Here is a 57,671-nt window from a genome sequence, read left to right on the forward strand (position 1 = left end):
TCATACTGCAAGAAAGAAGTATCCGGCAGAATCTAAAAAAGGTAAAGCGCTGTATAAAGAGTTGGAAAAGTGGTTTGATGACAATTTAGTTATGCTTTATCCTGTAGCAGATGTTACAAGTCCTAATATTATTTCCAAGGATTTAGGAAATGTTCCCGCTGAAGGTTATCCATGGGGGCTTGATATTCCGAGAAACATGGATCAGTTATACTTTAAAAAGTAAGTCAGTTAATATAATAACAGTCAGGTTTTACCTGGCTGTTATTTAAAAAAATTAAAGAGGGGGAAAAAAGTTGGGTAATTATATTTTGCGTAGATTTTTAGTAATAGTTCCCTTGTTAATAGTGATTTCAGTTATTTCTTTTATTGTAGTTCAACTACCACCCGGAAGTTATGTTGAAACATATATTCAAAATTTAAAAAATCAGGGATATCAGCCTGATGAAAATGAAATAGAAAGACTTGAAAGCAGATATGGATTAAATCAGCCGGCCTATATCCAGTATTTTACCTGGATGAAAAACATGATTTTTGAAGGTGATATGGGTAGATCTTTTGTTTATAAACAGCCGGTAAGCGAAATTATAGCAGAAAGAGCTCCGATGACGATTATGATTTCTCTGATGGCCATACTGCTGCAGTGGATTGTGGCTGTTCCAATTGGAATATTTTCAGCCCGCTATCAGTATTCAATTTTTGATTATATTGTTACCTTTTTTGGATTTATCGGACTCGCTTTACCAAACTTTTTATTTGCACTTGTGTTAATGTATTTTGTCTATGTTCACACCGGTTGGGCTGTTGTTGGGATTTTTTCACCTGAATTTGTTGATGCATCCTGGTCATTTGCTAGAGTATTGGATATGCTAAAAAATCTCTGGATTCCACTGGTTGTAATCGCAACAGCTGGAACTGCAGGTTTAATCAGAACCCTAAGAGGAACTCTGCTTGATGAATTAAAAAAACAGTATGTTACAACAGCCAGAGCAAAAGGAATGAAGGAAAGAAAATTGATTTTAAAGTATCCTGTTCGAGTTGCAATTAATCCTTTAATCAGTACAATCGGCTGGATGCTGCCGGCAATTGTTGGTGGAGAAGTTGTTGTATCTCAGGTTCTAAATCTGAAAACACTGGGACCGGTTTTACTGGGTTCAGTTCAAAGTGAAGATATGTACCTTGCCGGTGGAATAATTATGATTTTAAGTTCGCTGACTGTAATTGGTACTTTATTATCTGATATTTTATTGGCCTGGGTAGATCCAAAAGTGCGTTATAAATAATTAAGAAAGGAGTGTTGAAATGGCTGAATCTAAAGATTCTATACTTAAAAAAATAGGTAATTATATAAAAAATATTTTTTCAAAAAATAAAAAAGATAAGTATGAGCGACTTGAATATGCATCTCAAAGTCAGCTGATCTGGTATCGTTTTAAAAAACATAAACTGGCTGCATTTGGTTTAACCGTACTTGCAATTTTATATTTTACATCAATATTTGCTGGTTTTGTGGCTCCATATACTCATGTTGAAAGAATTGGTGATTATAAGTATGCTCCACCAACTGAAATTCATATGATCAGCGAAGAAAATGGTTTAAGAACCCCATTTGTTTACAGTTACAGCAAAGAATTAGATCCCGAAACTTTTCAGTATGAATATGTGATAGATAAAAGTACAGAGTATTCCCTTAAATTATTTGTGGAATCAGAACCATATAAATTATTGGGTTTTATTCCAATGGAACATAAATTATTTGGAACTGGAGATAAAGATGCACCTGTATTTTTATTTGGAACAGACAATTTGAGCCGTGATATATTTTCCAGGATTTTAATAGGTGGTCGTGTCTCACTATTTGTTGGTTTTGGTGGAGTTTTCTTAAGCTTTATTATTGGAAGTTTACTTGGTGGGATTTCTGGATATTTTGGTGGAGTTATTGATGAAATAATAATGAGGGCTGTTGAGTTATTGATGAGTATTCCAAAAATTCCTCTCTGGATTGCTTTTTCTGCAGCTGTTCCTAGGGACTGGACAGCAGTTCAAACCTATTTTGCAATAACTATGATTTTAGCTTTAGTTGGCTGGACCGGACTGGCCAGAGTTGTGCGAGGTAAACTAATGTCTTTAAAAAACGAACAGTTTGCAATGGCTGCAAGAGCTGCGGGGGCAAGTGACTTTAGAATTATCACCAAACATTTACTACCTGCATTTATCAGTTATTTAGTTGTTCACCTGACTTTAGCAATCCCTGGAATGATTTTAGGTGAGACTACACTCAGTTTTCTGGGTTTAGGTATTCAGCCACCTGCTGTCAGCTGGGGAACACTGCTGCAGGATGCACAGGATCTTACTGTATTAGCTGATTATCCCTGGCATTTGATTCCAACTGCGTTTGTAATTGTTACAGTATTGATGTTTAACTTTATTGGTGATGGTTTAAGAGATGCGGCAGATCCATATTCCAGCAAATAGAAAGGGGGAGATTAGTAATGAATAAAGATGATAATATTTTAGAAATGAAAAATTTGAAAACACACTTTTTTACAGACCGCGGTACGGTAAAAGCTGTTGACGGAGTTAATTTGAATGTTAAAAAAGGAAAAACACTGGGAGTAATTGGAGAAAGTGGTTGTGGTAAGTCTGTAACTGCTCATTCTATTTTAAGATTAATTCCATCTCCTCCCGGTCAGATTGTTGATGGATCTATTAATTATCAGCAGAAAGATAATAAGATTATAGATCTGGGAAAATTGGATGCGAGAGGAGATACTATCAGAAATATAAGGGGTAATGAGATTTCTATGATCTTTCAGGAGCCGATGACATCTTTTGGACCTCAATATACAATTGGTCATCAAATAATGGAAGCCATAATGATTCACAATCCTGAAATGGCAGAAGAAGAAGCGAAAAATAAAACAATCTATCTATTAGATCAGGTAGGGATTCCAAAGGCAGAAGAAAGAGTAGACTCCTATCCCCATGAGTTTAGTGGAGGAATGCTGCAGAGAGCAATGATTGCAATGGCTCTTTCCTGTTCACCAAGACTATTAATTGCAGATGAACCAACAACAGCTCTAGATGTAACAGTTGAAGCTCAAATACTTGAATTATTAGAAGAACTTCAGGATGAGACTGGAATGTCAATCATCATCATAACTCATAATCTGGCTGTTGTTTCAGAGGTAGCTGATCAAATTGCAGTAATGTATTTAGGTAGAGAGGTAGAATTTGCAGATTCTGATCAGATTATTGATAATCCACTCCATCCCTATACTAGAGGCTTGTGGAATTCTATACCTTCTTTGGATGGGGAGTTAAAGGAGTTAAAACCGGTAAAAGGTACGGTTCCTGATCCTATCAATATTCCTGCTGGATGTCCTTTTGCAGATCGCTGTCCGGAAATGATAGCTGGTGTTTGTGATCAGGGTAATCCACCGGATAAAATTGAGGTGGAAGAAGGTCACTATGTTAGATGTTTTCTATATACTGAATAAGCGAAAGGAGGAAAATAAATGCAGCAGGATACATTAGTAGAAATTAATGATTTAAAACAATATTTTGCTATTGAAAAGGGTATTTTTAATCGTAAAGTAGGTGAGATTAAAGCGGTTAATGGAGTCAGCCTGAAAATAAAGCAGCGAGAAACTTTAGGACTGGTTGGAGAAAGCGGTTGTGGTAAATCAACTTTAGGTAGGGCAGTTTTAAGGCTGCAGGAGCCAACTGCTGGTGATATTTATTTTAACCAGGAAGATGAAAAAGTTTCAGTGCTGGAGCTCAACAATAGAGATATGCGTAAGGTAAGAGCTAATATGCAGATGATTTTTCAGGATCCTTTTTCTTCTCTGAATGAAAGAATGACAGTAATGGATAATATTATTGAACCACTTGTAGTTAATAATATTGGAGATAAAGCCAGTAGAAAAAAAAGGGCTGGTGATTTACTGGAGCAGGTTGGTTTAAGAAGAGAATATTTAAGCCGTTATCCCCACAGTTTCAGTGGTGGACAGCGCCAACGGGTTGGAATAGCAAGAGCCCTATCAATCAAACCACAATTTATTGTAGCTGATGAACCGGTTTCTGCACTTGATGTTTCTGTCCAGGCTCAAATTTTAAATTTATTAAAGAAATTACAGAAAGAAATGGATCTCACTTTTTTATTTATTTCTCATGATCTGGGGGTAATTCGTTACGTTTCTGATAGAATTGCTGTGATGTATATGGGTAATATTGTGGAAATTGGAGAAAGGGAAGAACTCTTAAGAAATCCCTATCATCCCTATACTGAGGCACTTTTATCAGCTGTTCCAAGACCAGGACAGAGGAGAAACAGAATAGTACTCGAAGGTTCGACACCTGACCCTATTAATTTACCATCAGGATGTATTTTTAGAACCCGCTGTCCTTATGCGGAAAAGAAGTGTGCTGAGCAGAAACCAGAGTGGGAAAATGTTGAAGGTGAACATTTTGCTGCCTGCCATTTTAAAGATTCACTTGAATTAAAGGGAATTAAAAATAGAAAAAGAGCTTAGAAAATAAGATAGAAAGAATTTAGTATATTTAATATATGAAGGATGGATAAAATGATTACAAATAATTTATATAAAGAAAAATATAGACCTCAGTATCACTTTAGTCCAGAAAAAAATTGGTCAAATGATCCAAATGGGATGGTTTATTATCAGGGAGAATACCATCTTTTTTACCAGTACAATCCGGCAGATGTGGTCTGGGGGCCGATGCACTGGGGCCATGCTGTTAGTAAAGATTTAATTCACTGGGAGCATTTACCGATTGCTCTTGAGCCTGATGCTGATCTTGGGATGATTTTTTCCGGCTCTGCAGTTGTAGATAAAAATGATACAACTGGTTTTTTTGATGGTGGAAAGGGGCTTGTCGCTATTTATACCACTCATCTAGAGCGGGAAGAAAGTCCACTCCAGCAGCAGGCAATTGCCTATAGTAAAGATAATGGACGCAGCTGGACAAAGTATGAGGGTAATCCTGTTATCGAAAATTATGGGGTTGAAGATTTTCGTGACCCTAAAGTTTTCTGGCATCAGAAAAGTGAAAAATGGGTATTGGTTATTGCCTGTGATGATAGGGTAAGATTTTATAATTCTCCTGATTTAAAAGAATGGAAATATTTAAGTGAATTTGGTTCTGAACTGGGAAGTCACGGCGGGGTCTGGGAATGTCCAGATTTATTTAGACTTTCAGTTGAAAATAGTAATCAGGAAAAATGGATTCTTCAGGTTGGAGATCAGGAAGGTGGAGAAGCAGGAGTTTCAACTCAGTATTTTATTGGTTATTTTGACGGTATAAGATTTGAAGCCGATGAAGAAAAAAGTCATAAAGTGGATTTTGGTCAGGATTTGTATGCTCTGCAGAGCTGGTCCAATATGCCAGATCAAAGGAGAGTATGGCTTGGCTGGATGAATAATATTGCCTATGCTGAAGACATCCCTACAGATGGTTGGAGAGGGATGATGTCAATTCCCCGAGAGCTTTCATTAAGAAATACTAAAGCTGGATTGAGACTTATTCAAAAGCCAGTAAAGGAACTGAATCAGCTTCGTGAAGAGTTTTATCATCAAGAAAATATTTTCCTGGAAGATGAACTTTCGATTTCCTGTAATTCACAAAGTTATCAGCTTAAAGCAGAATTAGAAATAGATGATGAGAGTGATTTCAGTCTTTCATTACATAAAAAGGATGATCAGCAGTCACTATTAAATTATGCTGGGAAAACAAATTCTTTTAGTCTGGATTTAAGTAAAACTGGATTAGTAGATTTTAATAAAAATTATTTAAAAGAGAAAAACATTAATAGAATCAGCAGTAATAATATTTTATTAGATATTTTTGTTGATTATTCATCAATAGAGATCTTTATTGACGATGGAGAAATTTCAATTACTGATTTAGTTTTTCCAGAGAAAAATTCAAACGAGATTAAACTAAGTGTGAACAACTCTGAAATTAAAATAAACAAATTAAATATATTTGAAATGAACAGCATTTGGTAAATTTATCAGTTAATAATTTTTTCCAAAGAGTCAAATCAGCAGAGAGCCATTTTTGTCTATTCTAAAAGCAGCTGGAACAAAAATTTCTTCCAGAAAATGTTGATTTGGCTCTATTTATGTTATAATAAAGTAAATATTTTTCAATTTAATAAGGAGGATTTTCAATGCAGGGAGTAATAACTTTAGGAGAAGCTTTAATTGATTTTACACCACTAGATGATCAGAATATGGACTTTCGCAAAAATCCAGGTGGAGCACCGGCCAATGTTGCTGTTGCTTTAAGCAGACTGGGAGTAGATATTAGTTTTGTTGGTAAGGTTGGGGATGATGTTTTAGGTAATTTTCTGGCAAAAAAGTTAGAGTCTGAAAAAGTTAATATTGACAACCTTGTTTTAACTAATGAGGCTAAAACAGCAATTACCTTTGTAACTTTAGATGAAGATGGTGACAGAAGCTTTGACTTTTATATTGATCCCAGTGCTGACAGATTTTTAAGAGCGGATGAAATTGATGAAAAACTATTTAGGGAAAATAAGATTTATCATTTTGGGTCTATTTCTTTAATTGATGAACCGGCCAGAACTGCAACTAAAAAAGGTATCGAACTGGCTCACCAAAATGGAATGCTGGTTTCTTATGATCCTAATCTTAGAGAAATGCTCTGGGATTCTCTGGCTGATGCTAAAGAGATGATCTTATCTGTAATGGATCAGGTTGATATCCTAAAAGTTTCAGAAGAAGAGCTTGAATTTTTAACCGGCAAAAAAGATATTAAAAATGGTGCAACAGAATTAAAAGCTGAATATAATATTCCGGTAATTTTTATTACCTGTGGCAGTAAGGGCTCATACTATTATAAAGATCAGCTTGGTTTTGTAGAAGCATTTAAAGTAGATGCAGTTGATACAACTGGAGCTGGAGATGCCTTTATGTCTGGAGTTTTATATAACTTTAATCAGAATGAGCTAAAGCTGGAAGATATTGATGATGATTTCTTAGAAAAAACTTTAAAGTTTGCCAATTATTCTGGTTCACTGGCCGCATCAGCAAGTGGAGCAATGGCTGCTCTGCCGACTTTAGAGGAAGTAAATAAATTAAAATTATAAATTTGACTCTAAAATTCTCTTCTTTAAAGGAATTATGCCGAATTTTTTTGAAGAAGAGTTTCTTTTTTATATGAAAGAGAAAGTTACCTTGGATTTGATGACCTCTGTCAGTAAATTTTTTCATATACTTAGAAACGGTTTTGCTTATGCTTTAATTTACAGAGAGTTTGAAAAGGTGTTTTGCCGAAATAAGAATTTAAAATATGATAAAAAAACAAAAACCAGAATTATTACAGCTAAAAATTCTACCATTCTAGCAGGATAATTTATGAAATTTAGATTAAAATTATTTTTTAAATAATTATTACTCATTTTTAGTCCAATTCCTGTGATAACAAAAGGAAATGTAAAAGCAGAAAAGCTTGGGTAAAATCCGCCTGCTATCATCTTAGGTAAGTACAAAATTACTGCTGTGACTGAAATGATAGTCAAAGCCAGCAGACAGCTTAAAATAAATATATTTTTAACCGGAAATGAACTTAAATATCCAGCCAGACATAATCCTGCAGGAGCTGTAAAGATAGTAATCGTAGGTAGAGCTGCTTCTGGAATTTCTTTAACTTTAAATACCCTGTAAGATATAACTGGTAATAGTATTATGTAAGATGCAAAACCCAGATAAAATAATATCTGACCTAAAAACAAATTATTATAAGCTGGAGCAGTAACACTGGCAACAACAATTCCCACATAAACAATAAAGTAGCTGGGGAAAACTTTTTTTATATTAAATTTTTTAATAAATTTAAGGCTAAATAAGACAATTAAAAGCAGATGAGTTATAACAGCAGAATAATAAATAGTCTCAGCAGCTAATTTAGATACAGGTATTAAATATGTAGATAGAATCATTAAGCCCATTGTAAAGGTTGGAAAACCGGAAGCTAGCTTTACAATTAAAGGATCAAAAGGCTGATTCAGAGCATTATTAATTAAGCTGTAAGCAGAAAAAGATTAAAATTGAACAGATAAATTTCAAAATCTCTTGCAATCAGCAATTAAATACTATATAATACTTAAAAATAAAGAAAAATAAACCTGTGAACAGAAGAGTAGGAATTTTAGTGGAATCAGCGAATCGAGGATGGTGTGAGCTCGAGCAAAACTTGATTCTGAAGCGCATCTGTGAGGATTTTTTCTGAACTCAGTAGGAAAAAACGTAGAATTGCGTTAAATTAGCTGAAAGTGGATAATTATGTTATCAAGCAGAGTGGTACCACGGATATTAACCTGTCTCTATTATATGGAGGCGGGTTTTTGTAGTTTTTTAGCAGTTTTTTGCTGAAAATATTTATAGAAAAATTGTTGGTCTGATTTGTTGAGAATTGAAAAGAGAGCAGAAAATCTAAGGAGGAATTTTAAAAATGGCTAAAAAAGAAATTAAGAAAATTTTGTTGGCGTATTCAGGTGGTCTTGACACTTCAGTGGCGATTAAGTGGCTGCAGGATAAATATGATGCGGAAATTATTACTTATACTGCCCATTTAGGTCAGCCTCAGGACTGGGATGCAGTTGAAGAAAAGGCGCTGGCAACAGGTGCTTCTAAGGCCTATATTGATGACATTAGAGAAGAGTTTATTACCGATTATGTTTATCCGGCACTTAAGGTAAATGCGATGTACCAGGAAAAATATCCCCTGGCAACAGCCCTGGCTCGTCCTTTAATATCCAAAAGAATGGTTGAGATTGCAAAGAAAGAGGGGGTAGATGCACTAGCTCATGGCTGTACTGGTAAGGGTAATGATCAGGTTCGTTTTGAAGTTTCTTTTAAGGCTCTGGCGCCAGAAATGGAAATTATTGCACCTTTAAGAGACTGGGAATTTGTTTCCAGAGACGCAGAGATTGAGTATGCAGAAGAGAATGGAATACCTGTTAAGGCGACTAAAGACAGTCCCTACAGTATTGACCAGAACTTATGGGGGATCAGTATTGAATGTGGTATTTTGGAAGATCCCTGGGAAGAACCGCCTGCAGATGCCTATCAATGGACTAAAGATGTAGATGATACACCTGATAAGCCTAAATATCTTACAATAGATTTTGAAAAAGGAATTCCAGTAGCAGTAGATGGAGAGAAGATGTCTCCGATTGAAATTGTAGAAAAGTTAAATGCAGTTGGTTCAGAATACGGAGTCGGCAGAATCGATATGTTAGAAGACAGACTGGTTGGAATTAAATCGAGAGAGATTTATGAAGCACCAGCAGGAGAGATTTTAATTACCGCCCATAAAGCTCTGGAAGATCTGACTTTAGATCGTGACACTAAAAATTACAAGGCAGAAATGTCAGCTAAATATGCTGAGCTGACCTATAATGGCCTCTGGTTCTCACCTTTAAGGGATGCTTTAGATGCCTTTGTGGAAAGGGCCCAGGAAACTGTAACCGGTACAGTTAAAGTTAAGTTATATAAAGCAAGCTGTACTCTGGCAGGTAGAAAATCTGAGTACTCTCTCTATGACCACGGACTGGCTACTTATGATGAAAGTGATAATTTTGATCATAAATCTGCTCCTGGATTTATTAATCTCTGGGCTCTACCTCTGCAGGTGGCAAATCAGAAAAAGAGAGAAGAGAAATAGATGGCAAAAAACAAATTATGGGGAGGAAGATTTGAGGCAAAGACTTCGGAACTAATGGACAAATTTAATGCTTCTCTTCCTTTTGATATTAATTTAATGGAATATGATATAAGAGGCAGCCTGGCCCATGTTAAAATGCTGGGTAGACAGGATATTCTAAAAGCAGAAGAAGTTGAAAAAATTACTGAAGGTCTTAAAGCTGTCAGAAAAGATCTCAGGGCTGAATTAGAAACTGGAGCTTTTGATTTTAATGAAGCTGAAGATATTCACAGTCTGGTTGAATCAAGACTGACCCAAAAAATTGGTGAGCTGGGAGGCAAACTTCACACAGGACGCAGCCGAAATGATCAGGTCGCTGTTGATATGCGTTTATATCTCAGAGATCAGACTGAGCAAATTATGGAAATGATCTTAAAATTTATGCAGGTTTTGCTCGAACTGGCAGAGGAACATATAGAAACTGTAATGCCGGGTTATACCCATTTGCAGCGGGCACAGGCGTTAACTTTTGGTCATCATCTTCTCGCCTATTACTTTAAAATGAAGCGTGATTACGAGCGTTTTCAGGATGCCTTAAAAAGAATTAATGTTTCTCCTTTAGGTTCAGGTGCTCTTGCAGGCAGTTCTTTTAACTTAGATCGCGATTTTACGGCTCAGGAGCTGGGCTTTGATAGAGCCTGCGAAAATTCGCTGGATGGAGTTAGTGATCGAGATTTTGTTTTAGAATTTTTGTCTGTTGCTTCAAATTTAATGCTGCATTTAAGCCGCTTAAGTGAAGAAGTTATTTTATGGAATTCTAAGGAGTTTTCTTTTATTGAGCTGGCGGATCAGTATACAACTGGAAGTTCAATTATGCCTCAAAAAAAGAACCCTGATCTGGCGGAACTGGTAAGAGGTAAAACCGGCCGAGTAATCGGCAGTTTAAATCAGCTGATGCTGACCATTAAAGGCCTGCCTCTTGCTTATAATAAGGATCTTCAGGAGGATAAGGAAGGCCTCTTTGATAGTGTAGATACAGTCAAAATAATTCTCAAGTTATATCCAGAGATGTTAAAGACTATGAAAGTAAAAAAAGAAGTAATGAAAAAGGCTGCGAGCAAAGGGTTTTTAAATGCAACGGAACTGGCCGATTTCCTGGCAGATAAAGGGATTCCTTTCCGTCAGGCGCATCAGATTGTAGGAGAGGCAGTATTATTTGCTGCTAAAAAAGAAAAAGAACTGGACCAGCTGGGGCAGGCTGAGTGGGAAGAACTGCTGGCTCAGCATATAGAAGTCGAGGCAGAGGTATTGCAGAAAAAACTTTCCGTTGAGGCTGCAGTTAACTCCCATGCTACTAAAGGTGGACCAGCGTTTACAGAGAGTAAACGAACAATTAAAAAAGAAAAAAAGTTTTTAGCTGAGAAATAGAGAAGTTTAAGATTAATTAGCTTTATAGTAGAGCCCCTAATTTAGTGATGTCAATAATTCTAAATTAGGGGTTTTATTTTTTAAGAAAAAGTATTACAATAGATATATAAGTAAACTACTTAAGATTGGAGGCTTTAATATGAGAAATTTAAAGTATCATTTTAATAAGGTTTTTTCAGTAATTTTAATATTATTTTTAATTATGATTTTTAATATTTCAGCTGTGTCTGCTTTTTCTGATTATGAGAAAGATGTTGCAGATAGATTATATAAGGATCTGAACCAAAAATATAGGATTACCGAATTTAGGGAAGGCAGCCTGGAATATGAAACTCTTAAAACACTTGAGAAAAATATAATTAAAGAGAAATTTAAGAATGAAGAATTTAAAGCCCACCATGTTGATGATAAAAAAATTAATGCCTACTATATTGGTGCTGGAAATATAATGCTTTTTGAAGGCTTGTTACAGAAACTGAACACTGAAGACCAGCTGGCAGGTTTAATTGCTCATGAGATGGGACATGCTGTGGAGGAACACCTGACTGAGGATTTAGAAAGAAATTTAGGATTATCATTGTTAAACATTTTATTCAATCATTTTACCGATAATGAATATCAGACCATGACTAATGTGGCTCAGAATTTAATAGCCAATGGTTATTCTAGAGATCAGGAACAGGAATCAGATATTTATGCGGTAGACTTAATGTTAAGAAGTGGCTATGATCCTCAGGGCTTGATAGAGCTAATGCAAATTTTTAAGAAAAATAGTAATAATTTCAAACTGCTGGAGTTCACTCAGACTCATCCTATTCCTCAAAGTCGGATTGACTATCTCAAAGAATATATTGCGCAAAAAAAATCTAAAACTACTGGCGAAAAAAATACAGAAAGTAATGATACCAGTCTTAATCTGCCGGTGAAAGTTGATTCTGCAAACTTTGAAAATAGTCTGATTTCATTTTCCTATCCCTCCGACTGGGAGATAAAAGAGGAGCGAGTATTAAAGAGAGAGGTCCGTTTTAGATATCAGCTTCAGGCAGAAAAATTAAAAGCAGAAATATTCTTAGAAGATTTAAGTTCTAAAACTTTTATGGAAACAGGACGTAAACAGTTTAATTATGCAGCTATTGAGGCAGAGGAAAATGGTTATCAGGTAAGTAAGCGAGTTATTAAGGATGATAAACTGGATATTTATCAGTTACAATTAAATCGAAATCAGCAGGTTGAACTTAAATATTTTATTAATCAGAAAGGCAGACAGCAGCTTTTAAGGTTAAGTTTTGAATTGGCAAGTACAAATAATATTCAGCCGCAAAAACAAATAGAAAATTTAATTGACAGTATTAAATTTAAATAAAATATTTAATCTGGAGTGGTTATTTTGAAAAATAAGACAAGAAAATTAGTCTGGGCAAGTTTTTTGTTGATTCTTGGAATAATATTACCGAGACTTGTTAACCTAACTGGCAGTATTACACTGGGGAATTTAATCTCCCCAATGCACATTCCAGTCTTTTTAACAGCCTTAATTTTAGGTCCTTTTTATGGGACGCTGGTAGGATTTATTACACCTTTATTTAGCACTTTGCTTTTTGCTATGCCGCCTATGATGCCGCCAATTGCAGTTTTGATGGCTTTTGAACTGGCAGCTTTTGGACTAATAGCTGGTTATCTTTATTCAGATAGGTCAAAGAATATATATTTGAGTCTGATTTCTGCTATGATTCTGGGGCGTTTGGTTTATGGGCTGGCTTTAATTGCAATCGGGCCAATCTTTAATTTTAATCCACCATTTATTCCTTTTCTACAGGGAGCTTTTATTACCGGGATTCCGGGGATGGTTATTCAACTTGTCTTAGTTCCAATGATCATTGACAAGATAAAGCCAATAAAGGAATTTGCAGAGTTTAATAGAAAAATAAAATAGAGGTATTTTTAAGACTTTAAACTCATTATTGAGGAGGGAAATTATGCAGTATGATATATTTTCTGTAGGAGATAATATAGCTGATTATTATCCCGAAGAAAAGAAGGTTTATGCCGGTGGAGGTGCTTTTAACACAGCTGTGATTGCAAAAAGACTGGGGGCTAAAGCGGCCTATTATGGAGTTTTTGGAACAGATGATAATGCGAAATTTTTATTTGAAACTTTAAAGAAGGAAAAAGTAGCTTATCCAGTTAACGATATCAGAAAGGGAAGAAATGCACTTTCGATTATTCGAAAAGCAGGAAACAAAGCAATTGTAGAAGCTGTGGATAAAGGTGTCTATAAGAATTTAAAGATCAACAAAAATGTGCTGGAAATCATCAAAAATTCTAAAATTGTTCACAGCAATATTTATTCATATTTTGAAGATTATCTGCCTCAGCTTCATTATAAAACTAAACTTTCATTTGATTTCTCCTATCTTCGAAATAAAGAATATATAGAAGATATTATTTCTAAAGTAGATATTGCCTTTTTCTCTGAAAGTAAAGATAATGAGGATCCAGCAGCTTTTTTAGACTGGGTTTCTCAATTTGAAGTTGAAGCTGCTATTTTGACCCTTGGTGATCAGGGTGTTTTAATGAAAACTGGAGATAATTTAATTAAGGAAACTTCTTTACCAGTAGAAGTTATTGATACCTTGGGAGCTGGAGATGCATTTATTGCTGCTTTTTTAACTTATCTGGCAAAAAATGAAAAAAATTATCAAAAAGCTTTGACTAAAGGATTGCAAACTGCGGCAAGATACTGTAAAGTAAGAGGTGGCCTGGGAGTTTTTCAGCCGCGAGAAGAGGAACAAAAAATTTATAAAAATGTTCATGAATAAAAAAGCAGAAAAAAGTTATAAATTGCATTAGATCTTTATTTTGAAATTTTAAAGGATTTAAATAGTTTTTATAGAAAATATTTTTTAGAGAAAAATTATTTTAGCTATTGTGGGGAAAGGATCATAGAATATGCGTCTAGTCTTAACAGAAAATTTAAAAGAAGATATGGAACTTGCCAAACCAATTTATGAAAATGGAAATGTATTACTTAATAAGGGTGTTAGTAATCTCTATAAATATAAAAGAAAACTGCTGGAACTTGGAATAAAGCATCTATATGTAGAAGATAAGTATTCATATGATATCGAAATAAATGAAGCAATTAAGGACAGCACAAGACGTAATGGTAAAAAGATTGTGACTAATACTTTTGATAGAATTAAAAATGGGTTTATAGATTTGAATACTGGTGATTTAAAAAATGTTATTGAAGATATTACTGATGAGCTGGTTTTAAATGAAGATGTTTTATTAAATCTGGTAAGTTTAAAGAGTACCAGCAATTATACTTATGAGCATTCAGTCAATGTAAGTGTTATCTGTATTGCTCTTGGTAAAATGCTTGGTTACAGTAAAAGTGAGCTTTTTAAGCTTGGTATGGGTGGTATGCTGCATGATGTAGGTAAAACTTTGATTCCCGAAGAAATCCTGAATAAGCCAGACAAACTAACAGATCATGAATATGAAGTAATTCAAAATCATCCTGAACTTGGCTTCAATTATCTTCAACAGATAGAATCTATAAGTCCACTATCGCGGATTGTAGTTTATTCACATCATGAGCGAGTTGATGGTTCTGGATATCCACGCGGACTAAAAGGTGATGAAATCCACGAATTTGCCAGAGTGGCTGCTATTGCTGATGTTTTTGATGCGCTGACAAGTGACCGAGTTTATAGGGACAGATGGCCAACCTATAAAGCTGCTGAATATATTATGAATCATACTGAACAGTTATTTGATTATCAGCTGGTTAAAAAGTTTCTGCCCCAGGTTTCTTTTTATCCTAATGGTTCAGAAGTAATTTTAAGTACGGGTCATCGCGCGGTAGTTAGAACACAGAATGTAGGTTTTCCTACCCGGCCAATACTCAGATTAATTGAAGATGATGAAGGCAATGAGTTGGATCGAGAATTGGATCTTTTAAAACATATGAACATCGTAATTACTAAAGTTATTGTTTAAATATCTGATTCAAAAATAATTTTTCTTTAATAAAATTTGAGTTTTTTTAAAACTATCTTCCTAAATTACTCAGGGAGGTAGTTTTCTTGATTTAAGAAGCTTTGTAACATTTTTCTTCGATTAATTTAAAGGGATATCACCCTCAATATAGAATATAATTAGCAGGTAGGAAAATTTATTTAATTTTATTTTTTACTAAATGTTTACAGGGAGGAATATCTTTATGACCAATGAGATCACCTTTGCTCTGGATATCGGCACCAGAACAATTGTCGGGATATTAATAAAAGAAAATGAAAATGGCTATCAGATTGTCAATTCTGCTGTGCGTGAACATCAGACCAGAGCGATGCTTGATGGTCAGATACATAATGTGGCCCGGGTGGCAGATGCCGTTGCCGAAGTGAAAAAGGAACTGGAAGAAAAATCAGGCCTAAGCTTAAAGAATGTTGCCATAGCAGCAGCGGGAAGAGCCTTAAAAACTGTAACCCAAAGCCACAATATTGAACTGGAAAGAAGCAGATATATAGAAGAGGAAGATCTTAAAACTTTAGAGTTAAAAACTATTCAAAAAGCTCAGGCTGAACTTAAAAAAGATCAGCAGCAGAACCAGTCTTATCAGAATCAGGGACTGGAAACTAAGAAAAATAAAAATAATGCTGTAGATTATCATTTTGTTGGCTATACAGTTCGCAGATATAGTTTGGATGGAATGGAACTGGGTCATTTATTGGGGCAGCGGGGCAAGAATATGGAAGTTGAACTGGTTGCAACTTTTTTACCAAGGATTGTTATCGACTCACTACTTTCCGTAATTAATAGAGTTGGATTGGAAGTTGAACATTTAACACTTGAGCCAATTGCTGCTTCTCAGGTGGTTATTCCAGAAGCAATGAATAACTTTAATCTGGCCCTGGTAGATATAGGAGCTGGAACTTCTGATATTGCAATTAGTAAAAGCGGCTCTATTTCAGGTTATGCAATGGTGCCAGTGGCAGGTGACGAAATTACTGAAATTATTTCCGAGAAGTTTTTAATTGATTACAATAATGCTGAGAATGTAAAATGCAGTCTCTTAAAAAATGAAAATTTAGAAGTTAAAACAATTCTGGGTGAGAGCCTGGTGTTAAATAAAGATGAGGTTCTGGCTGCAATCGAGGAACAGCTCGAAAATTTAAGCAGTTCAATTGCAGAAAGTATTTTAGAAATAAATTCCGCTCCACCTCAGGCTGTTATCTTTATTGGAGGAGGGAGTCTGACTCCTGGCCTGAAAGAGAAGTTTGCTAAAAAAATTGATATAATTGAGAGTAGAATTGGAATTAGAAAAAGAGAAGATTTAAATAATATTGAAGGTGAAATTGAAGGAGTTAACACGACTCAAACGCTGACTCCACTTGGGATAGCAGTTAGTACTCGAGAAACACAAAGTAAGGCTGTTTTTATTGAAGTCGAGGTCAATGGTGATCGAATAAATCTGCTTACACTATCTCAACCCACAGTTGCCGATGCACTGCTTGCTGCAGATATAGAAATGGAACAGCTTAGTCCTCGTCCGGGGATGGGGATTACTGCTACAGTAAACGGTGAACTAAAAACCGTAAAAGGAGAAATGGGTAGTGCAGCCAAAATATTTCTAAATCAGGAGGAAGCTAAACTTAAACAGAGAGTTTCTAATGGTGATCGGATTAGTTTTCAGGCTGGCAGACCAGGAAAGAATGCTGAGGCAAAAATTAAAGAAATTATTCCAGATGAGGATCTATGTAATTATGATATATATTTAAATGGCAGTAAAAACAAAGTTGGTACTAGTGTTTTTCAAAATGGAAAACTGGTAAATTTAGAGGAAAAATTAGTTGATGGAGCTGAGATCGAATATACTGTACCAGAAACTATTAGGGAGGCTCTGGCTCAACTGATGGAGGTTCCTGCAGCAACTTTTACTAATGAAAGTGTTAAATATAATTTTAATGGTAGAGAAGAAGAAACTGTCATTTCCAGATTTTCTGTTACTACAGTGGAAGGGGAAAAAGTTGATCTGGATCGTTCTTTAGAATCCGATTTGAAACTTCAAATTAAAGAAAAACAGGAAAAAACCCTTACAATCAGGAAGTTACTGCAGGAAAAGGGTAACCAGGAAATTGATTTTTACTTTAATGGCAGTGAGCTAAGTGTTCCCAATCAGAGATGGGAAATAGAGGTCGATGGAGAAAAAGTCGAACTGGATTATAAAATCCAGAATGGGGATCAGATCAGAGCTTTTTCGCGCACCTTAACTGTTGAAGGAGTATTTGATTATATTAATTATGGGATCTCTGGTAAGATGAAGCAGAAGATGCAGTTGGTTTTAAATGGAGAACCAGTTAATCTTTCAGCAAAAATAAATGATGGTGACCGATTAAAAGTTAAATTGAATGCTCAATAAGATATACTAAATATAGATTGGGAGGAATAAAATATGTTTTACCCGCTAAAATTTGATCATAAATATATAGAGAAGATTTGGGGAGGAAATAAACTCCAGAATTATCGCAATGATCTACCAGAGGTGGAAGGACAGATTGGTGAAAGCTGGGATGTTTCTGCTCAGGAAGCAGGGATGAGTATTGTTCAAAATGGCAAATTAAGTGGTAAAAGTCTTAAAGAACTGACTTCAATGTATCCTCAGCAAATTCTGGGAGAGGAAATAGAGGCAGAAGAATTTCCACTTTTATTAAAAATACTTGATGCACAGGCTCAGCTTTCAATTCAGGTTCATCCAGATGATGATTATGCGGCTAAATATTCGGGTGAAGCTGGTAAAACAGAAGCCTGGTATGTTATTGATGCTGATGAAGATTCTTATTTAGTTATTGGTACTGAAGACTGTACAGAAAGCGAATTTAAAAAGGCAGTGCAGAATGATGAAATTAATCAATATGTTAAAAAGATTAAAGTAAAAAAAGGAGATGTCTTTTTTATTAAGGCCGGGCTGCTTCATGCTATAGGAGCTGGAATTATGCTGGCTGAAATACAGCAGAGCAGTGATACAACCTACAGAGTCTATGATTATGGCCGCGGCAGAGAACTGCACTTATCAAAGGCAATGGATGTTATTGATTTTAAATTAAGCTCTGAAAAAAGAAAAGGTCTCAAAGTATGTGGTGATGATTTTGACTACAGCTATTTTTGTTTGAATGATAAATTTGCTCTTGATATTATTAATGTAAAGACAGTCTATCAGGATCAGGGTGACCAGGAGCGATTTTATATTTTAACAGTTGTAGAGGGATCAGGCAAACTATTTTATGATGATCAGGAGCTTGAATTAGCTGAAATTGATAGTGTGTTGATTCCTGCTTATTCGGAAGAGTTTAGGGTGGAAGGGAATTTAAAGCTCATGAAAAGTTATATCCCTGATTTAGATAAAAATCGTCAGCAGATATTATCTGTTGTTGAGTAAATATATAATTTAGTTAAAGTTAAAGTTAAAGATTTCCTTTTCGTTTGCAGGAAGTATTTTGTTTAAAAAATTAGTTTAATATTTTTTATTGAGAAAGGAATTAATAATGGCTTCTAAAAAACCAAACCAGTTAATAAAGTCTCTTGATAGAGCACTTGATATTCTGGAATTAATAGTAGGAAAAGAAAATGGAATGGGTGTAACAGAAATCAGTCGGGAGCTAGATATTCACAAAAGTACAGTTTATCGGCTGCTGGATACTCTTAAATTTAGGGGATATCTGGAAAAAAATGAAGATAACCACAAATATATTGCCGGGATTAATTTATTTGAACTGAGTTCTAAGGTTTTAAATGATATTGACAGCCGAATTAGGGTCCGTCCGTATTTAGAGGAATTGATGCAGAAGACTAAAGAGACAATTCACCTTGGGATCCTCGATTCCGGTGAGGTTATTTATCTAGATAAAGTAGAGAGTACGGCCACAATCCGCATGTATTCGCAGGTCGGTAAAAGAGTTCCGGCTCATTCGACCAGTCTTGGCAAAGCAATAATGGCTCATTTACCAGAAGAAAAAGTTAGAGAAATATTAAAAGAAAAAGGAATGGAGAAAAATACTGAAAATACAATTACCAGTATTGAAGAGTTTCTGATTCATCTAAAAAAAGTAAAAAAACAGGGTTATGCAGTCGACGATGAGGAGCAGGAAGAGGATATCCGCTGTATAGCAGGACCAATTTTTAATCACCGGGGTGAGGTAGTGGCAGCTTTTAGTATTTCAGCTCCCATTACCAGAATGACGGAAAGTAGAATGAGCGAACTGGCTGATCTTGTTGTTGAATATTCTAAAAAAATGTCCAGATCATTGGGGCACAGCAGCTGATTTTCAGTTTAAAGGTGATTAAAGCTTTTTTGATTTTTTTATCTTTTTAAGATAAAATATTTATAAATTGATAATAATTTCTGCTAAATTGTGGAGGAATCGATATATGAAAAATAGAAAAATAGGTATTCCAAGAGCTCTGCTCTATTATTATTATTTCCCTTTCTGGCTTAAACTTTTGACGGAGCTTAATCTGGAACCAGTCATTTCGGACAGTACATCCAGAGAATTACTGGATAAGGGAGTTAAGAAGTCACTGTCTGAAATTTGTGTTCCCATAAAAGTTATGATTGGCCATCTAATAAATTTAGATCAAAAAGAAGTTGATTATATATTTTTACCCAGATTTCGATCAATTAGAAAAGGTGTCGTTTTATGTCCTAAATTTCTGGGGCTGCCGGATATGGTTAAACATTCTCTGCCCGGGTTAAATACAGAGTTGATTTCAGATCAGATTGATTCAAAAAATGATAATATAGCAGATTACTCCAATCATCAAAAGCTGGCTGCAGTTCTGGATATTCCCAAAAAAGAGATGAAGAAAGCTTTGAAAAAAGCAGCAGAATTCTGGCAGCGCTACAGAAAACTTCTTTATAAAGGTTATCTGATTGATGATTTTGCAAAGATTGAGGACATTGAAGCGCTGGAGAATTTAATTTCTAAATTTGAAACTGATAATAATTTTCCTCAGAGCAAAAGAAAAAAAATAAAAACTGCCGGGAAGGAAGAGGTTGTTGATATTGCTCTGATTGGATATGTTTACAATGTATTTGATCAGTACATAAATATGGATATTATAAATAAACTTAAAGAAATGGGAGTTCGCGTTCATACTTTTTCTATGGTAGCAGAAGAAATAATAGAAAAAGAATTATCCAGTTTGCGAAAACCGATGTTCTGGGAGTTTACAAACAAACTTTATGGAGCGGCAGAACACTATTTTAAAAATGATAAAATAGATGGAGTTATTCACTTAACGGCTTTTGGTTGTGGTCCTGACTCAATGCTTGGTCAGATTTTAGAAGTAGATGCTAAAGAAAATAATAAAGCTTTTATGACTTTAAGAATTGATGAGCAGACCGGTGAAAGTCATATTATAACCAGAATTGAAGCTTTTATTGATTTACTCAGACTAAAAAAGGAGAAAAACTAATATGCGATTATCTTTTCCTTACATGGGTCCTACAATTGTATATAAAAAGCTTTTTGAACTGCTGGGTCATGATGTTGTAATGCCTCCCAAACCGAATAAAGAAATCATTGATCTGGGGGTAAAATACAGTCCTGAATTTGCCTGTTTTCCCTTTAAGGTGATAACAGGTATTTATTTAAAACTTATGGAGAAAAATGTTAATACTTTAGTTACAAGCGGGGGGCATGGTCCCTGCCGTGCAGGTTATTATGGCGAGGTTCATAAAAAAATATTAAAAGATTTGGGTTATGATGTGGAAATTATAGTTATTGATTCTCCTCATGATGATTATAAATATTTTTATGATATTGTTAAAAGATTAAAAGGAGATAGTTCCTGGTTTAAGGTAGCAAAAGTAATTAAAACAATTTATGATCTGACTCGTGCTCTTGATGAAATTGAAAAAAAGATAGAGATATTAAGAGCCTATAGTGACAGTGGTAAATAAATAGAATCTGGATGGATGCTCAACAGGATTTTTATCAAATAAAGTCTGCAGCTGAAGTTAAAGAAATTAGAAATAAGTATTTAAATAAATTAGAGAAATTTAAAACTTCAATACCACCTGAAAATGAACGTTATCGAATTGGAATAATTGGTGAAATCTATGTGGTGCTAGAACAGTCTATTAATAATCAAATTGAAGAAAAAGTTAACCGCTTTGGCTTTGAGGTTGAACGTTCTCAATATCTAACTGATTGGGTTAGAGACAATGCCCTTCCTTTTACAGGTAAGGATTTAGAAGAAATTGAAGCTAAAGGAGAAGAATTTATAGAGATTGAAATTGGTGGTCATGCACGAGGAAATATTGGTCATGCTATTGATTTTAAAGAAAAAGGTTTCGATGGGATTATTCATCTTAAACCTTTTGGGTGTTTACCTGAGCTTGTATCTCAGAGTGTAATGGATGATCTATCCGAAAAATACGAAATACCGGTCTTAACTATTTCTATAGACGAACAGACGGCTGATGCTAATGTACTGACAAGAGTAGAAGCTTTTCTGGACATGATTAAAGAAAAAGATTACAGGGAGGTTATGTAGATGAAAAATCTTTATCTGGGTGTAGATATAGGTTCAGTTAGCATCAATATTGTTGCAATTGATGAAGCAAATAAATTACAGTTTAAACTTTATACCCGTAACTCAGGTAATCCAATTGAACTTGTCAAAAAAGGTTTAAGTAAATTTGAAGATGAAATAGAAATTCAAAATTATCAAATCAGTGGAGTTGGAGTGACTGGTAGTGGACGCCAGCTGATTGCTTATGTACTCGGTGCTGATACTGTTAAAAATGAAATTACAGCTCATGCTAGAGCTTCAACCTATTATCATCCTGATGCCGGTACTATCTTTGAAATCGGTGGTCAGGATTCGAAATTAATTATTGTTGAGGATGGGATAGCAGTTGATTTTGCCATGAACACTGTCTGTGCTGCCGGAACAGGTTCTTTTCTTGATCATCAGGCGGAAAGGCTGGGAGTTCCAATTGAAGAGTTTGGTGGGTTAGCCCTGGAAGCTGATCGTGATGTAAGGATTGCCGGCCGCTGTACAGTTTTTGCAGAATCAGATATGATTTCAAAACAGCAGTATGGTTTTACTAAGCCAGAAATTATCAAAGGTCTCTCAAAGGCACTGGTTAGAAACTATATGAATAACCTTGTGCGGAATAGAGTTTTAGAAGGAAGATATATATTTCAGGGTGGTGTGGCAGCTAATGTTGGAATTAAAGCTGCCTTTGAAGACGAAATTGACGCAGAAGTTACTGTGCCTGAACATCATGATGTAATGGGAGCAATTGGAATTGCCATGCTTGCCAAAAGGGATGTTAAAAGAAGTGGTAAGGCCAGCAGTTTTAGAGGCTTTGATCTAACAGAGCAGCAGTTTGAAACTAAAAGTTTTGAGTGTGGAGACTGTGCCAATAACTGTGAGGTAATTAAAGTTATTGCAGATGGAAAAGTAATAGCAGTTACTGGAGATCGTTGTGGTAAATGGGAAGCTTCTTTGATTGGTGATAGTGTGGTTAGTTCTGAGACTGACTCCAGAAAAGAAGAAAGTTCAGCTGATAAAATTTCAAAAAAGAAAAATAAGGACCCTGAAGAGATTGAGGTTGATCTCTATAAGGTAGATCCAGAAGAGGAAAAGCAGGTAATGAAAGAACTGGAAGAACTAGAAGATCAGGAAGAGCTGGAAGAATCGGATAAAGATGAAAAAGAAGATAATGTTCTGGTTTAAAGTATAAAAGTAGTTTAAAAAATTAATTATTTAATAAGCGAGGTGCCAGATGGATTACCGTTTAGAAGAAGATAGTTTGGGAAAGGTAAAAGTTCCCAGTGATAAACTATATGGTGCACAGACTGCAAGGGCAGTGGAAAACTTTCCGATTGGTGAAGAAAAAATGCCGACAGAAATTATCAGAGCTTATGGGGTTGTCAAAAAAGCTGCTGTACTGGCCAATTATGAGCAGGAATTGATTAGTAGAGAAAAGAGAGATTATATTTTAAAGGCAGCCGATGAATTAATCGCGGGGAAGCTGGATCAGCATTTTCCTATTTCACTCTGGCAGACAGGTTCGGGAACTCAGACAAATATGAATGTTAATGAGGTGCTGGCAAATAGGATTTCAGAGATGGCAGGGGAAGAACCAGGCAGTAAAAAACCTGTACACCCCAATGATGATGTCAATATGTCTCAATCATCTAATGATACTTTTCCTACCGCAATGGCTCTGGCAGCTGTCAGCAGAACTGAAGATTTTTTGCTGCCGATTTTTGAAAAATTACAGACAGAATTGGAACAAAAAGCTGAAAAGTATTCAGATTTAGTTAAAGTTGGCCGAACTCATTTAATGGATGCAACCCCTATAACTTTAGGCCAGGAGTTTGCAGCCTTTTCGGCCCAGATTACTGATATTATTGAAATGCTTAAAGATAGTCTTAAATATATAAAAAAGTTGCCACTGGGAGGAACTGCTGTTGGGACTGGTTTAAATACTAAGGTGGGTTTTGCTGAGAAAGCAGTTAAATTTATTAATCTGGAAACTAAAAATTCTTTTAGAGTGGCTCAGAACAAATCAGCCGGTATTGCAGCTCATGATAGTTTTGTTAATTTAAGTGGGGTTTTAAAAACAGCAGCTTCTTTTTTAATGAAGCTTGCAAATGATACTCGCTGGCTTGCATCTGGTCCGCGTTGTGGTATTGGTGAAATTAAAATACCTAAAAATGAGCCTGGTAGTTCAATTATGCCGGGAAAGGTTAATCCAACTCAGGCGGAAGCTTTATTTCAGGTAGCTGCACAGGTAATGGCAAATGATACAGCTGTTAATATTGGTGGAGGTAGTGGTAATTTTCAGCTTAATGTTGCTAAACCTTTAATTATCCACAATATTTTACAATCTATCAGCTTACTTGGAGATGCGGTTAAATCTTATAATCAGCGCTGTCTAAAGGGGATTGGAGCCAATCAGGAACAAATTGAATCTTATCTTGATAGCTGTTTGATGTTAGTTACGGTTTTAAATCCGATTATTGGTTATGATAAGGCAGCCCAAATCGCCCAGAAAGCTTTTAAAGAAAATTTAAGTTTAAAAGAAGCTGCAGTTAATCTTAATTATTTAACTGAAGCAGAATTTGAACAATATGTAGATCCTAAAAAGATGACCGAGCCCAATCTGGAGTAGCATACTAGTACCGTGAACCACCCGATATATGTCGGAATGTGTCGTTTGAAAAACACCTATAAATAAATATATATAATTACAAGTTCTGAGAATTAAACTCAGAACTTTTTCTTTTGGAAGATAATATAATTTTACTAAATTTATTGGTAATACTTATTATTAAAGCTATTAAAGCACTTTTTTTGCTCTAAAAAAGAGGACTTCTGCCAAAAATATTGAATTATATTAAAGAGTAATCTGGCAGCAGAATGAGACTAGCTTAAATAAAATGAGCCGAGCTTACCTTCGTAAATTGAGCTTAGAAATACAGATAACGAAGGGAGCTGAATCTTAATGAAAAAGCTTTATGTTGCTATAACAACTGCTTTGATTACATTTGGTACAGCTATTTCCGTATTAGCTGATACTAGTAAATGGTAAAATTTTAAATAATTTGCTGTCAGATTATTTAATTGGGAGGTGAATAAAATTGGGAAAGAAATTAAAAATTTATTTGTTAATTATATACTTAATTAGTCTCTTGTTCCTTCTAATTTTATTTCCGGAATTTATTCATGAAAGTCGTTATTCCCATGTGATTTTTTTATTTATTGTAACTTTTTTAATGAACAATTTTAGTATATTTTTTAACTATATTACAAGAATAAAAACATCTATGACTATTCCAGTATTGATAAGTGCCTTTTATTTTATTAATCCATTATGGGTGGGGATTGTTACAGCCTTAGGTACTATAACTTTTAAAGAAGAAATAAAATATTTTGTCTGGTATAAGTTTTTATTTAATAGAAGTTCAATTTTTTTAGCTTCTGTTTCAGGAGCGCTCGTTTTTAATTTGTCAAGGTCAGTGCTTGATGGTAATACATTTCCAATATTATCTGCATTGATGGCTAGTATTGTATATTTTATAATAAACAATTTTTTAGTTTATATTGTAATTAATTTAGCGGATAATGATGTGAATCAAATGTCATTAATAAGTTATTTTAGAGAACTCTCAAAAAATTTAATTACATCTTATTTTATTGGTCTTATCTTACTTGCTTCATATATCAATTTTGGTAAGTCTTTATTTGTTCTTGTCATTATCTTATTATTTATTATTAAAGATTTTTTCTATTCACGGCTGCAGCAGATGAACTCCTATACCCAGATAATCGAAAGTTTTCTTAAAGTAATTGATTCAAAAGATCATTATACTGAGGGTCACTGTGAGCGGGTGGCCAATTATACATACCATCTTTGTAATGAAATGAATTTATCCAGAGCAAAGTCAGAAAAGATTATCAGTATTGCTAAGATCCATGATATTGGTAAAATTTATGTTGATGATGATATTTTAAGAAGCTCAGATAAGTTGAGTGAGCAGGAGTATAAGGAGATTAAACGACATACAGAGTATGGATATCAACTTTTAAAGGACATTGATTTAATCAATGATGAGCTTGATATAATTCTTTATCATCATGAACGTTGGGATGGCAGAGGATATCCCGAAGGACTTAAAGGAGAAAAAATTCCGGTAGGAGCTAGAATTTTAACGGCCTGTGACTCACTGGATGTTATGATTACCGGGAGAACATATAAACCTCCGATGACAAAAGAAGAAATTATTGCTGAGTTTAAAAAGTGTTCTGGAGGGCAGTTTGATCCAGAAATTGCCCGGAAAATGATCCAGTTGATTAAAGATGGATATTTTGATGACAAATTTAAAAGTGAAGAAAAAATCAGGGAATTAGAGTTGTCACTTGAATACTAATCTATCAGGAAAAGGGGAGAGCTGAATATGAATACAGAAATAAAGAAATTGATTCAGGAACTTGAGGGAGTAGTATCCTGTAATTTAACAGGGGTAGATGAGATAGATGAAATCCATATTATAGCCGATAAGAAAAGAGATCCCAAGCGAATAGTCAGAGATGTAGAAACAGTTTGTCTGGTACATAAAGATTTTAAGATTGACCATAAAAAAATCAGTATTGCCAGAATAGACAGTGATTTTTCAGAGGCAATGGAAGGTTATGCGAATGATCGAATAGAGTTAGTTTCAATTTATACTGAAAATAATCGTTCTCGCTGTAATGTAGAAATGAAAATAAATGGCCAGGAGATTAAAGAAAGTTTTGAAGCACAAATTGGTGAAAATATAGAAAAATTGATCGGGAGGTCTGTTTTGACAATTTTGAACAAGTTTGTGGAATTTAATCTTCAGCTTATTGTAGATGATATTTTTACTATTAAAGGTAAAGAGGACCTTGTAATTGCTCAAATTTCGATGTATAATCCAGAGAATAATATGATGCAGGAGAAATTAGTTGGGGCAGTTCATGTAAATAATAATATATCTTTAGCAATAGCAAAAGCCTGTTTAAAAGCAGTTAACCGTAAAATTTGTAATTATCTTTAAAAAATGAATACGGGGTGATTATCTTGCTGAAAAAAATATTTATATTATTACTTCTATTAATAATTTCATTTTCCTTGTATACAGTGCTTGCCAATATTTATCTTGATCGACAGTATAAGCAGGATGTCAGCTCGATGCAGAGAAGATATACACTCAGTGATAATATTACTATTCCTAATCCAAACAGTATTTCTATTCCGTCTTCATTAAGGAGATATATTCAGCTTAGTATTCCTGATCGTAATAACTTATCAACTTATGTTAATTTAAATTATTCTGGTAAATTTCGCAAAGACAAGTATGGTGAGATGTATGATTTTAAAGTAAAATCCTTTTATAATTTAAAAAACGAAGAATTTGTTAGTGAGTGGTTTATTGATGAAAATCGTATTATTTTTGATAAGTTAAGAGAAGTATCAATTGGAGAAAATCAGATTTATGAATTCAAATATTTAGGGGTTAAAAATGAACGAGAGGTTTATGGACAGGCTGCCAGGAATTTTTTGGGAAGCCGCATGATTATTGATGCAGTTTATTTTCCCTATTATTATTTATCGAGTGAAAATATAGATTATAAATATATGAGTAATAACCGGACTTTATTAGAGTTGGATACTGATACTGGTAAAATAAACTTTGTTCTTGAATTCAATGACGATGGTCTTTTAAGCACAATCACTTCGGGCAAATTTAGTTTTGATGGAAATAGTGTCAGCCTTAAGGCATCTTATAATGATTATATTGATTATAAAAATTATTATCTCCCTGGCTCAATTATTGTGGAGATAGAAAATAATTTTGATAAATATATTTTATATGAAGCTAATCTTGACAGTGTTGTTTACAGATGAATATGAAAGCTTTAGAATACCTTTTAGTGTAAATAAAAAAGGTATTTTTTCTGTGACATAGCTCACGGAAATCAAAGAATAAAAACTGTACAATAAACTTGACAAAAGAAGTCGGAATTAATATAATATGTATTGACAGGTCAAATCTGTCTTTACATATTCTAATATAATAACTTTCAAAAAGCATAAGAATATAAGGAGGAGTTTTAAATGTTTAGAAAAGTAAAAGATGATATCTACAGTGTAGGAGTTATTGACTGGCATCGTAAATTATTTGATGAGTTGATTCCACTACCTGATGGTACAAGTTATAACTCGTATTTTATTAAAGGTGAAGAAAAGAATGCTATTATTGATACAGTAGAACCTGATTTTGTTCAGGATTTTTTAGATAATCTTGACGATCTTGGCGTAGAAAAAATTGATTATATTATCTCCAATCATGCTGAGCAGGATCATTCGGGTTCCATTCCTTATTTATTAGAAAAATATCCGGAGGCTGAGGTTTTAACTTCCAAAAAAGCTAAACCAATGCTTTTGGATTTAATGGAACTTGATGCAGATAAGATTAGAGTGGTTGAAGATGGCGAAACTGTTGATCTGGGTGGACGTACTTTAGAGTTTATTGATACTCCCTGGGTTCACTGGCCTGAAACAATGTCCACTTATCTGCAGGAAGAAAACATTTTATTTCCCTGTGATTTCTTTGGCTCTCATCTGGCAACAAGTGATTTGTTTGTAGAAAACCATAGTGAAGTTTATAAAGCTGCTAAAAGGTATTATGCAGAAATTATGATGCCTTTTAGAATGATAATCAAAAAGAATCTGGCAAAATTAGAAGATTATGAGATTGAGATGATTGCACCGAGTCATGGTCCAATTTATGATAATCCGGAAATGATCTTAGAAGCTTATCAGGAGTGGGTAAGTGATGAAGTCAAACCAGAAGTTGTAGTTCCTTATGTTTCTATGCATGGAAGTACTGATGACTTAATTAAATATTTTATTAGTCAGTTAATTGATGAAGGGATTAAGGTTAAACCATTTAATCTGGCAGATGTTGATTTAGGAGATCTGGCAATTTCTCTGGTTGATGCTTCAACTGTAATCTTTGGTTCTCCAACTGTTTTAACCGGTCCACATCCTTCTGCAGTATATGCAGCTTATCTGGCCAATGTTTTAAAGCCTAAAACTCGCTATGCTTCAATTATTGGATCTTATGGCTGGGCAGGTAGAATGACTGATAAACTTTTAGAGCTGATGCCTAATCTGAAAGTTGATCTCTATGATCCAGTAGTTGCTAAGGGTCATGGATCGGAAGAAGACTATCAGGAAATCGACCGCCTGGTAGAAGAAGTAAAAGCTGATCTGGATAATTTAGAATAAAATATAATAGATAAATTAAATAAATAGTTTAGTTAAGACTCCCTCTGGCCTGAGCAGCTAGAAGGGGGTCTTTTATTTTGATAATTAATTTCAACAGGATAAAGGATTTCATTTATCAATCAAGAATATATTAAAAAGAGTAAGCTAAGAAAGGCTGGAAATAAAATGATATATTTAAATAATGCTGCAACCAGCTGTCCAAAACCTGATATTGTATATGATAAGGTAAATGATTTTTTTAGGAGTTCTGCTTTTAATACTTCTCGTTCTGGCAGTGGAAGCAGTAACTCTACCAGTAGAGAGATTTTTATGGTTAGAGAGAAAATTGCAGATTTTTTTACTCTCCAGGATTCCAGTAAAATTGTATTTAATTCTGGTGCCACAGAAGCTTTAAATACGGTAATTAAAGGGGTTTTAAAAAAAGGAGATCAGGTAATTACATCCTGTCTTGAACATAATTCAGTTTTGAGACCCTTAAGAAGACTTAAAGCAGAAAGAGATATAGATATAAATTTTATTAGTTTTGATAAAAAAGGAGAGATTGATTATCAGGAACTTGAAAATTGTATTCAGGATAAAACAAAGCTAATTGTTCTTTCGCATGCATCCAATGTTCTGGGTACAGTTAATAATCTTGTCAAGATTTCTGAGATTGCAAGTAGGGCAGGTGTTTTGCTTTTAATTGATGCAGCTCAAACAGCTGGAGTAATAGATATTAATTTAAGTGATTTGGCAGTAGATTTTATGGCCTTCGCCGGTCATAAATCGCTTTTTGGTCCTCCTGGAATTGGTGCACTCTATGTTAAAAATCACAGCTACCTTTTACCACTTAAGGAAGGAGGAACCGGTAGTAATTCTTTGAGTACAGATCAGCCTGAACTAATGCCCGATTATCTTGAAGCTGGAACCCCTAACTCTATTGGAATAGCAGGTTTGGGAGCAGGGATTGATTTTATTAAAGAGGAAGGTATAAGCAAAATTCATCAGCAGGAACTAAAATTACTGCACCGTTTAATTGAGGGTCTAAATACTATTCCCCTAATAAAAAGCTATGGTAGAGATGATATTACTAATCGAACTGCAGTTATTTCTTTTAATATAGGTGATAGAAGTTCTAATCAAATTGCTTTTGAACTGGAGAATAAATATAAGATAGAAGTGCGAGCCGGACTGCATTGCGCCCCCATACTGCATAAGAACTTGGGAACTTTAGGGCAGGGTATGATTAGGGTTAGTCCCGGTTATTTTAATACTGAAGCTGAGATAGACAGATTTTTAAATATTATTGAATCATTGATTTGAATTCATAAAAATAAAAGAATTATTTAATTAAATCTAAAAAAATAAGTTGAAGCTTAGATTTTAGACGAGACGATAAATTTTTAAGGAGGCATAAATTTATGCTGGAGATAGATGCCAGAGGACTTGCCTGTCCTAAGCCTGTAGTTAAGGCCAAAAAGGCACTTGATAACAATGAAAAATTTATAGTAATAGTGGATAATAGAACTGCAGTTGAAAATCTAAGTAAATTGGGACAGAAAATGAAAGCCGAAATTTCTGTAGTAGAAGAATCGGAAACTGAGTTTAAAGTTATGTTTAAACAATCAGAATTCTCATCTGCAGATACATTAGTAGCAGGTGATCAGACTTCAGTTTCTGAAGCTGGTTCTGAGGCTAAAATTTATTTTATAAGTTCTGATACAATGGGTGAAGGTAACGAAGAGCTGGGGCGAATTTTGATAAAAGGTTTTATATCAACAATTAAAGACTTAAATCCTCTGCCCGAAAAAATAATTTTTATTAATTCTGGAGTTAAACTTGCTATTTTGGAAAAAGATATAGTAGCAGCTTTAAAAGAACTTGAAGCCAGAGGTGTAACAATTCTTCTCTGTGGTACCTGTGTTGATTTTTATGATTTAAAAACTCAAATGCAGGTTGGAGAGATTAGCAATATGTACGAGATTGCAGATAGTTTAAATAGTAGTGCAGTTTTAAAAATATAAAAGCATATACTATTTAATTTTTTGAGGAGGTGGTGATAGTTATGTCAAATATAAAGTTGACTGATTACAGTAAAACATCTGGTTGAGCGGCTAAGATGGGCCCTCGGGCTCTGGCGCAGGTTCTGCGTCGCGTTAAATTTCCCGCTGATCCAGAAAAGTTACTTATTGGTCTGGACAAAGCTGATGATGCAGCAGTTTATCAGCTTACAGAAGAACTTGCTCTGATTCAGACACTTGATTTCTTTACTCCTGTGGTAAATGATCCTTATCTTTTTGGCCAGGTAGCAGCAGCAAACGCCTTAAGTGATGTATATGCTATGGGGGGAAAGCCTATTCTTGCTATGAATATTGTTGGTTTTCCCAGCTGTCTGGAAGGAGAAATACTTTCTCAAATTCTTCAGGGTGGAGCTGATAAAGTTAAAGAAGCAGGGGCAAGTCTTTGTGGAGGACATACAGTTGAGGATGATGAACCTAAATATGGTCTTTCTGTAACTGGGATCATAGAACCCAATAAATTAGTCAGTAATTCCAGTATTCAGCCAGGAGATTCTCTGATTTTAACCAAACCTCTGGGGACAGGAGTAATGGTCTCTGCGATTAAAGCAGGTCTTGCCAGCAGTAATATAGATAATCCTGCTGTTGCTTCTATGCTGGAGCTGAACAATAAAGCAGTTAAATATTTTGATCAGTACCAGATAAATGCCTGTACTGACATAACTGGTTTTGGGCTTATAGGTCATTTATTAGAAATGTCAGAAAATAGCTCTCTGGAGCTTTCAATTGAGGCAGCAGAGATACCAATATTTTCAGAATGTCGCGAATATGTAGAATCGGGTTTGTTACCTGCCGGTGCCTATAAAAACAGGGATAATTATGAGGATTTTGTAACCCATCTTGGGGAAAGAGATCAGATATTATATGAGTTGATGTATGACCCTCAGACTTCAGGTGGTTTATTAATTTCTGTTGCTGAAAAAGATGCGGCGGATTTTCTGATTGATCTTTATGCAGAAGATATTGAAGCAGCTTTAATTGGTAAAGCTACTGAGAAAGATAATGGCTCTAATAAAGGAGTTAAAATCATATGGGAGTAAAAAATGAAAAACTAATACTTTTTCAATCTACTCATCACTCAATTAAAGCCGAAAAAGTACTGATGGATAATGATATAATTTATAGAATGGCTGCTGTTCCACCAGAAATATCTGCTGATTGTGGTTCAGCTATTGCTTTTAGCCTTGATCTGGAATCAATTTTAGAAATGTTTCAGAGAAATAATGTTTTGGTTAAAGCAATTTATGAGATAAATAAAACTAAAGCTCATAAAGAGTATAAAAAAATATATGAGGATCAATAAACAAAAATGCTTCCCGAATCTAAATGCCGGGAAGCATTTAACTAAACAGCTCAATATAATTATTTAAAAATTTGTAATATTTATTTTAATCAAACATTTAAAAATGGGAGGGTGTTTAAATGTATGATGTCAGTATTATAGGGGCAGGTGTAATCGGTTCAGCTATTGCCAGAGAATTATCAAAATACAAGCTTTCAGTCGCATTAATAGAAAAAGAATCTGATGTTTCAACTGGAGCTTCAAAGGCAAATACAGGGATTGTTCATGGTGGTTATGTAGCTAAGGCAGGAACTTTAAAGGGAGAGCTATGTATTCAGGGGAATTCTATGTATGAAAAATTGAATGAAGAACTTAATTTTGGTTATCAAAAAACCGGTGGACTTGTACTTGCTTTTAATGATGAAGATGAGAAAACTTTAGAAAAATTATATAAAAATGCCTTAAAAGTGGGTCAGCCTAAAGAGGATATAGAAATAATTTACGGTGATCAAATTAAAGAGATTGAGCCCTATGTTAGTGATCAGGTACAGGCTGCTTTTTACTGTAGGAGTATAGGTATTACTTCACCTTATCAATTTACAATTGCCCTGGCAGAAAATGCTGTTGATAATGGGGTGGATTTGAAACTGGAATCAGAAGTAATTAATATTGAAAAGAAAAATGAATATTTTGAAATAGAAACTGTTAAAGAAAAAGTCAAAAGTCGCTATATTATCAATGCTGCCGGAATTTATGCAGATCAGATTGCTGCTATGCTGGATACTGATGATTTTAAAATTTACCCGATGCGAGGAGAATATGTTGTTTTTAGTAAAAGTCAGGGTCACCTTGTTAATACAGTAATTTTTCAGGCTCCCAATCCAAAAACTAAGGGGGTTGTAACAACTACAACTACTCATGGTAATTTTATGATTGGTCCTAACGCCGAAGAGATAGATAAAAAGAATGATGTAAGTACAAGTTTTAAAGAAATTAAATATATTATTGATCAGGCAAGAAAATCAATTCCAAATTTTGATACAAATCGAATGTTGAGGACTTTTGCCGGGCTAAGACCCAAAAGTACTCGAGAAGATTTTATAATAGAAGAAAGTAAGATTAAGGGTTTTATTCAGGCAGCTGGAATTGACTCACCCGGACTTACTTCTTCACCTGCTATTGCCAAACGAATTGTAAAGCTGCTTGCAGAATCTGGTCTTGAGTTGAGTCCTAAAAAAGATTTTAATTCTCAGAGACCGGCTATTGAAATAAAAAAAGATGAAGATTTTGCTGGTGAAATAGATCATGAAAATCCAGCTAAAAACATTATCTGTCGCTGCGAAAAGGTTACTGAGGCAGAAATTTTAGATGCATTGAATAGATCAATTCCGATCAAAACCACTGATGCAATTAAGAGACGAACCTGGGCTAAAACCGGAGAGTGCCAGGCTAATTTCTGTGAAAGCAGAATTAAAAAAATAATAAGCAGAGAATTATCCATTCCAGTCTCAGAGGTTGAAAATAGGGATGAAGACTATGTACCCGAGCGGCTTGATGTTTATGAGCTGAAAAAGAAACTGAATAAGAATTAAAATAATTTATCTGGGATGGATTTAAAAATAATTTTGACAGATAATATTTATAATGTTATAATATGAATGAACACTCATTCAAGGAGTTGATCAGGGTGGCACAGGAAACGAAAGCTAGAATTAGAAAAGCAGCTATAGAAGTAATAGCAGAGGAAGGCTTTTTTAATACAAGGATGCAGGATATTGCTGATAGAGCCCAATTAGCGGTTGGCACTATCTATAATTATTTTTCAAGTAAGGATGAAGTTTTATCATATATATTTAAATATGAGATTCAGAGAAGGATGAAAAGTATATCTGAGTTAAAGGAGCAAAAATTATCAACCAGGAGATTTTTAAAGAAATTTTTGGACAGGCATTTTTTAACTTTAAGAGAAAACCCAAATTTAGGTAGGGTTCTTGTTCGAGAAAAAGAATTTTCTAGAGCTAAAGATAATAATGAAATTAAGGAAAATATGAATTCTTTAATTAAGATGCTGGAAGACATATTTGTAGAAGGAATTAACAAAGCTGAGATAAAGGACATTAATGCCCATCTGATGGCTGTTTATTTTTTTGGTTCAATGCAGGGAATAATCGAATTTGCTCTTACTGAACCAGAGATAGAAATGCTTGTGGATGGACCTGATTTTATTATTAAAAGAATTGAACACATATTTAAATAATTTTAGAAGTTATCTTATTTTAAAGGGAGGAGTCAGATGCCTGTTGAAGTTTATATTGCAGTACTCTTTATCCTGGCAGTAGCTCTTTATTTTAGAAAAAATAAATAAGAAGTTTTTAGTTATGTGAGCTTAATCACTGTAAACTTGAGCTATATTTTTTATAATTGACTTAATGAATGAACAATCATTCATTAAGGTTGTTTTTTAAATAAGTAAAATTTAAATTATCAAATGGAGGAGTTGATCTTGATGGAAATAATTAAGTTAAGTGAACTAGAGGGAAAGAAGAACAAAAGAGGAGTAATTGCTAAGGAAGTATTAAAACATGAGAATGCTCAGGTAATGAATCTTGTTTTATCTAAAGGAGATATTGTACCTGCTCATCAGGTGCCGGTAGATGTGTTTTTCTATGTTAAAGAGGGCAAGGGTACTTTGAGAATTGGTGATCAGTCCAATGTTGTAGAAGCTGGAACAGTAATTACCTGTTCTCCAAATACAGAAATGGAATTAAGAGCAGATCAGGGAGAAAAGTTTGAAGTTTTAAATGTAAAAACTCCGTCACTTTAAAACTAATATCGGCTGTGAAAGCAGCTGATACTTTTATAACACTATATGAATGAGCATTCATTCATATAGTGTTATAAATAATAATACGACAGAAATTGAAAAGAAAAGAGGGATTAAAATGATTAATCGAATAACAGATTTAGTGCTGAAGTTCCCAAAAACAGTCTTGATTATAATATTGATAATTACAGCTTTTTTTACTTTTCAAATTTATGAGAATGCACGTCTGGAAACAAATCTCGATAAATATAAGCCAGCAGACCATCCCAAATTTGTTGCGAGTGAAGAATATGAAGATTTATTTGGGATTAGTGACTCAATAATAGTAGCAGTTGCAAATAATAGTTCAGAAAATGGAATTTATAATCCTGAAACTTTAAAAAAGATTGATAAAATATCTCGAGCTTTAGAAAAATTACCTGAAGTAGCTAGAGGTGATGTAAAAAGTCTGGCTACAGTTGATAATATTAAGAGTAGTGATTTTGGTCTGGAAGTGGATCCATTATATCAAAAACTGCCAGAAAATGAAGCTGAAATTTTACAGTTAAAAAAAGAAGTAGAAACAAACAAAATGATAAATGGCAGAATTGTTTCCAAAACAGGCAATTCAGCTTTAATAATGGCAGAATTAAAAGATGAAGAAATAGACAGGCTTAAGCTTTATCAAAAAGTTAAAGAAATTGTTGAGCCTTATCGCGGTGGCAGCGAAAATATTTATATTGCTGGTCAGCCTGTTGTGGAGGGAACTTTAGCTCATTTGATGCCCCAGGACATGAAAAAAATGATTCCTATTGTTATCTTTGTAATCATTTTAGTTCTCTTTTTGACTCTGCATAGTTTTAAAAGTACCTTGCTGACAGTATTGGTGGTTCTTTTCAGTACAATCTGGGCTTTTGGCTTGATGTCTTACTTTGAAATCCCAGTTTATGCTGTTTCAACAATGATTCCAGTGATGCTGATTGCGCTTGGAGTTGCTGATGGAATTCATCTGCTCAGTCATTTAAATCAGGAAATTAAAGCTCAACCTGATCGTGATAAACTTGATTTAATTAAAGAGATGCAGCAGAAACTCTGGAAACCTGTGGTTATGACATCAGTTACAACTGCAGCTGGCTTTTTATCATTATTAACTTCAGATGTACTGCCAATTAGATATTTCGGCTTATTTACAGCAGCAGGAGTTATGAGTGCTATGTTTTTTTCTTTAATTATGATTCCAGCTGGTTTAAAAGTGATTGGCCTGCCAGTATTAAAGTTAAAAAATGATAAAAATAAAAAAGCTGATCAAAAATTTTTCCATGGATTATCGAAATTTGTAAGAGAAAAGAGAAAAGTAATTGTAGTATTAACAATAATAATTACAGTAATGGCAGTCTATGGTGCTTCTAAAATCTGGATTGACTCCAGTATGTTAAATAAGTTTAGCGAAGATGAAGAAATAGTTAAAGCTGATCACTTTATTAACAATAATTTTGGTGGTACAACACAGCTAAATTTAATTTTTAAAGCTGAAGAAAATGGAGTTTTTAAAGATCCAAAATATCTAAAAGATATTTGGAAGTTACAAAATCAACTGGAAAAAAGAGATCTTATTGGTACAACTTACAGCTTAAATGATTACCTGCGGCGAATAAATAAAGTAATGAATGAAAATCAAGAAGAATTTAATCAAATACCTGATTCGCGCGAGTTAGTTGCCCAGTATTTACTATTATATTCAATGTCGGGCGATCCGGAAGATCTGGACAGATTAATTGACTATGATTACCGACAACTGCATGTTCAGATTAGTTTGAAAACAGATAGAAGTCAGGAAATAAAAAGTATTATAGCTGAAATTGAAGATTTTGCTGCTCACACATCTTTAGATAAATTTGAAGTTGATTTTGCAGGTTCAGCCTATACAAATATGATATTTACTGGCTTGATCCTGGACGGTCAAATTTTAAGTCTGGCAATTTCTCTGATTGGAGTTTTCTTTCTGCTCAGTCTTTTATTTAAGAGTTTTACAGCTGGTCTGATAGGAGTTCTGCCGATTGCAGTTACAGCAGCTGTAAACTTTGGTTTAATGGGAGGTCTTGGAGTATCTTTAAACACTACTACGGCTCTGATTTCAAGTATTGCAGTTGGAATGGGAATTGACTATGCCATTCATCTTTTATCACGCTATCAGTACTATGGTATACGAGGTTTTAGTAAAGTAGAAGCTGCTGATAAAGCAATTAATCTTTCCGGTAGGGCTATTACCTTTAATGCTTTAGTAGTAATTGCAGGATTTATGGTACTAACATTTTCAAAATTTCCTCCAAATAGAGAGCTCGGCTGGTTGGTTTCTAATGCATTATTTGTTAGTTTAGTTGGGACCCTGACTCTGGTAGTGGCATTAATTGACATTATAGAACCAAAATTCATTTTTAATAGAAGAAAGGATGATCAAAAATGAGGAATAAAATAATATTTACAGGTGTAATTTTACTGGTTTTAATAACAGCCTTTGGCACAGCTTTAGCCGCAGATTTAAGTGGAGAGGAAATTATGAAAAAAGTATATAACCGTGAGACTGGTGACAGCAGAACTGCAAATTTGAAAATGATTTTAGTTAATAAACAGGGATCTAAACGAATTAGAGAGATTAAACAGTTTGAAAAAGATTTTGGGGAAGTAGATAAGAAAATCATGTTTTTCATTTCGCCTGCTGATGTACGCAATACTTCTTTTATGAACTGGAGTTATGATTCTGAGCAGAGTGATGATCAGTGGATTTTTTTACCAGCATTAAATAAAGTTAAAAGAATTTCTTCAGAAAATAAAAGTGACTATTTTATGGGTTCTGATTTTACCTATGACGATCTGGGAGATAGAACTCTGGCTGAAGATGAACACAAATTAATTGGAGAAGATACTATTCATGATAAAGAAGTGTATGTAGTTGAAAATATTCCGGTGGCTGAAGATGATTTATACAGCAGGACTGTGACTTATGTCTGGAAGGATAAATGGATTGGTCTAAAAAAAGAATTTTATGATCGAGAAGGAGAACTGCTTAAAGTTTTAACAGTAAATGAGGTAAAAGAAATAAGCGGAATTTTGACAATTGTTGATTCAGAAATGCATAATTTACAAAATGAACACCGAACAATCTTAAAAAATAGTGAAGTAGAATATAATACCTCAATAGACGCCAATCTGTTTAGCGAAAGAATGATGAAACGAGGAATCCAATAAGTTTGAGGGAGGTTTGCAAAATGAAGACTTTAAGAACTGTAAAGTCCAACAATCTAATTCTAATCGCAGCACTGACAGCAGTTATTCTTTTATATACAAGTTCAATTGTGGGTGCAGCGTATATTAGTCAGAAAATTACAGGTTATTCGGCCTTTGATTTAGAAAAAAGTGCAGATCTATACTCTGATTTGGAGTATGAGCTGACCTTTGAACACCGATTTAACAAGGGGCAGCTATATTTTAAGCCGAAATTAAAGTTTGATTCAGCAAAGGAAGAACTGGAACTGGATTTATATGAAGGCTATCTTGATTTATTTTTTCAAGATGCTGACCTGCGGCTGGGAAGACAAATAATAACCTGGGGTAAGGCAGATGGCCTGACAGTTATTAATTTAATTAATGATCAGCATAGGGGGATTCATCCCATTGTTGATCCAGATGATAGTTTTATAGCCAGTGATGCTTTAAAATTAGATTACTATACAGCAGGAGGAACTTGGGAGGCAATTTTTTCTCTGCCTCCTGAAGCATCCAATTTGAATTCTGATCGGTCAGGTTATGGCTTTCGCTATTCAGCTCTGGGAATGGGTTTTGACTATGAAATCACAGCGGGCTCATTTCCTCAGTATAATTTAATGCTTGATTCTTATAACAGAATAACAGGAAACAGTGAGTTTGTTTATAGAGATCAAAATTTTATTGGCGGTAGTTTTTCTAATGATCTGGGCAGCTTTGTTTTAAAAGGAGAGAGTGCCTATTTTTTTGATCGAGATTATCTGCAGCAGACTGATCAGGGAGCCCAGATTGTAGAGAATGATGAGCTGGAGGTTTTGCTGGGAATTGACTTTTATCCAGGAGATTATTTAATATCTCTCCAAGCTAAAGAAGGATTTTTAATCGATGAGCCTGATAATCTGAGGAGAGATAAAAGTATAGGAGAATATTCCTTAATGATCCAGAGATCATTTTGGCGTGATAACCTATCTGTTGAAAACTGGCTAATTTATAGAGAAATGCCTACATTACCAGGTATGGAAAACACTTTACTCTGGCGTCCCCGTTTAACTTATGATTTTTCTGACCGGCTGACTTTTGCTGCAGGAGTTGATCATGTTATTGAAGGAAGCAAAAGAAGTGAAATATTTTATCAGCTAGAATATATTTTTTAAAATATGATAATATAGTGTTCTGTTATAATTATTGATTTTAAAAAAGAATGGCTGCTTAATCTTGAAATCTAAAATTGTCTACAGACTTAAAAACAGATTATGAATAAAAAACCCCACTGAGTAAGTAAAGATAAAAATCTCTACTTTCTAGTGGGGTTAATGAATTATTTAAATAGAGTTAATTAAATTTAGGGTAACCGGGATCAATCAACCTATTATTCTGGTCTAAGAGTTCCATTTCTCTGGCGGCATCAACCGGAAAATTCCAGTCAAAGACATCCAGATTATTTTTAAGGTGGTTTTCAGAACTTGCCTTAGGAATTGCAACAATATTTTTTTCAATTAACCATCTTAATGCGAGCTGAGCAGGGCTTTTATCATATTTTTTTCCGAGGGATTCTAAAACACTATTTTTAAACACCTCTCCCTGGGCCAGCGGACTGTAAGCAGTAAGTATAATGTCATTTTTGAAGGCAAAATCTAAAAGGTCTTTTTGATATAGTGTTGGATGAAATTCTACCTGATTAACAGTAATTAAGTTAGAGTCATATTCTAAAGCTTCTTTTAAAAGGGGAATAGTAAAGTTACTAACGCCAACATTTTTGGTCTTTCCAGCTTCTTTTAATTCTTTCATTGCTTTTAAAGACTCTTCGACAGGTATTTCTGGACTGGGCCAGTGAATTAAAAGTAAGTCAAAATATTCTATATCAAGTTCATTGAGAAGACGATCTGCTGCTTTTTTAAGATCATTATATTTTAAATCTTCACTTTTAATTTTAGAGGTTATAAATAAATCTTTGCGTTTAATATCAGACTGATTTAAAGCAGCAGCAATTGCCTGATGGTTTCCGTACATATCAGCAGTATCAATATGTCTATAACCTAAATCAAGTGCTTTCTTTACAACTTTAGTGCACTCTTTTCCTCTTAAACCAGAAGTCCCAAGCCCCAGAGCAGGGATTTCATTACCATTTTTGAGTTCGAATTTCTTCATAATTTCACCTTCCTGTTCAGATTATTTATTATTATTTAAATCTTTTTCAATTTTTTCCAGCAAGTTTTTTGCTTCAGGGAATCTATCATTAATATGCATAGTTTTTCTGAATTCAGCTGCCGCTGCTTTTAGCATATCAGCTTTATAATATGCTCTACCGAGATAGTAGTGACTCTCTGCATAATCTGGATTCTTTTCTACAGCTATCGAGAAACTAGAAATAGCACTCTGATATTTCTCTCTTTCTAGATGAAGCTGACCTTCAGCTAGATATGCCTTTACATAATCAGGATTATATTTAAGTGATTGCTCATAATAATTGAAGGCCTGATTATGATTTCCTTTTTCTTTTTCTATATTACCAAGCAGGTAATATCCATAATAAGAGTTTTCATTAATTGATACTGCTTCCTTAAGTGCTTTTTCTGCTTCTATATAGTTTTCTAGTTTGAGATAACTTTCTCCAAGACCTATATATAAAGCTGTGAAATTATTTCTGTTTTCAATTCCTTTTGCAAAAATAGTGACAGCAGAATTATAATCATCTAATTCTTGATATAAATTACCAAGATTTAAATATAAAGCGGATTGTTTTCCACCCATTTTATATACTATCTAATAATAATCTTAGACCATTCAATAATCGATTAATATTAAATGTTTAACACTTTTTTTGCTTTATCTAAGTAAATTAACTAAATAGCTTGATTCAAATACTTTAATGCGATAAAATAAGCCAAAGATATACTTTAAATTAAAAGTTAAGTAAAAGCAGAGTTCTTAAGAATTATTTGAGGAGTTGAGTAGATGAAAAAGGTAAGTATAATTGGAGCTACCGGTTATGTAGGAATTGAGTTGATTCGGCTGCTGCATGATCATCCAGAAGTTGAAATAAAAGATTTAGTTTCCAAAAGCAGTGCCGGCCAGCTTTTAGTTGATATTTATCCTCAGTTCAGGGGTTCAATATTAAATGATTATCAGCTAAGAGCAATGGAGGATTTTAAGCCAGAGGAAAGTGATTTGATTTTTACGGCTCTGCCGCATGGAGTTTCTCAGAACATTGTAAGCGAACTTTATGGAAAAGGAACAAAAATTATTGATCTCAGTGGTGATTTTCGCTATCATGATGTAAAAGTTTATGAAAAATGGTATGGAGTTAAACATAAATCACCTGAACTGGCGAGAGAGGCTGTTTATGGATTAGTTGAGCTGAACAGGGAAAAAATAAAAGGAGCAGAGCTTATTGCCAATCCAGGCTGTTATGTGACAGCATCACTTTTAGGGCTTTTACCACTTGTCAGTTTTGAGAAGGCTGATCTTAATTCGATTATTATTGATGCCAAGTCTGGAGTGAGTGGAGCCGGCCGCAGTTTAAAAGAGAATCTGCTTTTTACAGAGACTCATAATACAATGAAAGCCTACAGTCCTGGAGTACACAGACATAGTTCAGAAATAGAATATGTACTAAATCAATTTTTAACAGGAAAATACAAAAAAACTTTTGGTAGTTTAAAAGATCAGATTGACTTAGAAACTGAGGAAAAGGCAAAAATTTTGTTTACACCTCATTTAATTCCAATTAAGAGAGGAATTTTGGCGACGATTTATCTTGATTTGGAGGAGCAGAGTTCTGGATCTGAAATTATGGAACTATACCAAAGAGCCTATAATAAAGAAAGATTTGTACAAGTATTAAAAGATTCTTTACCTGAAATTAAGAATGTAGCTGGATCAAATTACGCCCAGCTAGCTTTTAGATATAATAAACGTACCAATAGAGTTATTATTATTTCAGCAATTGATAATATGCTTAAGGGGGCCGCCGGTCAGGCAGTACAAAATATGAACTTGATTTTTAATTTACCCGAAGAGACAGGCCTTGAGGCAACAGCTTTATTCCCCTAAATTAGGCAGCAGAATATTTGTTTATCTATCTAATATGCTAAAATTTAAGTTAGAATTAATTTTTAATTAAAGCAGCAAGGAGGAGAGTACAATAGAAGAATTAATTGAAAAGGCTAATGTTTTAATTGAAGCTTTACCCTATTTTAAAGATTTTTTTGGCAAGACTTTCGTGATCAAATATGGTGGCAGTATTATGGCAGATCCAAAATTAAAAGAAAAATTGATTGAAGATATTACTCTGCTTAAATATGTGGGTATTAATCCGGTAATTGTTCACGGAGGAGGACCTGCTATTAATAAGACTCTGGATCGTTTAAACATTGAAGCTAATTTTATCGATGGTCTTCGAGTAACTGATAAGGAGACAATGGAGATTGTGGAGATGGTCCTCTCGGCTCAAATTAATAAGGAGATTGTGGCTCTGATTAATAAAATGCAGGCCAAGGCAGTCGGAGTTTCGGGTAAAGATGGTAATCTGATCAAAGCCAAGAAGAAAGAATTTAGTGACCCAGAAAAGGATTTAGGTTTTGTCGGTGAAGTTGAGAAAATTAATCCGGAGTTAATTGAAAAGTTGATTGAAGATGGTTATATCCCTGTGATCGCTCCGGTTGGTGTCAATGATGATGGTGAAGGTTTAAATATCAATGCTGATGCAGTAGCAGGTGAACTTGCAGCTGCTTTAAAGGCTGAAAAATTAATTTATTTAACTGATGTAAATGGTATTCGCTTTGAGGCGAAGGATCCGGAGAGTAGGGTCTCACAGCTTACATTTTCAGAGATTAAACAGTGGATTTCTGAGGGGAAAATTCAGGGAGGTATGCTGCCTAAAGTTGAGGGGTGTATGCAGGCTGTAGAAAGTGGAGTTATCAGGACTCACATTTTAAATGGTCTGGTAGCACATCCACTGCTTTTAGAAATCTTTACTGACCGGGGAGTTGGGACCATGATTTTAAAGGATTAGACGGTCTGGCAGAATTTAATTTACGAATTATTTTTAAGTGATTGACTAAAATTGATTATTTCTATTAAAGAGAAGGGAGAATTGATAAGATGGAAATAGAAGAAATTATTGAGATGGATGAGAAACATTTTATGAATGTCTACAGTGGTAGATACCCGCTTTATGTTGAAAAAGCAGAGGGAATAAAATTATACAGCAAGGATGGCAAAGTTTATCGTGACTTTCTGGCAGGAATTGGGGTTAATGCTTTAGGTTACAGCAATCAGCGTTTTAAGCAGGTTTTAAAAGATCAGATTGATAAAATAATTCACTGTTCTAATCTTTATTATATTGAACCACAGGCCGAGCTGGAGAAAAGACTCTGTCAGAATTCCTGTTATGATAGGGTTTTCTTTGCTAACAGTGGTTCAGAAGCCAATGAAGGTGCTTTAAAGCTGGCCCGTAAATATTTCAAGAAAAAAGGAAGCAATAAGTTTGAGACAATTACCGCAGATAAATCTTTCCATGGAAGAACAATGTCAACTGTAACTGCTACCGGACAGGATAAATATAAAAAACCATTTACCCCACTACCAGAAGGCTTTTCTACAGTTCCCTTTAATGACCTGGCTGCTTTAAAAGCAGCAGTTACAGATCGGACAGCAGCAATTATGCTGGAACCAGTTCAGGGTGAAGGTGGAATCTATCCTGCTGTTCAGGAGTATTTAGAAGGAGTACGTAAGCTCTGCGATGAAAAAGATATTCTTCTAATTTTTGATGAAGTTCAGTGTGGAATGGGACGAACTGGTGAACTTTTTGCCTATCAAAATTATGGAGTTGAGGCTGATATTATATCGCTGGCTAAGGCGCTTGGAGGAGGGGTTCCAATTGGAGCTTTTATGGCTAAAGAAAAAGTCGCTTCAGCTTTTGAACCGGGTGATCATGGAACAACCTTTGGTGGAAATCCTCTGGCAACAAGAGCCGCGGCTGAGGTAATGGATATTATGCTGGAACCTGGGTTCTTGGATTCTGTTAAGGAAAAAGGTGCCTATTTTAGAGGGGAACTGGATAAATTAGTTTCTTCAAATAATAATTTAATTGAAACTAGAGGTTTGGGTTTGATGCTGGCTTTAGAAGTCGCTGAAAGCTTATCAGCAAAAGAGATCACCAGCCAGCTATTTGAGCGTGGTTTTTTAGTTAATGCAGTAAAAGAAACTACTCTGCGCTTTTTACCACCGCTGATTGTAGAGAAAGAAGATATAGACTTACTGATTAAAAATATTGAAGAAATAATTAAAGCTGAGTAGTTATTTCTTTACTTTAAATTATTTTCAGCATCTGCTATAATAAGATTAAAATAAAGTTAAATAAAAATGATTGAGCTCCAGAAGCTATTTGGCTTGATGGAGCTCTATTAATGTTGAAATATTAGCTCTGATTAAGAAAGGTAGGGAATTAAATGGACAAACGACTCAAAGGTTTAAAAGAAAGTATTGCTAAAAGAAGAAAAAATGATTCGGTTCGTTCTTATAGTATAGGTCGAAATGAACTATGTCCCTGTGGCAGTGGTAAGAAATTCAAAAAATGCTGTGCCCGCAATAATCCAGGAAAGAATGTAGAGGAATATTTTGAGGCAATTAAAGATGCAGAAAATGAAGAAGAGGTATTAAATCTGCTTAAAGATGCTGTAAAAAATTATCCTCTTGAACACAGGTTTTTGCTGCCTCTGATAGTTTATAGTTTACAGAGTAATAATTATCAGGAAGCTGGAAAATATTTAAGACATGCCTGGCAGCTAATGGGAACTGATTTAGATGAGGCTTTTATTTCCCCACTGGTGAACATTATGCTGGATCAGGAAGAGATTGATGAGGCAGAAACTCTGGTGCGCCAGGCCTTAGAGGATAAAGGCGAAAGCATTCCACTATTAATTGCTCTGGCTGAGGTTTATAAAAAGGGTCAAAACTTTCAGCGGGTTAATGATATTATCGAGAGAGCAATGCAGATTGATTCCGAGAATTTGCAGTTAATTGTTTTCCGACTGGAAACCCTGATGGATTTGGACGATGTAGTAAGTGCTTTAAGCCTTTTTGAAAAATATTATGATCAGCTTAAAGAATATAAACATATGCGGGTAATCTCATTTTTAGATGATTTTATTAAAGAAAGGTTTAATCTTAAAGAAAATAATAATTTAAAAAAGAAAGAGGCTCTATCTCAGGCCGCTAAGATTTTTAATGTTTTTCAGCAGCTGGATAACCTCAAAATGAGTAAAGCAGAAAGTGAAGGTAGTAAATTACTGGCTGAAATTAGAGATCTGCCGCCTAAAAACTCCCAGATAGCTCTTGATATTCTGGCCCGGTATCTAGCTACAGAATTATATTCGGAATTTGCTAATTTTGCTGAAGAGCTTGAAACTGAACATATGAAAAATCCTGATTATTTGAGACTCTTATTCCTGGCTGATTATCAGCAGGGAAATTTACAGGCAGCTGAAGAAAAAATCAAGACAGCCTTTGCTATTGAGAAGAGCAGAAAGGATGGCCATTTCCATAACTGGCAGGTAGCTTCTGACTATCTGAGATTTTTAGTGGATCATGGTGATGGGGAGGAACTGGCTAATTTTGTTAATGATTTTGCTGGTCTATTAGATAATGATGATAATTTACTGGCAAGTTTAATGATGCTGATTGAAAATGAAGAGGCGAGAAATTATCAAAAAAGTTTACTTGACAGTCTGCTTAACCTGGTTGATACTGGTGGAGTTGAGCAGATTAAGAAAAAGGATATTTATAATAACCGTTTGTTTATAAGTCTGGCTGCTCTGGATGGAGATGAGACAATCTACGATCAGGGTCGAGAAATAACAACGGAAGAATTAAAGACTGTAATTGAAGAAGTTGAGACTGCCAATATTGGTACTCCGGCTTTGAGTTATGCCAGATTAAGACTTTTAAAATATCAGTCGGATCTGCAGGAGGATCAAAAATCAGAACTGGTGGCCCGGGTTAAAGAGTCTGATGTAGAAAGCTATTTTGACACTGTTGCTTACTATGAAACTATTTTAAGATTTGCTGATCCTGCTCCAATTCTGACAGAAATTCCTTATGGTAAATTTTTAGATGATGAGTATCTCGATTTTTACCGTTTGATTGCGGCTTTAAAACTAAATTATTATGAAATGGGAACCGAACTCTTCCACCGTCAGCTTTTAAGAGAGAGCAAAAGAAATAAAGTAATGAGCTATTTGGTTAGACTGCTTCGTTACTTTAAGGAGGATAAGTTGATTGAGCACTTTAAAGCAATGGAAGTTGATGAGGTTATTATTAATTATTTGAAAAAATTAACTAAAAAGAGAAGTTAAAACGACTAAAATAGAGACTTTAAGAAAAAATTCTTAAAAACACTTGTTATTTAGGCTGATAATTATTATAATATAGCTATAACAGCCGGGGCGGAATCTTAAGATTAAGAGCTGCACCCATTTAGAAGCTGTTAAATACAATAAGTTTAGTCCACCTGGATCAATGGACTGGGATGGGAGGAAAAGAAAATAAAACTCAAAACAAGACAGATCGTGATTGCTGGTATGCTGGGAGCTATTTCTATTATATTAGGTGCTACTGGATTGGGCTTAATTCCCTGGCCAAGCGCAGCCGGACATGCAACGATAATGCACCTGCCGGCTATTTTGGGAGGGATTATTGAAGGTCCGATTGTAGGTCTTCTAATTGGTTTGATTTTTGGTATTTTTAGTTTTATTAGGGCGACAAATCCGATTTTTGCTGACCCGATTATTGCTATATTACCGCGTTTGTTTATTGGAGTGGCTGCTTATTATGCCTATCAATCAACAAAAAAATTAAACCAGAGTACTTCTTTAATACTGGCTGGAGCAGTTGGTACTATTGTCAATACAGCCGGTGTTTTAACTCTGGCCGTAATCAGAGGTTATTTACCTTTAAGTGCTGCTCTGGCTGTTGCTGCTACAAATGGAATACCTGAAATAATTGTAGCTGCAGTATTTTCGTTGATTATCGGCAAAGCTTTGATTAACTTTCAAAAGAATAATTAGAATAAAAGACTGAAGCAGCTGCTTCAGTCTTTTTTGACTTAATTGTTCCAGATAAGGTATAATATAATATATAGATTAGGAGTGTTTAACTCCATTTGAGGCTTGAGAGGAGGAGTTAAAATGAAAGATAAGCAGAGAATTAAAGAAGTGCTGGAAAATACTGAGATATTGCTTGAGCCAGACGATTTAATTTCTACCGAACATGATACAACTCTCCACTATTATGTAATCAGCAGGCCATATTATCTTGATGAATTTCCGGAGGAAGGACCCGAAACAAAGGTTCGCGAAGGGAAAATAACCTGGGAAAAGCCAAAACTTTTAACTCCGGATTATATGATAAATATGAGTGGGTTTAGTGGTGAAGCAAAAAAAGCAATGCAAATGATTGCCCGCGAAAATCCAGATCTTGCCGGTTTACTTTATAAGATGAACTATAAAAAGCAGTCAATTAGTACCTTTACTATTGGCAGAGAAATTGAGGCTGCTGAAGCTGAAATACGGGAAGAAATAGATGAGAATGATAATAACTTAACAGTAATTATTAAAGGTGTAGATGAACTCTGGGATGTTTCGCTGATGAAATTTATTCAGACTCTAATGTTAAAAAGTGCCTATAAATCTCAACTTCCAGATTATGAAGAAAAGGGATTTTTAAGCACAGATGATAATGGTTACTCTGTAGTTACCAGAAATCTCGAAGGACTGCCAATTGCAGCCAGTGAAGAGATCGAAAAAATGTTTGAGATGGTTAAAAATGGGGATGAAGATCCTGCTCGATTGAAGCAGGAGCTTGATCGCTGGGGAGTTTTTAATGCATATCAGGATAGATTTTTTGATCTTTTTAGGGAGGACTGATAATAATGAAAAGTGCTTATGAGATTGCAATGGAAAGAGCCGATGAAGTTTATGGAACAGGTGATAGGGAGGTAAACTCTCTCGAAATTAGGGAAGAGCTAAAAGATATTATGGCTCCGTTTTTTAAAGAAGAGATGGATGCTGAAGGCTTATGGCATAAGTTAGAAAATAAAGGGGAAGCTTATTTAAAAGAAGCTCAGTTGATGTTAATTGAATCTATTGGACTTCGTAATTCTTCTGAACAGATAAAAAGACGGAAAGAGGCTGTGGTTGCTGTTGAATCACTTAAGGAAAGTGCTAATACAACTTTTTTCGAAAAGCAGTTTACTCAGGCTCAAAGTTTACAACAGCAGTATCAGACTCAGAAAAAACAGCTTGATGAGCAGGTTAAACAGCATTTAGAACAGGCACAGGGACAGGGTCAGAATCCTCTGGCTGCTGCTCAGGGTGGTAATAATCAGGGGCAGAATGGAATGAATGCTCAGATGAGACAGCAGTTAGCACAGAAAGTTTCCGAATTTCAGGAAGGCTATAATAAAAGATTTACTAAACTAATAAAGAAAATGAAAACTGAGATAGAATAATTTGGAAGATTTAATTAAATAATATTTAAGAAAAACTTAAAAATTTAAATTAAATTTTAAAAATCCGGCCTTTTAGTCGGATTTTTTTACTTTTAAAGCTAAAAATAAACAGGAAAACTTTAATCAAGCTAGAATAATATATTAAGAAGATATTTAGATAACAGGAATTTGTTAATTTTATCTATAAAATTAAGGTTTTTAAGGAAAAATTTACATGCGACTGATATCGTCAGGATGGAGGCTATGTAATGATTAAAAATATAGTATTTGATCTGGGAAATGTTCTGCTTGATTTTAAACCTGATCTTTATTTAGGAGAACTGGGTTACAGTGAACAAATAAAGTCACAACTTATGTCAGAGATTTTCGCAAGCGAAGAATGGCTGCAGCTTGACCGGGGAACTATTACTCAAAAACAGGCAGTAGAAAAATGGCAGCAGCGAAATCCTGAAATTAAAAATTTGATTGCAGATGTTATGGAGGGTTGGGAAAGAATTCTGACTTTGAAAGAAGACACTCTGAAAATCATAAAGTCTCTGGCACAACAAAAGTACAATTTATATATATTATCTAACTTTCAGAAAAAGGCCTTTGATTATATCAGCAGCGAATATGATTTTTTTAAGTATTTTGATGGACAGGTGATTTCGGCAGAAATTGGAATGATTAAACCTGAGGCTGAAATCTATGAACATCTTTTAGATAAATTTGATCTAAAAGCATCACAGACATTGTTTATTGATGATTCTAAACCAAATATTAAAGCAGCACTTAAAAAGGGAATTAGGGTCATTCATTTTACTGATGCTGAAAATTTAAAAGAAGAATTAAAATTATACCTCAGGGAGTGACAATTATGCCTCACATTTTATTTGGCCGTTCCAGAGAACTGGAAATTGAAATTACAGAATATTTAGATCTTGTTAATCGAGGGGCTCTGACTTTTAAAAGAGATTTGAAAAGGTATATCCAGAAAGATTTTAATCTTTTTGAGGAATCTCTAACTGATATTAAAAAGATTGAAAATAATGCGGATGAGCATCAAAAAGATATTAAATATAAGTTATATAAATATATGTTGATTCCGGAATCAAGGGCTGATGTTTTGAATATTATTGAAGAAATTGATACAATAACTGACCTGGCAAAGGAAGTTATTTATGAGATCTCTATTGAAAAACCAGTGATTCCAGAAGAATTAGAAAGTGATTTTTTAGAACTTGTAGAAAATAGTTCTGAGGCAGTAGATATGCTGGTTAAATCAGTTCGAGCTTTTTTTGAAGAGATTTCTCAGGTTAATGATTATGTAAATAAGGTACATTTTTATGAGCATCAGGCAGACAAAAATGAGGAACGACTAAAAAGAAAAATATTCTCTGATCAATGCAAGGAGATTGATATTGCCTATAAGCTGCAGCTACGATATTTTATTGAAGAAATTGCTGCTTTATCTGACCAGGCAGAAATGGTAAGTGAAGATGTTTCTGTGGCAGCTGTTAAGAGAAGAATTTAAACTAGTAAATGGTGGTGTGAAAAATGATTGAAGTTATTATCTATCTCTCCAGTGGTCTATTTTTAGGCTGGTCATTAGGTGCCAATGATGCGGCAAATATTTTTGGAACCGCGGTGGGCAGCAGGATGCTTAAATTTTCAACAGCTGCTTTAATCATGACAGTATTTGTAATTTTGGGTTCAGTAGTCAGTGGTGCGGGGGCTTCAAATACTCTTGGAGCTCTGGGACAGGTTGGGACCCTACCGGCAGCATTTGTAGTTGCTTTTGCAGCAGCAGTTGCAGTTTCCTGGATGACAAAATTGAGTTTGCCAGTGTCTACATCTCATTCGATCGTTGGAGGAATAATAGGCTGGAATCTTTATTCCGGTTTTGCAACTGATCTCAGTGTGTTAAGGGAAATAGTTGGTGCCTGGATATTTTCTCCAGTACTTTCGGCTTTTTTTGCTGTGATTTTATATTTTATCTTCAAAAAATGGCTCAATAATGCTAAAATTCATCTTTTGCAGCTTGATTTTTATACCCGCTGGGGATTATTAATTGTAGGTGCTTTTGGAGCTTATTCTCTCGGGGCTAATAATATTGCTAATGTAATGGGAGTTTTTACTGGAATTATGAATATTCCGGATTATAATTTGGGTATCTTTACTTTTAGTGGGGCCCAGCAATTATTTTTGCTTGGGGGTATTGCTATCTCGGTGGGAGTAGTTACTTATTCAAAAAAAGTTATGCTAACTGTTGGCTCGAATATTATGGATATTTCACCTGTAGGAGCTTTTATTGTAGTACTGGCAAGTTCAACTACTCTTTTTATTTTCGCTTCAGCCAGTCTTAAAAATTTTCTGATTATGCTTGGCCTACCTTCTTTACCACTGGTACCAGTATCAAGTTCTCAGGCAGTTGTGGGAGCCGTACTGGGACTGGGTCTCGCTAAAGGTGGTCGAAATATTAATTTTAAATTACTCGGTAAAATTGGTGCTGGTTGGGTATTGACTCCAATTACAGCTGCAGTGATTTCATTTTTCTTACTGTTTTTTATGCAGAATGTCTTTATCAGGTCAGTAGTTTAAAATTACGGTTTAGCTGCTGATATTTTCAGTAACTTAGATTATAATATCGATAAGATAATAAGATTTAAAGAGGTGATTAAATGTTTGAAGATATTCAGCTGGAAAATTATCTGCAGCTGATAATTGATAAAATACAGAATAATCTTTTGGTCTGGGCAAACTTAATTGAACTAATCATTTTTGCTGCAATTACTGTAAGTGCATTTTTCATATCTAAATTTTTATATAGTCATGTTGATGATTTGCTGGGAAAAATTAATGCTTTAAAAGAACGCAAAAAAATAAGGATTCTTGATAAATTATTATTTCCTTTAGTTTTAATGATTTTAATTGGTCTTTATTATGTTATTGCGGCAGCCTTTAATTTACCATTTGTGATTATCAGTATCTTTGGTAATTTAGTTTCTGCCTGGTTAATAGTTAAAGCGATTAGTTTGTTTTTTCCCCGGAATAAAATGTTTCGTTTTTTATCATTTTTAATCTGGATAATTGCAGCTTTAAGGATTCTAAATATTTATCAGGAAACTCTAAACTTACTTGACAGTCTTGCTTTTAACAGTGGTAACTTAAGAATCTCTCTGCTGCTTATTATTAAAGCCATTATTATTTTTAGTATCTTATTCTGGTTGGCTGGTAAAGTCAGCAGGATTGTTACTTCCAGAATTGACAGCAGTGATGGTTTAACACCTTCGATTAAAGTGCTTTTGAATAAGATTTCCAAGTTTTTAATTTTCACATCTGCTGTTTTATTTACTCTGAGTGCTGTAGGAATAGACTTAAGTGCCTTTGCCTTCCTTGGTGGTGCTATTGGTGTTGGTCTTGGTTTTGGACTACAGAAAATAGTTTCCAATTTTATTAGTGGAATAATTATTCTCGTTGACAAATCAATTAAGCCTGGAGATGTTGTAGAAATAGGAAATGTATATGGATGGGTTAGAAAACTTGATACCCGTTTTGTTTCTGTAGTAACAAGATCTGGAAAGGAATACTTAATTCCAAATGAAGATTTTATTACTAAAGAAGTTATAAACTGGTCTTACAGTGATGAGCTGGTCCGGGTTGAGGCAGAGGTTGGAGTTTCTTATAATAGTGATTTAAGACAGGTTGAAAAACTAATGATGCAAGCTATAGAAGAGAAGGATAGAATTTTAAGTGATCCGGCCCCCAATGTTCTTTTAATGGGCTTTGGAGATAGTTCGGTGAATTTTGAACTTCGTTTTTGGATCAGTGATCCCCGAAATGGAATTCAGAATATTAGAAGTGAAATTTTAATGTCAATCTGGGATAACTTTAAAGAACATGATATTGAAATTCCATTTCCTCAACAGGATTATCATCTGCGGTCACTTCCGGAAGATGTAAATGAATATTTAAAATCACAATTTAAAGAAAAAAATGCAAATAAGGAGGCTAACTATGAGTAAAATTTTAATTCCTTTAGCAGCTGGTTTCGAAGAAATTGAAGCAGTGACAAATATTGATGTTTTAAGAAGAGCAGGAATGGATGTAATTACTGCTGGAATTGGTAGTAAGCAGATTGAAGGTGATCATGGTATTAAGATAGAGACAGATACAGAAATATCAGAGTTAAGTGCTGATGATATCTCTGCTGTCGTTTTACCAGGAGGAATGCCTGGAGCAGCAAATTTAAGAAATAGCGCTGAGCTTTTAAAATTAATTAGAGCAGTTAATGATAAAGGAAATCTATGTGCGGCAGTCTGTGCTGCTCCAATTGTGTTGGAGGCAGCGGGGATTCTGGAAGGGAAAAATGCAACTAGTTATCCCGGCTTTGGTGATCAAATGCAGTCAGCAAATTACCGAGAAGAAAGAGTAGTAATTGATGATAATATAATCACCGGCAGAGGCCCGGGAGTAGCAATGGAATTTGCGTTAACTATAGTGGAATATCTGCTGAATGGAAAAGAGCGAGTGGAGCTAGAAAAAGCAATGCTGGTTAAATAAGAAGATTTAATTAATACATCTCCCCCTTTTGAAAAGGGGGAGATGTATTAATAGTGACTATTTTAAAACAGTTTTTGCTGTGAGCGAAAATTTTTATCTAACAAAAAAGTTAGAAGATTAAAAAAATGAGTTAAGGGGGAGTAAAATGGCAGTAATTAAATTGAGTGCACTTGATCATATTTTTGAAAAATATGAAGAGAAAAAAGGTAATTTGATCCCTGTCCTCCATGATATTCAGGAAGAAATAGGTTATCTTCCGGTTGAAGTTCAGCGCTATGCCAGTAAAAAGCTGGGAGTTGCTATGAGTAAAATTTATGGAGTTATAAGTTTTTATTCTTTTTTTACTACAGAACCCAAAGGTGAGCATACAATTGGTGTCTGTATGGGAACAGCCTGCTATGTTAAAGGGGCAGAAGATATTTTAAATAGACTAAAAGAAGAATTAGAAATTGAGACAGGCCAGACAACTGCTGATAATAAATTTACGATGACTGTAACTCGCTGTCTGGGGACCTGCAGTATGGCGCCAGTAATTATGATTGATGAACAGGTACATGGTAATCTTACAGCAGCAAAAATTCCAGAAGTAATTAATAAATATTAATAATTGAGGTGTAAAAATGGCAAAAAAAGAAATTTTAATCTGTGCCGGGACTGCCTGTTTATCTGCCGGAGCAGAGGAGATCAAAGATAGGTTTGAAGAAGAAATAAAAAAACTTAATTTAACTGAAGATTATGAAATAAAAACAGTGATCAGTAATACAGGTTGTATAGGCCCCTGTAGTTTGGGACCAATTGCGATAATAAAAGATGACAGTACATTTTACGGCCATTTAAAGACAGAAAATGTGGAAAGAATTGTTCGAGAACACCTGCTGCAAGGTAAAATTGTTGAAGATTTATTAACCGAAGAAAACGGAGAAAAGATAGAAGATTTTAAGGAAATCCGTTTTATGAAAAAACAGAAGCGAATTGCTTTAAGAAACACAGGGATTATCGATCCCAATAAAATTGAAGAATATATTGAAAGAGACGGTTATCAGGCCTTGAAATCTGTCTTGAATAACTTAACTCCTCTGGAAGTAATTGAAGAAATTAAAAATTCGGGGCTTAGAGGAAGAGGGGGCGCAGGTTTTCCCACCGGTATGAAGTGGAGTTTTGCCCATCAGGCAGAAGGGGAACAAAAATATATAATCTGTAATGCAGATGAGGGTGATCCGGGTGCTTTTATGGATCGCAGTATTTTGGAAGGTGATCCCCATAGTATAATTGAAGCAATGATCATTGCAGGTTATGCAATTGGAGCAGAACAGGGATATGTTTATGTTAGAGCAGAATATCCGCTGGCAGTTAAGAATTTAAAAATAGCAATTAGGGCAGCAGAAAACAATGGCTATCTGGGCAGCAATATTTATGGAAGTGATTTTTCATTTAATCTGGAAGTAAGAGTAGGAGCAGGCGCCTTTGTTTGTGGAGAAGAGACAGCACTTATTGCTTCTATAGAAGGCAAAAGAGGTCAGCCTTCAACTAAACCACCCTACCCTGCTAATTCTGGCTTATGGGGAAAGCCAACTGTGATCAATAATGTAGAGACACTGGCCAATATTGTACCAATTATTAATCAGGGTAGTGATTGGTTTAGCAGTATTGGTACTGAAAAAAGTAAAGGAACAAAAGTATTTGCAGTGGCTGGTGATGTTAAAAATACAGGCTTAGTGGAAGTACCAATGGGCACAACTCTCCGGGAAATAATTTTTGATATTGCTGGTGGAATTGCTGAGGATAAAGGTTTTAAAGCAGCTCAAATCGGTGGACCTTCTGGAGGTACAATTCCTAAAGAATATCTAGATTTACAAATAGATTATGAGTCAGTCAAAAAAGTAGGAGCCATAGTTGGCTCTGGTGGTTTAGTAATTATGGATGAGGATAATTCAATGGTTGATGTGGCAAGATTTTTTCTGGAATTTACTGAAGATGAATCCTGTGGTAAGTGTACTCCCTGTCGGGTGGGTACAAAGAGGATGCTTGATATTCTGGAGAAAATACTGGAGGGTAAAGGAAGACGTCAGGATCTCGATAAATTAGAAAAGCTGGGAAATACAATTAAGGAAACCTCCCTCTGTGGACTGGGACAGACTGCTCCCAATCCGGTTTTAAGTACTCTTAAATATTTTAGAGAAGAATACGAAACACTAATTAAGCAAGCAGAGGAGGTAAATTAAATAGTGGAAATTATTATAGATAACAAAAAAATTGAAGTTGATAAAGGTAAAACAGTTCTGGAAGCTGCTAAAGAAAATGGAATTGTAATTCCAACTCTCTGCCACAGCTCTTTTTTAGAAGATGTTGGTGCCTGCAGAATGTGTTTAATTGAAGACCTTGCTGACGGAAAACTAAAAACTTCCTGTACAACTGAGGTAAAAGAAGGGATGGAAGTTTTAACCAAAAGCGAACGAGTAGAAGATTCACGCCGGACAATCCTTGACTTATTAATTTCAGATCATCCCTTAGACTGCATGACCTGTGAGGCAGGTGGAAACTGTATCCTTCAGGACTTAGCCTATCATTATGGTATTGAGCGATCTTCGTATGGTGCAAAAGTTGAAAGACGTTTTGAAATTGAAAGAAACAATGAATTTATTGAGCTGGATCCTGATAAATGTATTTTATGCGGTAAATGTATCAGAGTTGATCAGGATATTCAGTGTTCAGATGCTATAGATTTTGTTGACAGAGGTTTTCAGACTAAAGTTGGGGCAGCTAATGATGAGGGATTGGGTGGGGAAGATTCGACCTGCGTTTTCTGCGGTCAGTGTGTAGAGCTTTGTCCAACCGGAGCTTTAAGCTATATCCCTTCTCAAAATAAAGGTAGAGAATATGATTTTGAAAAGACTGTTACAACCTGTCCTTACTGTGGAGTTGGCTGTCAGTTGGAGCTTAAAACCAGAGATAGAAAAGTTATAGAAGTAGGTTCAGTCTATAGAGAAGGAACTCCCAATCCTTATGGTGAAGCCTGTGTTAAGGGAAGATTTGGTTATGATTTTATTAATCATCCTGATCGGCTTAAGAAGCCGCTGATAAAAAGAAATGGTAGTTTTGAAGAGGCCGAATGGGAGGAAGCTCTGTCAATGGTGGCAGAAAGGCTGACGGAAATTAAAGATGAATATGGTGGAAGAGCTCTGGCAGGCTTGAGTTCTGCTAAATGCACAAATGAAGAAAATTATTTAATGCAGAAATTTATGCGAGCAGTAATCGGTACAAATTCTGTTGACCACTGTGCCAGGTTATGTCATGCTTCAACTGTTGCCGGTCTAGTTAAGGCTTTTGGTTCAGGAGCGATGACCAATTCGATTGCTGAAATTGAAGGTTCAGACGTGATATTTGTAATTGGCTCCAATCCAACAGAAAATCATCCGGTAATCGGCAGTAAGATGAAAAAAGCTCAAAAACAGGGGACAAAATTAATAGTCGCTGATCCTCGTCAGATTGAACTTTCATCGCTGGCAGAAGTAGCTATCCAACACCGGCCCGGTACAGATGTAGCATTACTCAATGGTCTGATTCATGTAATTATTGATGAAGGGCTGGCCGACCAGAAATTTATTGAAGAACGAACTGAAAACTATGAATATCTAGCTTCAGTGGTTGAAGATTATACACCTGAAAAAGTTGAAGAGATCACAGGGGTTGAGGCAGTTAAAATTAAAAAAGCAGCCAGACTCTACGCTGAGGCAGATAAAGCAGCAATTTATTTTGCCATGGGAATCACCCAGCACAGAACGGGTACAGATAATGTATTATCAGTTGCCAATTTAGCACTTTTGACAGGAAATGTTGGTAGAGAAAGTACTGGAGTTAATCCACTCAGAGGTCAGAATAATGTTCAGGGAGCCTGTGATTTGGGTGCTCTTTCAAATGTTTATCCAGGTTATCAATCAGTAGAGGATCCTGAGATCAAAGAAAAGTTTGCCCGTGCCTGGGAGACAGAAGAACTCTCAGAAGAAGTTGGTTTAACTGTTGTTGAAATTTTTAAGCAGGCCGGAAAAGAGATTAAAGGACTCTATATTATAGGCGAAAACCCGGTGATTTCTGATCCAGATCAGCGGCATATAGAAGAGTCTCTTGATAAACTTGATTTTCTGGTTGTAGAAGATATATTTTTGACGGAGACTGCTAAATTTGCTGATGTTGTGCTGCCGGCTGCCTGTTTTGCTGAAAAAGAAGGCACTTTTACCAATACTGAAAGAAGAATT

52 protein-coding genes, 1 pseudogene and 1 other annotated feature (2 of these 54 cut by a window edge) are annotated in these 57,671 nt (G+C 34.8%); of the genes and pseudogenes, 50 read left to right on the forward strand and 3 right to left on the reverse strand.

Translation table 11 applies throughout. From position 1 onward, the window contains the following. The 7 genes from BW929_RS04835 to BW929_RS04865 form a co-directional block, all read left to right on the forward strand. On the forward strand, positions 1-223 hold the end of the coding sequence (locus tag BW929_RS04835) for an ABC transporter substrate-binding protein (protein ID WP_076544246.1). The gene continues 1,661 nt to the left of window position 1, outside the view; the window shows 223 of its 1,884 coding nt (coding positions 1,662-1,884); its start codon lies beyond the left edge, outside the window; it ends in the stop codon at positions 221-223. A 70-nt stretch (positions 224-293) separates the two neighbouring features. Next, complete coding sequence (locus BW929_RS04840; RefSeq protein WP_076544247.1) at positions 294-1,280, forward strand: ABC transporter permease; 987 nt, start codon at positions 294-296, stop codon at positions 1,278-1,280. A gap of 19 nt (positions 1,281-1,299) precedes the next feature. Then, a complete protein-coding gene (locus BW929_RS04845; RefSeq protein ID WP_084566094.1) occupies positions 1,300-2,472 on the forward strand; it encodes an ABC transporter permease in 1,173 nt (390 codons plus the stop codon). Between the two features lie 17 nt (positions 2,473-2,489). Next, positions 2,490-3,497, forward strand: a complete 1,008-nt coding sequence (locus BW929_RS04850; protein WP_076544248.1) for an ABC transporter ATP-binding protein — start codon at positions 2,490-2,492, stop codon at positions 3,495-3,497. Positions 3,498-3,515: 18 nt separating this feature from the next. After that, positions 3,516-4,532, forward strand: a complete 1,017-nt coding sequence (locus tag BW929_RS04855) for an ABC transporter ATP-binding protein (RefSeq protein WP_076544249.1) — start codon at positions 3,516-3,518, stop codon at positions 4,530-4,532. 51 nt (positions 4,533-4,583) lie between these two features. Further along, entirely contained in the window at positions 4,584-6,029 is a 1,446-nt protein-coding gene (locus BW929_RS04860; RefSeq protein ID WP_076544250.1) for a glycoside hydrolase family 32 protein, read from the forward strand. A 164-nt stretch (positions 6,030-6,193) separates the two neighbouring features. Continuing rightward, positions 6,194-7,135, forward strand: a complete 942-nt coding sequence (locus BW929_RS04865) for a carbohydrate kinase family protein (RefSeq protein ID WP_076544251.1) — start codon at positions 6,194-6,196, stop codon at positions 7,133-7,135. 156 nt (positions 7,136-7,291) lie between these two features. Here BW929_RS04865 and BW929_RS04870 read toward each other — a convergent pair whose 3' ends face one another. Continuing rightward, a complete protein-coding gene (locus BW929_RS04870) occupies positions 7,292-8,068 on the reverse strand; it encodes a TDT family transporter (RefSeq protein WP_327077764.1) in 777 nt (258 codons plus the stop codon). A gap of 98 nt (positions 8,069-8,166) precedes the next feature. After that, positions 8,167-8,376, forward strand: a binding site (T-box leader). Between the two features lie 123 nt (positions 8,377-8,499). On the opposite strand from BW929_RS04870, the gene BW929_RS04875 reads away from it, so the two are divergent. The 28 genes and pseudogenes from BW929_RS04875 (at position 8,500) to BW929_RS05005 (ending at position 39,520) form a co-directional block, all read left to right on the forward strand. After that, on the forward strand, positions 8,500-9,714 hold the full coding sequence (locus BW929_RS04875) for an argininosuccinate synthase (protein ID WP_076544253.1): 1,215 nt from the start codon (positions 8,500-8,502) through the stop codon (positions 9,712-9,714). Continuing rightward, the gene (gene argH, locus BW929_RS04880) at positions 9,715-11,121 is read left to right on the forward strand and encodes an argininosuccinate lyase (protein ID WP_076544254.1); all 1,407 of its coding nucleotides are present in this window, start codon (positions 9,715-9,717) and stop codon (positions 11,119-11,121) included. 139 nt (positions 11,122-11,260) lie between these two features. Beyond that, positions 11,261-12,484 carry a M48 family metalloprotease gene (locus BW929_RS04885; RefSeq protein WP_076544255.1) on the forward strand — a complete coding sequence of 408 codons (1,224 nt, stop codon included), beginning with the start codon at positions 11,261-11,263 and terminating at the stop codon, positions 12,482-12,484. Positions 12,485-12,508: 24 nt separating this feature from the next. Beyond that, positions 12,509-13,054 carry an ECF transporter S component gene (locus BW929_RS04890; RefSeq protein ID WP_076544256.1) on the forward strand — a complete coding sequence of 182 codons (546 nt, stop codon included), beginning with the start codon at positions 12,509-12,511 and terminating at the stop codon, positions 13,052-13,054. Positions 13,055-13,097: 43 nt separating this feature from the next. Continuing rightward, entirely contained in the window at positions 13,098-13,940 is an 843-nt protein-coding gene (locus BW929_RS04895; RefSeq protein WP_076544257.1) for a PfkB family carbohydrate kinase, read from the forward strand. A gap of 130 nt (positions 13,941-14,070) precedes the next feature. Then, positions 14,071-15,126 (forward strand): HD-GYP domain-containing protein, encoded by a 1,056-nt coding sequence (locus BW929_RS04900; RefSeq protein ID WP_076544258.1) that lies wholly within the window; start codon positions 14,071-14,073, stop codon positions 15,124-15,126. Positions 15,127-15,349: 223 nt separating this feature from the next. Beyond that, entirely contained in the window at positions 15,350-17,548 is a 2,199-nt protein-coding gene (locus BW929_RS04905; RefSeq protein ID WP_076544259.1) for a cell division FtsA domain-containing protein, read from the forward strand. Between the two features lie 33 nt (positions 17,549-17,581). Next, positions 17,582-18,565 carry a type I phosphomannose isomerase catalytic subunit gene (locus tag BW929_RS04910; RefSeq protein ID WP_076544260.1) on the forward strand — a complete coding sequence of 328 codons (984 nt, stop codon included), beginning with the start codon at positions 17,582-17,584 and terminating at the stop codon, positions 18,563-18,565. 106 nt (positions 18,566-18,671) lie between these two features. Beyond that, complete coding sequence (locus BW929_RS04915; RefSeq protein WP_076544261.1) at positions 18,672-19,448, forward strand: IclR family transcriptional regulator; 777 nt, start codon at positions 18,672-18,674, stop codon at positions 19,446-19,448. 106 nt (positions 19,449-19,554) lie between these two features. Then, a complete protein-coding gene (locus tag BW929_RS04920; protein ID WP_076544262.1) occupies positions 19,555-20,601 on the forward strand; it encodes an acyl-CoA dehydratase activase-related protein in 1,047 nt (348 codons plus the stop codon). A gap of 1 nt (position 20,602) precedes the next feature. Beyond that, positions 20,603-21,088 (forward strand): acyl-CoA dehydratase activase-related protein, encoded by a 486-nt coding sequence (locus BW929_RS15455; RefSeq protein ID WP_234978061.1) that lies wholly within the window; start codon positions 20,603-20,605, stop codon positions 21,086-21,088. Positions 21,089-21,099: 11 nt separating this feature from the next. Further along, entirely contained in the window at positions 21,100-21,684 is a 585-nt protein-coding gene (locus tag BW929_RS15460; RefSeq protein ID WP_234978062.1) for a 2-hydroxyacyl-CoA dehydratase, read from the forward strand. After that, positions 21,685-22,650 (forward strand): annotated as a pseudogene (locus BW929_RS04930) (acyl-CoA dehydratase activase); the annotation flags it as partial. Positions 22,651-22,924: 274 nt separating this feature from the next. After that, positions 22,925-24,319, forward strand: coding sequence for a class II fumarate hydratase (fumC, locus tag BW929_RS04935; RefSeq protein WP_076544264.1), 1,395 nt, complete (start codon positions 22,925-22,927; stop codon positions 24,317-24,319). 469 nt (positions 24,320-24,788) lie between these two features. After that, positions 24,789-26,078: an HD-GYP domain-containing protein gene (locus tag BW929_RS04940; RefSeq protein ID WP_076544265.1), complete on the forward strand. Its 1,290-nt coding sequence runs from the start codon at positions 24,789-24,791 to the stop codon at positions 26,076-26,078. A gap of 27 nt (positions 26,079-26,105) precedes the next feature. Beyond that, positions 26,106-26,726, forward strand: a complete 621-nt coding sequence (locus tag BW929_RS04945; protein WP_076544266.1) for a hypothetical protein — start codon at positions 26,106-26,108, stop codon at positions 26,724-26,726. Positions 26,727-26,749: 23 nt separating this feature from the next. Further along, the gene (locus BW929_RS04950) at positions 26,750-27,577 is read left to right on the forward strand and encodes a DUF6544 family protein (protein ID WP_143414013.1); all 828 of its coding nucleotides are present in this window, start codon (positions 26,750-26,752) and stop codon (positions 27,575-27,577) included. Between the two features lie 210 nt (positions 27,578-27,787). After that, positions 27,788-28,963: an FprA family A-type flavoprotein gene (locus BW929_RS04955; protein ID WP_076544268.1), complete on the forward strand. Its 1,176-nt coding sequence runs from the start codon at positions 27,788-27,790 to the stop codon at positions 28,961-28,963. 165 nt (positions 28,964-29,128) lie between these two features. Continuing rightward, positions 29,129-30,265, forward strand: coding sequence for an aminotransferase class V-fold PLP-dependent enzyme (locus BW929_RS04960; RefSeq protein WP_076544269.1), 1,137 nt, complete (start codon positions 29,129-29,131; stop codon positions 30,263-30,265). 98 nt (positions 30,266-30,363) lie between these two features. After that, positions 30,364-30,966, forward strand: coding sequence for a sulfurtransferase-like selenium metabolism protein YedF (yedF, locus tag BW929_RS04965; RefSeq protein WP_076544270.1), 603 nt, complete (start codon positions 30,364-30,366; stop codon positions 30,964-30,966). Positions 30,967-31,007: 41 nt separating this feature from the next. Beyond that, positions 31,008-32,060, forward strand: coding sequence for a selenide, water dikinase SelD (gene selD, locus BW929_RS04970; protein ID WP_084566097.1), 1,053 nt, complete (start codon positions 31,008-31,010; stop codon positions 32,058-32,060). Next, positions 32,051-32,323 (forward strand): putative Se/S carrier protein, encoded by a 273-nt coding sequence (locus tag BW929_RS04975; RefSeq protein ID WP_076544272.1) that lies wholly within the window; start codon positions 32,051-32,053, stop codon positions 32,321-32,323. The genes selD and BW929_RS04975 overlap by 10 nt, the downstream gene beginning before the upstream one ends. Positions 32,324-32,442: 119 nt before the next feature. Continuing rightward, positions 32,443-33,894, forward strand: a complete 1,452-nt coding sequence (locus BW929_RS04980) for an NAD(P)/FAD-dependent oxidoreductase (protein ID WP_076544273.1) — start codon at positions 32,443-32,445, stop codon at positions 33,892-33,894. Between the two features lie 95 nt (positions 33,895-33,989). Beyond that, entirely contained in the window at positions 33,990-34,559 is a 570-nt protein-coding gene (locus BW929_RS04985; RefSeq protein WP_076544274.1) for a TetR/AcrR family transcriptional regulator, read from the forward strand. Between the two features lie 249 nt (positions 34,560-34,808). Beyond that, entirely contained in the window at positions 34,809-35,126 is a 318-nt protein-coding gene (locus BW929_RS04990) for a cupin domain-containing protein (RefSeq protein ID WP_076544275.1), read from the forward strand. Between the two features lie 118 nt (positions 35,127-35,244). Beyond that, a complete protein-coding gene (locus BW929_RS04995; RefSeq protein WP_076544276.1) occupies positions 35,245-37,569 on the forward strand; it encodes an efflux RND transporter permease subunit in 2,325 nt (774 codons plus the stop codon). Continuing rightward, complete coding sequence (locus BW929_RS05000; protein WP_076544277.1) at positions 37,566-38,351, forward strand: outer membrane lipoprotein-sorting protein; 786 nt, start codon at positions 37,566-37,568, stop codon at positions 38,349-38,351. The genes BW929_RS04995 and BW929_RS05000 overlap by 4 nt, the downstream gene beginning before the upstream one ends. 20 nt (positions 38,352-38,371) lie before the next feature. After that, positions 38,372-39,520, forward strand: a complete 1,149-nt coding sequence (locus tag BW929_RS05005) for a DUF1302 domain-containing protein (RefSeq protein ID WP_076544278.1) — start codon at positions 38,372-38,374, stop codon at positions 39,518-39,520. 178 nt (positions 39,521-39,698) lie between these two features. On the opposite strand, the gene BW929_RS05010 is transcribed toward BW929_RS05005, so the two are convergent. Then, a complete protein-coding gene (locus BW929_RS05010) occupies positions 39,699-40,514 on the reverse strand; it encodes an aldo/keto reductase (protein ID WP_076544279.1) in 816 nt (271 codons plus the stop codon). A gap of 21 nt (positions 40,515-40,535) precedes the next feature. Next, positions 40,536-41,117: a tetratricopeptide repeat protein gene (locus BW929_RS05015; protein ID WP_076544280.1), complete on the reverse strand. Its 582-nt coding sequence runs from the start codon at positions 41,115-41,117 to the stop codon at positions 40,536-40,538. A 204-nt stretch (positions 41,118-41,321) separates the two neighbouring features. Here BW929_RS05015 and argC point away from each other — a divergent pair, with 204 nt between their 5' ends. The 15 genes from argC to fdhF form a co-directional block, all read left to right on the forward strand. After that, positions 41,322-42,419, forward strand: coding sequence for an N-acetyl-gamma-glutamyl-phosphate reductase (gene argC / locus BW929_RS05020; RefSeq protein WP_076544281.1), 1,098 nt, complete (start codon positions 41,322-41,324; stop codon positions 42,417-42,419). A gap of 91 nt (positions 42,420-42,510) precedes the next feature. Beyond that, on the forward strand, positions 42,511-43,380 hold the full coding sequence (gene argB / locus BW929_RS05025; protein WP_076544282.1) for an acetylglutamate kinase: 870 nt from the start codon (positions 42,511-42,513) through the stop codon (positions 43,378-43,380). A gap of 89 nt (positions 43,381-43,469) precedes the next feature. Continuing rightward, a complete protein-coding gene (locus tag BW929_RS05030; RefSeq protein ID WP_076544283.1) occupies positions 43,470-44,666 on the forward strand; it encodes an aspartate aminotransferase family protein in 1,197 nt (398 codons plus the stop codon). Between the two features lie 152 nt (positions 44,667-44,818). Continuing rightward, positions 44,819-46,723 (forward strand): SEC-C metal-binding domain-containing protein, encoded by a 1,905-nt coding sequence (locus BW929_RS05035; RefSeq protein WP_076544284.1) that lies wholly within the window; start codon positions 44,819-44,821, stop codon positions 46,721-46,723. A 159-nt stretch (positions 46,724-46,882) separates the two neighbouring features. Continuing rightward, positions 46,883-47,434 carry an ECF transporter S component gene (locus BW929_RS05040; RefSeq protein WP_076544285.1) on the forward strand — a complete coding sequence of 184 codons (552 nt, stop codon included), beginning with the start codon at positions 46,883-46,885 and terminating at the stop codon, positions 47,432-47,434. Positions 47,435-47,554: 120 nt separating this feature from the next. Continuing rightward, positions 47,555-48,292, forward strand: a complete 738-nt coding sequence (locus BW929_RS05045; RefSeq protein ID WP_076544286.1) for a polysaccharide deacetylase family protein — start codon at positions 47,555-47,557, stop codon at positions 48,290-48,292. A gap of 5 nt (positions 48,293-48,297) precedes the next feature. Further along, complete coding sequence (locus BW929_RS05050) at positions 48,298-48,876, forward strand: hypothetical protein (RefSeq protein ID WP_076544287.1); 579 nt, start codon at positions 48,298-48,300, stop codon at positions 48,874-48,876. A gap of 248 nt (positions 48,877-49,124) precedes the next feature. Then, on the forward strand, positions 49,125-49,727 hold the full coding sequence (locus tag BW929_RS05055; protein ID WP_076544288.1) for an HAD family hydrolase: 603 nt from the start codon (positions 49,125-49,127) through the stop codon (positions 49,725-49,727). Between the two features lie 5 nt (positions 49,728-49,732). After that, positions 49,733-50,389, forward strand: coding sequence for a DUF47 domain-containing protein (locus BW929_RS05060; RefSeq protein ID WP_076544289.1), 657 nt, complete (start codon positions 49,733-49,735; stop codon positions 50,387-50,389). A gap of 23 nt (positions 50,390-50,412) precedes the next feature. Next, complete coding sequence (locus tag BW929_RS05065) at positions 50,413-51,456, forward strand: inorganic phosphate transporter (RefSeq protein ID WP_076544290.1); 1,044 nt, start codon at positions 50,413-50,415, stop codon at positions 51,454-51,456. A gap of 80 nt (positions 51,457-51,536) precedes the next feature. After that, positions 51,537-52,880 (forward strand): mechanosensitive ion channel family protein, encoded by a 1,344-nt coding sequence (locus tag BW929_RS05070; protein WP_076544291.1) that lies wholly within the window; start codon positions 51,537-51,539, stop codon positions 52,878-52,880. Then, entirely contained in the window at positions 52,873-53,418 is a 546-nt protein-coding gene (locus BW929_RS05075) for a DJ-1 family glyoxalase III (protein WP_076544292.1), read from the forward strand. Before BW929_RS05070 ends, BW929_RS05075 begins: the two co-directional genes overlap by 8 nt. Before the next feature lie 145 nt (positions 53,419-53,563). Further along, positions 53,564-54,022 carry an NADH-quinone oxidoreductase subunit NuoE gene (gene nuoE / locus BW929_RS05080; protein WP_076544293.1) on the forward strand — a complete coding sequence of 153 codons (459 nt, stop codon included), beginning with the start codon at positions 53,564-53,566 and terminating at the stop codon, positions 54,020-54,022. 16 nt (positions 54,023-54,038) lie between these two features. After that, a complete protein-coding gene (gene nuoF / locus BW929_RS05085) occupies positions 54,039-55,640 on the forward strand; it encodes an NADH-quinone oxidoreductase subunit NuoF (RefSeq protein WP_076544294.1) in 1,602 nt (533 codons plus the stop codon). Further along, positions 55,641-57,671, forward strand: partial view of a formate dehydrogenase subunit alpha gene (gene fdhF / locus BW929_RS05090; protein ID WP_076544295.1) — the 5' portion only. The gene runs 678 nt beyond the window's last position; only the first 2,031 of its 2,709 coding nucleotides appear in the window; it begins with the start codon at positions 55,641-55,643; its stop codon lies beyond the right edge, outside the window. It abuts the gene before it with no gap.

The organism is Halanaerobium kushneri (assembly GCF_900156285.1).
In the GTDB taxonomy this organism is placed as follows: Bacteria; Bacillota; Halanaerobiia; order Halanaerobiales; family Halanaerobiaceae; genus Halanaerobium; species Halanaerobium kushneri.

Coding starts and splice junctions, on each gene's coding strand:
- argC (WP_076544281.1), top strand. CDS start 41,322: ATGAAAAAGGTAAGTATAATTGGAGCTACCGGTTATGTAGGAATTGAG.
- BW929_RS05045 (WP_076544286.1), top strand. CDS start 47,555: ATGAAAGATAAGCAGAGAATTAAAGAAGTGCTGGAAAATACTGAGATA.
- BW929_RS04895 (WP_076544257.1), top strand. CDS start 13,098: ATGCAGTATGATATATTTTCTGTAGGAGATAATATAGCTGATTATTAT.
- BW929_RS04860 (WP_076544250.1), top strand. CDS start 4,584: ATGATTACAAATAATTTATATAAAGAAAAATATAGACCTCAGTATCAC.
- BW929_RS05015 (WP_076544280.1), bottom strand. CDS start 41,117: ATGGGTGGAAAACAATCCGCTTTATATTTAAATCTTGGTAATTTATAT.
- BW929_RS04905 (WP_076544259.1), top strand. CDS start 15,350: ATGACCAATGAGATCACCTTTGCTCTGGATATCGGCACCAGAACAATT.
- nuoE (WP_076544293.1), top strand. CDS start 53,564: ATGGCAGTAATTAAATTGAGTGCACTTGATCATATTTTTGAAAAATAT.
- BW929_RS05005 (WP_076544278.1), top strand. CDS start 38,372: ATGAAGACTTTAAGAACTGTAAAGTCCAACAATCTAATTCTAATCGCA.
- BW929_RS05075 (WP_076544292.1), top strand. CDS start 52,873: ATGAGTAAAATTTTAATTCCTTTAGCAGCTGGTTTCGAAGAAATTGAA.
- BW929_RS04915 (WP_076544261.1), top strand. CDS start 18,672: ATGGCTTCTAAAAAACCAAACCAGTTAATAAAGTCTCTTGATAGAGCA.
- BW929_RS15455 (WP_234978061.1), top strand. CDS start 20,603: ATGCGATTATCTTTTCCTTACATGGGTCCTACAATTGTATATAAAAAG.
- BW929_RS04885 (WP_076544255.1), top strand. CDS start 11,261: ATGAGAAATTTAAAGTATCATTTTAATAAGGTTTTTTCAGTAATTTTA.
- BW929_RS04845 (WP_084566094.1), top strand. CDS start 1,300: ATGGCTGAATCTAAAGATTCTATACTTAAAAAAATAGGTAATTATATA.
- argH (WP_076544254.1), top strand. CDS start 9,715: ATGGCAAAAAACAAATTATGGGGAGGAAGATTTGAGGCAAAGACTTCG.
- BW929_RS04875 (WP_076544253.1), top strand. CDS start 8,500: ATGGCTAAAAAAGAAATTAAGAAAATTTTGTTGGCGTATTCAGGTGGT.
- BW929_RS05055 (WP_076544288.1), top strand. CDS start 49,125: ATGATTAAAAATATAGTATTTGATCTGGGAAATGTTCTGCTTGATTTT.
- BW929_RS05030 (WP_076544283.1), top strand. CDS start 43,470: ATGGAAATAGAAGAAATTATTGAGATGGATGAGAAACATTTTATGAAT.
- BW929_RS05065 (WP_076544290.1), top strand. CDS start 50,413: ATGATTGAAGTTATTATCTATCTCTCCAGTGGTCTATTTTTAGGCTGG.
- nuoF (WP_076544294.1), top strand. CDS start 54,039: ATGGCAAAAAAAGAAATTTTAATCTGTGCCGGGACTGCCTGTTTATCT.
- fumC (WP_076544264.1), top strand. CDS start 22,925: ATGGATTACCGTTTAGAAGAAGATAGTTTGGGAAAGGTAAAAGTTCCC.
- BW929_RS04855 (WP_076544249.1), top strand. CDS start 3,516: ATGCAGCAGGATACATTAGTAGAAATTAATGATTTAAAACAATATTTT.
- BW929_RS05050 (WP_076544287.1), top strand. CDS start 48,298: ATGAAAAGTGCTTATGAGATTGCAATGGAAAGAGCCGATGAAGTTTAT.
- BW929_RS05035 (WP_076544284.1), top strand. CDS start 44,819: ATGGACAAACGACTCAAAGGTTTAAAAGAAAGTATTGCTAAAAGAAGA.
- BW929_RS04945 (WP_076544266.1), top strand. CDS start 26,106: ATGAATACAGAAATAAAGAAATTGATTCAGGAACTTGAGGGAGTAGTA.
- BW929_RS04850 (WP_076544248.1), top strand. CDS start 2,490: ATGAATAAAGATGATAATATTTTAGAAATGAAAAATTTGAAAACACAC.
- BW929_RS04865 (WP_076544251.1), top strand. CDS start 6,194: ATGCAGGGAGTAATAACTTTAGGAGAAGCTTTAATTGATTTTACACCA.
- BW929_RS05010 (WP_076544279.1), bottom strand. CDS start 40,514: ATGAAGAAATTCGAACTCAAAAATGGTAATGAAATCCCTGCTCTGGGG.
- yedF (WP_076544270.1), top strand. CDS start 30,364: ATGCTGGAGATAGATGCCAGAGGACTTGCCTGTCCTAAGCCTGTAGTT.
- BW929_RS05000 (WP_076544277.1), top strand. CDS start 37,566: ATGAGGAATAAAATAATATTTACAGGTGTAATTTTACTGGTTTTAATA.
- BW929_RS04995 (WP_076544276.1), top strand. CDS start 35,245: ATGATTAATCGAATAACAGATTTAGTGCTGAAGTTCCCAAAAACAGTC.
- BW929_RS04920 (WP_076544262.1), top strand. CDS start 19,555: ATGAAAAATAGAAAAATAGGTATTCCAAGAGCTCTGCTCTATTATTAT.
- BW929_RS04990 (WP_076544275.1), top strand. CDS start 34,809: ATGGAAATAATTAAGTTAAGTGAACTAGAGGGAAAGAAGAACAAAAGA.
- BW929_RS04980 (WP_076544273.1), top strand. CDS start 32,443: ATGTATGATGTCAGTATTATAGGGGCAGGTGTAATCGGTTCAGCTATT.
- BW929_RS15460 (WP_234978062.1), top strand. CDS start 21,100: ATGGATGCTCAACAGGATTTTTATCAAATAAAGTCTGCAGCTGAAGTT.
- BW929_RS04955 (WP_076544268.1), top strand. CDS start 27,788: ATGTTTAGAAAAGTAAAAGATGATATCTACAGTGTAGGAGTTATTGAC.
- BW929_RS04975 (WP_076544272.1), top strand. CDS start 32,051: ATGGGAGTAAAAAATGAAAAACTAATACTTTTTCAATCTACTCATCAC.
- BW929_RS05060 (WP_076544289.1), top strand. CDS start 49,733: ATGCCTCACATTTTATTTGGCCGTTCCAGAGAACTGGAAATTGAAATT.
- BW929_RS04910 (WP_076544260.1), top strand. CDS start 17,582: ATGTTTTACCCGCTAAAATTTGATCATAAATATATAGAGAAGATTTGG.
- BW929_RS04960 (WP_076544269.1), top strand. CDS start 29,129: ATGATATATTTAAATAATGCTGCAACCAGCTGTCCAAAACCTGATATT.
- BW929_RS05070 (WP_076544291.1), top strand. CDS start 51,537: ATGTTTGAAGATATTCAGCTGGAAAATTATCTGCAGCTGATAATTGAT.
- BW929_RS04900 (WP_076544258.1), top strand. CDS start 14,071: ATGCGTCTAGTCTTAACAGAAAATTTAAAAGAAGATATGGAACTTGCC.